At 59.4% G+C, this 56858-nt stretch carries 56 protein-coding genes and 4 tRNA genes (2 of these 60 only partly in view); 24 read left to right on the forward strand and 36 right to left on the reverse strand.

Features of this window, described 5'->3' with window-relative positions; genetic code table 11:
- The 7 genes from proW to leuA all read left to right on the forward strand — a co-directional run.
- On the forward strand, positions 1-628 hold the 3' portion of the coding sequence (proW, locus tag FY206_RS19050; protein WP_100249861.1) for a glycine betaine/L-proline ABC transporter permease ProW. It extends 437 nt beyond the left edge of the window; only the last 628 of its 1065 coding nucleotides appear in the window; the start codon falls outside the window, past its left edge; the stop codon is at positions 626-628.
- A 9-nt stretch (positions 629-637) separates the two neighbouring features.
- A complete protein-coding gene (gene proX, locus FY206_RS19055; protein WP_032642973.1) occupies positions 638-1633 on the forward strand; it encodes a glycine betaine/L-proline ABC transporter substrate-binding protein ProX in 996 nt (331 codons plus the stop codon).
- 190 nt (positions 1634-1823) lie between these two features.
- Complete coding sequence (locus tag FY206_RS19060; RefSeq protein ID WP_077064224.1) at positions 1824-3008, forward strand: MFS transporter; 1185 nt, start codon at positions 1824-1826, stop codon at positions 3006-3008.
- Positions 3009-3321: 313 nt separating this feature from the next.
- Positions 3322-3852 (forward strand): transcriptional repressor MprA, encoded by a 531-nt coding sequence (gene mprA, locus FY206_RS19065; protein WP_032642977.1) that lies wholly within the window; start codon positions 3322-3324, stop codon positions 3850-3852.
- A gap of 126 nt (positions 3853-3978) precedes the next feature.
- Positions 3979-5151: a multidrug efflux MFS transporter periplasmic adaptor subunit EmrA gene (emrA, locus tag FY206_RS19070; protein ID WP_032642979.1), complete on the forward strand. Its 1173-nt coding sequence runs from the start codon at positions 3979-3981 to the stop codon at positions 5149-5151.
- 16 nt (positions 5152-5167) lie between these two features.
- Complete coding sequence (gene emrB, locus FY206_RS19075) at positions 5168-6715, forward strand: multidrug efflux MFS transporter permease subunit EmrB (RefSeq protein WP_032642981.1); 1548 nt, start codon at positions 5168-5170, stop codon at positions 6713-6715.
- 166 nt (positions 6716-6881) lie between these two features.
- Positions 6882-8537, forward strand: a complete 1656-nt coding sequence (leuA, locus tag FY206_RS19080) for a 2-isopropylmalate synthase (protein WP_032642983.1) — start codon at positions 6882-6884, stop codon at positions 8535-8537.
- Here the strand turns inward: leuA and FY206_RS19085 are convergent.
- From FY206_RS19085 to mltB, 18 genes are all read right to left on the reverse strand, one after another.
- Entirely contained in the window at positions 8524-9288 is a 765-nt protein-coding gene (locus tag FY206_RS19085; RefSeq protein WP_032642990.1) for an AraC family transcriptional regulator, read from the reverse strand. The two genes, leuA and FY206_RS19085, sit on opposite strands and share 14 nt — an antisense overlap.
- Positions 9289-9341: 53 nt before the next feature.
- Positions 9342-9857: an S-ribosylhomocysteine lyase gene (gene luxS, locus FY206_RS19090; protein WP_008499539.1), complete on the reverse strand. Its 516-nt coding sequence runs from the start codon at positions 9855-9857 to the stop codon at positions 9342-9344.
- 153 nt (positions 9858-10010) lie between these two features.
- Positions 10011-11555: a glutamate--cysteine ligase gene (gene gshA, locus FY206_RS19095; RefSeq protein WP_032642992.1), complete on the reverse strand. Its 1545-nt coding sequence runs from the start codon at positions 11553-11555 to the stop codon at positions 10011-10013.
- Between the two features lie 83 nt (positions 11556-11638).
- A complete protein-coding gene (locus tag FY206_RS19100) occupies positions 11639-12067 on the reverse strand; it encodes a YqaA family protein (RefSeq protein ID WP_032642994.1) in 429 nt (142 codons plus the stop codon).
- Positions 12064-12630, reverse strand: coding sequence for a fructose-1-phosphate/6-phosphogluconate phosphatase (gene yqaB, locus FY206_RS19105; protein ID WP_032642996.1), 567 nt, complete (start codon positions 12628-12630; stop codon positions 12064-12066). The genes FY206_RS19100 and yqaB overlap by 4 nt, the downstream gene beginning before the upstream one ends.
- Positions 12631-12888: 258 nt before the next feature.
- Positions 12889-12965: transfer RNA gene (locus FY206_RS19110), tRNA-Arg, on the reverse strand.
- 63 nt (positions 12966-13028) lie between these two features.
- Positions 13029-13105, reverse strand: a tRNA-Arg gene (locus FY206_RS19115).
- A 64-nt stretch (positions 13106-13169) separates the two neighbouring features.
- A tRNA-Arg gene (locus tag FY206_RS19120) sits at positions 13170-13246 on the reverse strand.
- A 4-nt stretch (positions 13247-13250) separates the two neighbouring features.
- A tRNA-Ser gene (locus FY206_RS19125) sits at positions 13251-13343 on the reverse strand.
- Between the two features lie 342 nt (positions 13344-13685).
- On the reverse strand, positions 13686-13871 hold the full coding sequence (gene csrA / locus FY206_RS19130; protein WP_000906486.1) for a carbon storage regulator CsrA: 186 nt from the start codon (positions 13869-13871) through the stop codon (positions 13686-13688).
- A gap of 241 nt (positions 13872-14112) precedes the next feature.
- Positions 14113-16740, reverse strand: coding sequence for an alanine--tRNA ligase (gene alaS, locus FY206_RS19135; RefSeq protein ID WP_032642998.1), 2628 nt, complete (start codon positions 16738-16740; stop codon positions 14113-14115).
- A 130-nt stretch (positions 16741-16870) separates the two neighbouring features.
- A complete protein-coding gene (gene recX, locus FY206_RS19140) occupies positions 16871-17371 on the reverse strand; it encodes a recombination regulator RecX (protein ID WP_032643000.1) in 501 nt (166 codons plus the stop codon).
- Between the two features lie 68 nt (positions 17372-17439).
- A complete protein-coding gene (gene recA / locus FY206_RS19145) occupies positions 17440-18498 on the reverse strand; it encodes a recombinase RecA (protein ID WP_032643002.1) in 1059 nt (352 codons plus the stop codon).
- 89 nt (positions 18499-18587) lie between these two features.
- Positions 18588-19085 (reverse strand): nicotinamide-nucleotide amidase, encoded by a 498-nt coding sequence (pncC, locus tag FY206_RS19150; protein ID WP_032643004.1) that lies wholly within the window; start codon positions 19083-19085, stop codon positions 18588-18590.
- 128 nt (positions 19086-19213) lie between these two features.
- Positions 19214-20092 carry a metal ABC transporter substrate-binding protein gene (locus FY206_RS19155; RefSeq protein ID WP_032643006.1) on the reverse strand — a complete coding sequence of 293 codons (879 nt, stop codon included), beginning with the start codon at positions 20090-20092 and terminating at the stop codon, positions 19214-19216.
- Between the two features lie 14 nt (positions 20093-20106).
- A complete protein-coding gene (locus FY206_RS19160) occupies positions 20107-20967 on the reverse strand; it encodes a metal ABC transporter permease (RefSeq protein WP_032643008.1) in 861 nt (286 codons plus the stop codon).
- Positions 20964-21617, reverse strand: coding sequence for a metal ABC transporter ATP-binding protein (locus tag FY206_RS19165; RefSeq protein ID WP_032643010.1), 654 nt, complete (start codon positions 21615-21617; stop codon positions 20964-20966). The genes FY206_RS19160 and FY206_RS19165 overlap by 4 nt, the downstream gene beginning before the upstream one ends.
- Positions 21618-21889: 272 nt before the next feature.
- On the reverse strand, positions 21890-22990 hold the full coding sequence (mltB, locus tag FY206_RS19170; RefSeq protein ID WP_168207693.1) for a lytic murein transglycosylase B: 1101 nt from the start codon (positions 22988-22990) through the stop codon (positions 21890-21892).
- A gap of 252 nt (positions 22991-23242) precedes the next feature.
- On the opposite strand from mltB, the gene srlA reads away from it, so the two are divergent.
- The 7 genes from srlA (at position 23243) to gutQ (ending at position 28213) form a co-directional block, all read left to right on the forward strand.
- Positions 23243-23806 (forward strand): PTS glucitol/sorbitol transporter subunit IIC, encoded by a 564-nt coding sequence (gene srlA / locus FY206_RS19175; RefSeq protein WP_003862164.1) that lies wholly within the window; start codon positions 23243-23245, stop codon positions 23804-23806.
- Positions 23803-24762, forward strand: a complete 960-nt coding sequence (srlE, locus tag FY206_RS19180; protein ID WP_032643014.1) for a PTS glucitol/sorbitol transporter subunit IIB — start codon at positions 23803-23805, stop codon at positions 24760-24762. Before srlA ends, srlE begins: the two co-directional genes overlap by 4 nt.
- A 12-nt stretch (positions 24763-24774) precedes the next feature.
- Positions 24775-25137 (forward strand): PTS glucitol/sorbitol transporter subunit IIA, encoded by a 363-nt coding sequence (gene srlB / locus FY206_RS19185; protein ID WP_032643016.1) that lies wholly within the window; start codon positions 24775-24777, stop codon positions 25135-25137.
- Between the two features lie 14 nt (positions 25138-25151).
- Complete coding sequence (gene srlD, locus FY206_RS19190) at positions 25152-25931, forward strand: sorbitol-6-phosphate dehydrogenase (RefSeq protein ID WP_032643018.1); 780 nt, start codon at positions 25152-25154, stop codon at positions 25929-25931.
- A 127-nt stretch (positions 25932-26058) separates the two neighbouring features.
- Positions 26059-26418: a transcriptional regulator GutM gene (gene gutM, locus FY206_RS19195; protein WP_032643020.1), complete on the forward strand. Its 360-nt coding sequence runs from the start codon at positions 26059-26061 to the stop codon at positions 26416-26418.
- Positions 26419-26481: 63 nt separating this feature from the next.
- Positions 26482-27255, forward strand: coding sequence for a glucitol operon DNA-binding transcriptional repressor SrlR (gene srlR / locus FY206_RS19200; RefSeq protein WP_021241949.1), 774 nt, complete (start codon positions 26482-26484; stop codon positions 27253-27255).
- Positions 27248-28213 (forward strand): arabinose-5-phosphate isomerase GutQ, encoded by a 966-nt coding sequence (gene gutQ / locus FY206_RS19205; protein ID WP_032643021.1) that lies wholly within the window; start codon positions 27248-27250, stop codon positions 28211-28213. The genes srlR and gutQ overlap by 8 nt, the downstream gene beginning before the upstream one ends.
- On the opposite strand, the gene norR is transcribed toward gutQ, so the two are convergent.
- Positions 28210-29724 carry a nitric oxide reductase transcriptional regulator NorR gene (gene norR, locus FY206_RS19210; protein ID WP_032643023.1) on the reverse strand — a complete coding sequence of 505 codons (1515 nt, stop codon included), beginning with the start codon at positions 29722-29724 and terminating at the stop codon, positions 28210-28212. The two genes, gutQ and norR, sit on opposite strands and share 4 nt — an antisense overlap.
- 188 nt (positions 29725-29912) lie before the next feature.
- Here norR and norV point away from each other — a divergent pair, with 188 nt between their 5' ends.
- Together norV and norW are read left to right on the forward strand one after the other, a co-directional pair.
- Positions 29913-31364 (forward strand): anaerobic nitric oxide reductase flavorubredoxin, encoded by a 1452-nt coding sequence (norV, locus tag FY206_RS19215; protein ID WP_032643025.1) that lies wholly within the window; start codon positions 29913-29915, stop codon positions 31362-31364.
- On the forward strand, positions 31361-32494 hold the full coding sequence (gene norW / locus FY206_RS19220; RefSeq protein WP_032643027.1) for an NADH:flavorubredoxin reductase NorW: 1134 nt from the start codon (positions 31361-31363) through the stop codon (positions 32492-32494). Before norV ends, norW begins: the two co-directional genes overlap by 4 nt.
- Before the next feature lie 71 nt (positions 32495-32565).
- Here the strand turns inward: norW and FY206_RS19225 are convergent, their stop codons facing one another.
- From FY206_RS19225 to FY206_RS19240, 4 genes are all read right to left on the reverse strand, one after another.
- Positions 32566-33588, reverse strand: a complete 1023-nt coding sequence (locus FY206_RS19225) for a HoxN/HupN/NixA family nickel/cobalt transporter (RefSeq protein WP_032643029.1) — start codon at positions 33586-33588, stop codon at positions 32566-32568.
- 1 nt (position 33589) lies between these two features.
- Positions 33590-35806: a carbamoyltransferase HypF gene (hypF, locus tag FY206_RS19230; RefSeq protein ID WP_032643031.1), complete on the reverse strand. Its 2217-nt coding sequence runs from the start codon at positions 35804-35806 to the stop codon at positions 33590-33592.
- Positions 35807-35812: 6 nt separating this feature from the next.
- Positions 35813-36358 carry an electron transport protein HydN gene (gene hydN, locus FY206_RS19235; protein WP_032643033.1) on the reverse strand — a complete coding sequence of 182 codons (546 nt, stop codon included), beginning with the start codon at positions 36356-36358 and terminating at the stop codon, positions 35813-35815.
- Positions 36359-36492: 134 nt separating this feature from the next.
- Positions 36493-37506, reverse strand: a complete 1014-nt coding sequence (locus tag FY206_RS19240) for a LacI family DNA-binding transcriptional regulator (RefSeq protein WP_032643035.1) — start codon at positions 37504-37506, stop codon at positions 36493-36495.
- A 214-nt stretch (positions 37507-37720) separates the two neighbouring features.
- Here FY206_RS19240 and ascF point away from each other — a divergent pair, with 214 nt between their 5' ends.
- Complete coding sequence (ascF, locus tag FY206_RS19245) at positions 37721-39172, forward strand: PTS cellobiose/arbutin/salicin transporter subunit IIBC (protein WP_032643036.1); 1452 nt, start codon at positions 37721-37723, stop codon at positions 39170-39172.
- 18 nt (positions 39173-39190) lie between these two features.
- Positions 39191-40615 carry a 6-phospho-beta-glucosidase gene (locus FY206_RS19250; RefSeq protein ID WP_032643038.1) on the forward strand — a complete coding sequence of 475 codons (1425 nt, stop codon included), beginning with the start codon at positions 39191-39193 and terminating at the stop codon, positions 40613-40615.
- An 88-nt stretch (positions 40616-40703) separates the two neighbouring features.
- On the opposite strand, the gene hycI is transcribed toward FY206_RS19250, so the two are convergent.
- The 9 genes from hycI to hycA all read right to left on the reverse strand — a co-directional run bounded on the left by hycI (position 40704) and on the right by hycA (position 48482).
- A complete protein-coding gene (gene hycI, locus FY206_RS19255; RefSeq protein ID WP_032643040.1) occupies positions 40704-41159 on the reverse strand; it encodes a hydrogenase maturation peptidase HycI in 456 nt (151 codons plus the stop codon).
- Positions 41152-41562 carry a formate hydrogenlyase maturation HycH family protein gene (locus tag FY206_RS19260; RefSeq protein WP_023294422.1) on the reverse strand — a complete coding sequence of 137 codons (411 nt, stop codon included), beginning with the start codon at positions 41560-41562 and terminating at the stop codon, positions 41152-41154. The genes hycI and FY206_RS19260 overlap by 8 nt, the downstream gene beginning before the upstream one ends.
- On the reverse strand, positions 41559-42326 hold the full coding sequence (locus FY206_RS19265) for an NADH-quinone oxidoreductase subunit B family protein (RefSeq protein WP_032643043.1): 768 nt from the start codon (positions 42324-42326) through the stop codon (positions 41559-41561). The genes FY206_RS19260 and FY206_RS19265 overlap by 4 nt, the downstream gene beginning before the upstream one ends.
- Entirely contained in the window at positions 42326-42868 is a 543-nt protein-coding gene (locus FY206_RS19270; protein WP_032643045.1) for a formate hydrogenlyase complex iron-sulfur subunit, read from the reverse strand. The genes FY206_RS19265 and FY206_RS19270 overlap by 1 nt, the downstream gene beginning before the upstream one ends.
- A gap of 9 nt (positions 42869-42877) precedes the next feature.
- A complete protein-coding gene (gene hycE, locus FY206_RS19275; RefSeq protein ID WP_032643047.1) occupies positions 42878-44587 on the reverse strand; it encodes a formate hydrogenlyase subunit HycE in 1710 nt (569 codons plus the stop codon).
- Positions 44588-44602: 15 nt separating this feature from the next.
- On the reverse strand, positions 44603-45526 hold the full coding sequence (locus FY206_RS19280; RefSeq protein ID WP_032643049.1) for a respiratory chain complex I subunit 1 family protein: 924 nt from the start codon (positions 45524-45526) through the stop codon (positions 44603-44605).
- A gap of 1 nt (position 45527) precedes the next feature.
- Complete coding sequence (gene hycC / locus FY206_RS19285; RefSeq protein ID WP_077064221.1) at positions 45528-47342, reverse strand: formate hydrogenlyase subunit 3; 1815 nt, start codon at positions 47340-47342, stop codon at positions 45528-45530.
- A complete protein-coding gene (locus FY206_RS19290) occupies positions 47339-47947 on the reverse strand; it encodes a 4Fe-4S dicluster domain-containing protein (protein ID WP_032643053.1) in 609 nt (202 codons plus the stop codon). The genes hycC and FY206_RS19290 overlap by 4 nt, the downstream gene beginning before the upstream one ends.
- A gap of 70 nt (positions 47948-48017) precedes the next feature.
- Positions 48018-48482 carry a formate hydrogenlyase regulator HycA gene (gene hycA, locus FY206_RS19295; protein WP_032643056.1) on the reverse strand — a complete coding sequence of 155 codons (465 nt, stop codon included), beginning with the start codon at positions 48480-48482 and terminating at the stop codon, positions 48018-48020.
- A 212-nt stretch (positions 48483-48694) separates the two neighbouring features.
- Here hycA and hypA point away from each other — a divergent pair, with 212 nt between their 5' ends.
- From hypA to flhA, 6 genes are read left to right on the forward strand one after another with little or no spacing between them, the layout of a single operon-like run.
- Positions 48695-49045, forward strand: coding sequence for a hydrogenase maturation nickel metallochaperone HypA (gene hypA / locus FY206_RS19300; protein ID WP_032643058.1), 351 nt, complete (start codon positions 48695-48697; stop codon positions 49043-49045).
- A gap of 3 nt (positions 49046-49048) precedes the next feature.
- Positions 49049-49912: a hydrogenase nickel incorporation protein HypB gene (gene hypB, locus FY206_RS19305; protein WP_032643060.1), complete on the forward strand. Its 864-nt coding sequence runs from the start codon at positions 49049-49051 to the stop codon at positions 49910-49912.
- Entirely contained in the window at positions 49903-50175 is a 273-nt protein-coding gene (locus tag FY206_RS19310; protein ID WP_032643062.1) for a HypC/HybG/HupF family hydrogenase formation chaperone, read from the forward strand. Before hypB ends, FY206_RS19310 begins: the two co-directional genes overlap by 10 nt.
- 3 nt (positions 50176-50178) lie before the next feature.
- On the forward strand, positions 50179-51300 hold the full coding sequence (gene hypD, locus FY206_RS19315) for a hydrogenase formation protein HypD (RefSeq protein ID WP_032643064.1): 1122 nt from the start codon (positions 50179-50181) through the stop codon (positions 51298-51300).
- The gene (gene hypE, locus FY206_RS19320) at positions 51297-52307 is read left to right on the forward strand and encodes a hydrogenase expression/formation protein HypE (protein WP_032643066.1); all 1011 of its coding nucleotides are present in this window, start codon (positions 51297-51299) and stop codon (positions 52305-52307) included. The genes hypD and hypE overlap by 4 nt, the downstream gene beginning before the upstream one ends.
- A gap of 56 nt (positions 52308-52363) precedes the next feature.
- Positions 52364-54439 (forward strand): formate hydrogenlyase transcriptional activator FlhA, encoded by a 2076-nt coding sequence (gene flhA / locus FY206_RS19325; RefSeq protein ID WP_032643069.1) that lies wholly within the window; start codon positions 52364-52366, stop codon positions 54437-54439.
- Between the two features lie 6 nt (positions 54440-54445).
- On the opposite strand, the gene FY206_RS19330 is transcribed toward flhA, so the two are convergent.
- From FY206_RS19330 to FY206_RS19345, 4 genes are all read right to left on the reverse strand, one after another.
- Positions 54446-54790: a nitrous oxide-stimulated promoter family protein gene (locus tag FY206_RS19330; protein WP_077064220.1), complete on the reverse strand. Its 345-nt coding sequence runs from the start codon at positions 54788-54790 to the stop codon at positions 54446-54448.
- 87 nt (positions 54791-54877) lie between these two features.
- The gene (locus FY206_RS19335) at positions 54878-56254 is read right to left on the reverse strand and encodes an RCC1 domain-containing protein (protein ID WP_077064219.1); all 1377 of its coding nucleotides are present in this window, start codon (positions 56252-56254) and stop codon (positions 54878-54880) included.
- A 199-nt stretch (positions 56255-56453) separates the two neighbouring features.
- On the reverse strand, positions 56454-56843 hold the full coding sequence (locus FY206_RS19340) for a M15 family metallopeptidase (protein WP_077064218.1): 390 nt from the start codon (positions 56841-56843) through the stop codon (positions 56454-56456).
- 2 nt (positions 56844-56845) lie between these two features.
- Positions 56846-56858: the final stretch of a putative holin gene (locus FY206_RS19345; protein ID WP_125371957.1), read on the reverse strand. 377 nt of this gene lie beyond the right edge of the window; 13 of the gene's 390 nt are visible here — the last part of the coding sequence; its start codon lies beyond the right edge, outside the window — the gene reads right to left on this strand; it ends in the stop codon at positions 56846-56848.

A 56858-nucleotide genomic window follows, 5' to 3' on the forward strand; every position in this document is an offset into this window, starting at 1 on the left:
GATCACCCTGGCGCTGGTGCTGACCGCCCTGCTCTTCTGCATCGTCATCGGCCTGCCGATGGGGATCTGGCTGGCGCGCAGCCCGCGGGCGGCGAAGATCATTCGTCCGCTGCTGGATGCGATGCAGACCACCCCGGCCTTCGTCTATCTGGTGCCTATCGTGATGCTGTTCGGCATCGGCAACGTGCCGGGCGTGGTGGTGACGATTATCTTCGCCCTGCCGCCGATTATTCGTCTGACCATTCTGGGGATTAACCAGGTGCCTGCGGACCTGATCGAAGCGTCACGCTCGTTCGGTGCCAGCCCGCGCCAGATGCTGTTTAAGGTTCAGCTCCCGCTGGCGATGCCAACCATTATGGCGGGCGTTAACCAGACGCTGATGCTGGCCCTGTCGATGGTGGTGATTGCCTCAATGATCGCCGTAGGCGGTCTGGGTCAGATGGTGCTGCGCGGCATTGGCCGTCTCGACATGGGGCTGGCTACCGTCGGCGGCGTCGGGATTGTGATCCTCGCCATTATTCTTGACCGCCTGACCCAGGCCGTCGGTCGTGATTCACGCAGTCGCGGCAACCGTCGCTGGTATACCACCGGCCCTGTCGGGTTAATCACCCGCCCATTTACAAAATAAGGAACAACGATGCGACATAAGGTACTTTTTGCCACAGCGTTTGCCACCCTTGTCTCCACCAGCACGTTTGCGGCAGACCTGCCGGGCAAAGGCATTACCGTACAGCCGGTGCAGAGCACCATTTCCGAAGAGAGCTTCCAGACCCTGATCGTCAGCCGCGCGCTGGAGAAGCTGGGCTACACGGTCAACACGCCGAGCGAAGTGGATTACAACGTCGGCTATACCTCGATCGCCTCCGGCGATGCCACCTTTACCGCCGTCAACTGGCAGCCGCTGCACGATGATATGTATGCCGCCGCCGGTGGCGACAAGAAATTCTATCGCCAAGGCACCTTCGTGACCGGCGCGGCGCAGGGGTATCTGATCGACAAGAAAACCGCCGATAAGTACCACATCACCAATATTGAACAGCTGAAGGATCCGAAGATCGCCAAACTGTTCGACACCAACGGTGACGGCAAGGCCGACATGATGGGCTGCTCGCCGGGCTGGGGCTGTGAAGCGGTGATTAATCACCAGAACAAAGCCTATGACCTGGCGAAGACGGTCGACGTCAGCCACGGCAACTATTCGGCGATGATGGCCGACACCATTGCCCGCTTCAAAGAGGGTAAACCGGTGATCTACTACACCTGGACGCCGTACTGGGTGAGCGACGTGCTGAAGCCGGGTAAAGACGTGGTGTGGCTGCAGGTGCCGTTCTCCTCCCTGCCGGGCGAGCAGAAGGACATCGACACCAAACTGCCGAACGGCATGAACTACGGCTTCCCGGTGAACACGATGCATATCGTGGCCAACAAAGCCTGGGCGGAGAAAAACCCGGCGGCGGCGAAGCTGTTCTCGGTAATGAAGCTGCCGCTGGCGGATATCAATGCTCAGAACGCGATGATGCACGCGGGCAAATCGTCTGAAGCCGATGTTAAAGGCCACGTTGACGGCTGGATCAAGGCCCACCAGCAGCAGTTTGACGGCTGGGTGAAAGAGGCGCTTGAAGCGCAGAAGTAAATCATTTTCCCTCACCCTAACCCTCTCCCAGAGGGAGAGGGGACGATGACCTCCCTCTCCCCTTGGGAGAGGGCCGGGGTGAGGGGAGCAAACCGCACAATCCATCACCCAACAATCCCCCAACATTCACAATCATTCGCTATTATGGTTTCCGGAAAAATAATCACTCAACTAACGATTCCTGAAACTCATGACAAAAACAGCTCAAGCGCTTAGTCCCGCACTTATCCTTTTAATGTCCGTGGCAACGGGTCTGGCGGTCGCCAGCAACTATTACGCGCAGCCTCTTCTCGACACCATCGCCCGCGCGTTCAACCTTTCTGCCAGCTCCGCTGGCTTCATCGTGACGGCGGCGCAGCTCGGCTATGCCGCCGGGCTGCTGTTCCTGGTGCCGCTCGGCGATATGTTTGAACGCCGAATGCTCATCGTCTCCATGACCCTGCTGGCCGCCGGTGGGATGCTGATCACCGCCAGCAGCCAGTCGCTGACGATGATGATTATCGGTACCGCGCTTACGGGGCTGTTCTCCGTGGTGGCGCAAATCCTGGTGCCGCTCGCCGCGACACTCGCCTCCCCGGAAAAACGCGGCAAGGTGGTGGGCACCATCATGAGCGGCCTGCTGCTGGGGATTTTGCTGGCGCGAACCGTGGCAGGGCTGCTGGCAAGCCTCGGCGGCTGGCGCACCGTTTACTGGGTGGCGAGCGTGCTGATGGTGGTGATGGCGCTGGCGCTGTGGCGCGGGCTGCCAAAAGTGAAGCAGGAAAATCACCTGAACTACCCCCAGCTGCTGGCCTCCGTTTTCAGCCTGTTCACGCAGGATAAGCTTCTGCGTACCCGCGCCCTGCTGGGCTGTTTCACCTTCGCCAACTTCAGCATTCTCTGGACCTCGATGGCGTTTCTGCTGGCCGCGCCGCCGTTCAACTATTCCGAAGGGGTGATTGGCCTGTTCGGCCTGGCAGGTGCCGCAGGCGCGCTGGGCGCCCGTCCCGCTGGCGGGCTGGCCGACAAGGGCAAATCCCATCTGACCACCTCCGCAGGGCTGGTTTTACTTCTGCTCTCCTGGGCAGCGATCTGGTATGGGCACGTCTCGGTGCTGGCGCTGATCGTCGGTATCCTGGTGCTCGATCTCACCGTTCAGGGCATTCACATTACCAACCAGACCGTCATCTATCGCGTGAAGCCAGAGGCGCGTAATCGCCTCACCGCCGGATACATGACCAGCTACTTCATCGGGGGCGCTGCCGGTTCATTAATTTCCGCATCGGCGTGGCAGCATGCCGGCTGGTCGGGCGTGTGTGGGATTGGGGCCATCGTCGCCGCGCTCAACCTTCTTGTATGGTGGCGCGGCTACCATCGCCAGGAAGCAATACACTAAGTTTTACATTGCGTTGGCCTCTTAGGGTGTTAAGAGGCCCGGCAGTCTGTTAAGGTAAACGTAATCATTTATCCCAGAAATTTTAATGTGGGTGACATATCTACAGTTGGCATGAATAGTTCAGACCCCCGTCCTCACATCCTCTCTTTCACGGGTTCACACCCTACGCTTTCTGTGCTCACCGGGTCACGGACTTACCCGGCGCTTTCTGATGGTGACATAAGTTTGGCGGATATAACCGCACAAATAATTCATTTACATTATTTGTCACTATCGTTACTATATCGGCTGTAATTAATGAGGTTATGCCCAAATGGATAGTTCGTTTACGCCCATTGAACAAATGCTTAAATTCCGCGCCAGTCGCCATGAGGACTTCCCTTATCAGGAAATCCTGCTGACTCGCCTGTGCATGCACATGCAGGGTAAGCTTCTGGAAAACCGTAATAAAATGCTGAAAGCTCAAGGGATTAACGAGACGTTGTTTATGGCGTTGATTACGCTGGAGTCTCAGGAAAATCACAGCATTCAGCCTTCTGAGCTGAGCTGCGCGCTGGGCTCCTCCCGCACCAACGCCACCCGTATTGCCGATGAACTTGAAAAGCGCGGCTGGATTGAGCGCCGTGAAAGCGACAACGATCGCCGCTGCCTGCATCTGCAGCTGACCGAGAAAGGTCACGAATTCCTGCGCGAAGTGCTGCCACCTCAGCACAATTGCCTGCACAAACTCTGGTCCGCCCTCAGCACCGCCGAGCGCGACCAGCTTGAGCACATCACTCGCAAGCTGCTCACCCGTCTGGACCAGATGGATGAAGACGGCGCCATTCTTGAGGCGCTGCGCTAACGCGACGACACGCTCACCATTCCAGATTCATAAGAAAACCGACAGGCCAGCACGTCACACTGCTGGCCTTTCTGACAACAGGTCGGCTCAGCCGATGTGAAAATAAGAAGATCGTGGAGAACAACAATGAGCGCAAATGCGGAGAGCACTACCCCGCAGCAACCGGCCAACAAGAAAGGTAAACGTAAGAGCGCCCTTCTTCTGTTGACCTTGCTCTTTATCATTATTGCCGTGGCATATGGGATCTATTGGTTTTTAGTACTGCGTCATGCTGAAGAGACAGATGATGCCTACGTGGCAGGGAACCAGGTACAGATTATGGCGCAGGTGTCGGGCAGCGTGACGAAAGTCTGGGCTGACAATACCGACTTTGTGCAAAAAGGCGACGTGTTGGTCACCCTCGATCCGACCGACGCGCAGCAGGCATTTGAAAAAGCAAAGACAGCGCTGGCCTCCAGCGTCCGTCAGACCCGCCAGCTGATGATCAACAGCAAACAGCTGCAGGCCAACATCGACGTGCAGAAAACCGCGCTGGCTCAGGCGCAGAGCGACCTGAACCGCCGCGTGCCGCTCGGCACCGCCAACCTGATTGGCCGTGAAGAGCTGCAGCACGCCCGCGATGCCGTTGCCAGCGCCCAGGCGCAGCTGGATGTGGCGATTCAACAGTACAACGCCAACCAGGCGATGGTGCTGGGCACCAGCCTGGAAAACCAGCCCGCCGTCCAGCAGGCGGCGACCGAAGTGCGTAACGCATGGCTTGCCCTTGAGCGTACTAAAATCGTCAGCCCGATGACCGGGTACGTCTCCCGTCGTTCCGTCCAGCCGGGGGCGCAGATTAGCCCAACCACGCCGCTGATGGCGGTTGTGCCGGCAGACAATCTGTGGGTGGACGCCAACTTTAAAGAGACGCAGCTTGCCCATATGCGTATCGGCCAGACCGCGACGGTGGTCAGCGACATCTACGGTGATGACGTGAAGTACACCGGGAAAGTGGTTGGTCTGGATATGGGGACCGGCAGCGCCTTCTCCCTGCTGCCCGCGCAGAACGCCACCGGTAACTGGATCAAAGTGGTTCAGCGTCTGCCGGTGCGTATCGAACTGGATGCGAAACAGCTGGCGGATCACCCGCTGCGTATTGGCCTCTCTACGCTTGTGACGGTCGACACCGCCAACCGCGACGGCCAGATTCTGGCAAGCCAGGTGCGCAGCAGCCCGGCTTATGAAAGTAACGCCCGTGAAATTAGCCTCGATCCGGTCAACAAGCTGATCGATGACATCGTGAAGGCAAACGCCGGTTAATCCGAAGGTGAGCGTTATGCAACAGCAAAAGCCGCAAAAACCGCTGGAGGGCGCGCAGCTGGTCATTATGACCATTGCGCTGTCGCTGGCGACATTCATGCAGGTGCTGGACTCCACCATCGCAAACGTGGCGATCCCGACCATCGCCGGTAACCTTGGCTCGTCGCTGAGCCAGGGGACCTGGGTTATTACCTCGTTTGGGGTGGCAAACGCCATCTCCATTCCGATCACCGGCTGGCTGGCAAAGCGCGTCGGTGAGGTGAAGCTGTTCCTCTGGTCAACGATATTGTTCGTGCTCGCCTCCTGGGCGTGCGGCATGTCCAGCAGCCTGACGATGCTGATCTTCTTCCGCGTCATTCAGGGGATCGTTGCCGGGCCGCTGATCCCGCTGTCGCAAAGTTTGCTGCTGAACAACTATCCCCCCGCTAAGCGCTCTGTCGCGCTGGCGCTGTGGTCGATGACGGTGATTGTCGCGCCGATTTGCGGGCCTATCCTCGGCGGCTATATCAGCGACAACTACCACTGGGGCTGGATCTTCTTCATCAACGTGCCGATTGGTGCCCTGGTGGTGATGCTCACCCTGCAAACGCTGCGCGGTCGCGAGACCCGAACGGAGCAGCGGCGAATTGACGCCGTTGGCCTGGCGCTGCTGGTGGTCGGCATCGGTAGCCTGCAGGTGATGCTCGATCAGGGTAAAGAGCTGGACTGGTTTAACTCGACAGAGATTATCGTGCTGACCGTTGTCGCGGTGATATCGCTGAGCTTCCTGATCGTCTGGGAGCTGACGGACGATAACCCGATCGTCGACCTCTCGCTGTTTAAGTCGCGAAACTTCACCATCGGCTGTCTGTGTATTAGCCTCGCCTACATGCTCTACTTCGGCGCGATCGTTCTGCTGCCGCAGCTGCTGCAGGAGGTCTATGGCTATACCGCCACCTGGGCAGGCCTCGCCTCTGCGCCGGTGGGTGTCATTCCGGTCCTGCTGTCGCCGATTATCGGCCGTTTCGCCCACAAGCTCGATATGCGCAGGCTGGTGACGTTCAGCTTTATCATGTACGCGGTGTGCTTCTACTGGCGCGCGTACACGTTCGAGCCGGGCATGGACTTTGGCGCATCCGCATGGCCGCAGTTCATTCAGGGCTTCGCCGTGGCGTGCTTCTTTATGCCGCTGACGACCATTACGCTTTCCGGCTTACCGCCCGAGCGCATGGCGGCGGCATCGAGCCTGTCTAACTTCACCCGTACGCTGGCGGGCTCTATCGGGACGTCGATCACCACCACCCTGTGGACCAACCGCGAGTCGATGCACCACGCCCAGCTAACCGAAGCGGTGAACCCGTTTAACCCGAATGCGCAGCAGATGTATAGCCAGCTTCAGGGGATGGGCATGACCGAGCAGCAGGCCTCCGGGTGGATTGCCCAGCAGATCACCAACCAGGGTCTGATTATCTCGGCCAACGAGATTTTCTGGATATCGGCGGGGATCTTTATCGTCCTGCTGGGGCTGGTGTGGTTTGCCAGACCACCGTTTGGTGCCGGTGGTGGGGGCGGTGGCGCGCACTAGTCCTGTGCGCTGGATGCCGGGTGGCGGCTACGCCTTACCCGGCCTACGATAACCGGGCCGCCATCCGTAGGCCCGGTTGTCCAAAACGCGACAGCCATTGTCAGTTTCGATAAAGCAGCGCGCCTGAAATCGCTTCACGATAGTGAAAAGACAACAGGAGCGCATCATGCTGAACACACCCGCCGACAAATACACGCCTTATCCTACGCTTTCCCTGTCCGACCGCCGCTGGCCGGAGCAATGCATCACCCGCGCGCCGCGCTGGCTCTCCACCGACCTGCGCGACGGCAACCAGGCCCTTGCCGAGCCGATGGACAGCGCGCGCAAGCTGCAGTTCTGGGAACTGCTGCTGAGCTGCGGGTTTAAGGAGATTGAGGTCGCCTTTCCTTCCGCCTCGCAGACGGACTTCAACTTTGTCCGCCAGCTGATTGAAGAGAACCGCATCCCGGATGACGTCACGATTCAGGTGTTGACCCAGGCGCGGGACGATCTTATCCATCGCACTTTCGAATCCCTGCGCGGCGCGAAGCAGGCCACCGTCCATCTGTACAACGCCACCGCCCCGCTTTTCCGCCGCCTGGTGTTCGGCATGGAAAAGGCGCAAATCGTCGAGCTGGCAACGCGTTCTACCCGCCTTATTCGTCAACTGTGTGAAGAGAACCCGGATACCCGCTGGCAGTATGAGTATTCCCCGGAAACCTTCTGCTTTACCGAGCCGGAGTTTGCGCTGGAGATTTGTGAAGCCGTGGCGGAGATCTGGCAGCCGTGCGACGCGCGTCCAATGATCGTCAACTTGCCTGCCACCGTGGAGGTGAACACGCCGAACGTCTATGCCGATCGGATTGAGTATTTCTGTCGCCACTTCAGCCGCCGCCGCGACGTCTGCATCAGCGTGCATCCGCATAACGACCGCGGTACCGCCGTCGCCAGCGCCGAGCTGGCCGTGATGGCGGGCGCAGATCGCGTCGAGGGCTGCCTGTTTGGTAACGGGGAGCGCACGGGTAACGTCTGCCTGGTGACGCTGGCGATGAACCTCTACAGCCAGGGCATTAGCCCGAATCTGGACTTTAGCGATATGAACCGGGTGGTGGAAGCGGTGGAAACCTGCAACCAGCTGCCGGTGCACCCGCGCCATCCGTGGGCAGGACGGCTGGCCTATACCGCCTTCTCCGGCTCGCACCAGGACGCGATCAAAAAAGGTTTTGATGCCCGCAGGCCTGGCGAGCGCTGGGAGATGCCCTACCTGCCCGTCGATCCGCAGGATATCGGCTGTACCTATGAAGCGGTGATCCGCGTGAACAGCCAGTCAGGAAAAAGCGGCAGCGCATGGCTTATCGAGCAAAACCATGGGCTGAAATTACCCCGCGCCCTGCAGCAGGATTTCAGCCAGCACGTACAGCAGGAAACCGATCGCCACGGCAAAGAGATGACGCAAAACGCGCTGTGGCAGCTGTTCCGCGCCCGCTACGGGCTGGTGGCAACGCCGCCGCTTGCGCTGCAATCCTATCGCAGCGAGGGCCAGCAGGACGGCCAGCTGCGTTTGACGGCCAGTGTCGTCACGCAGGAGGGGACGCGTCAGCTTGAAGGCCAGGGTAACGGCCTGCTTTCCGCCGCCGCTCACGGCATTAGCCGCTGGGTCGACGCGCCGTTTGTGATTAAGGACTATCACGAGCATACGTTAGGCGAGCGCAGCGACAGCCGTTCCGTGGCGTATATTCGCTGCCTGTTCCAGGACGGCACCAGCCGCTGGGGCGTGGGCATTGACAGCGACGTCTCGCGCGCCTCGCTTCAGGCGCTTTTTAATGCGGTTAGCTGTCTTTGAAGTATTCGCTGGGTGAAATGCCCATCACCCGGCGGAACATGGCCGTAAAGGCGCTGTGGCTACCGTAACCGAGATCCAGCGCCACGCGAAGTACCGGCTGGCCCTGCGCCAGCCGCTGTAGCGCCTCCAGCAGACGCGCCCTTCTCAACCACTCACCGTAGCTCAATCCCGTCTGCTGCTGAAAATGGCGGTTCATCGTGCGCTCGCTCATGTTCATCATGCTCGCGGCCTGCACGCTGCTCCAGCTCTCCCCCGCGTTTTGCCGAATTTGCAGGCACAGGTGACGTAACGCCTCGCTTTCCGGCTCAGGCAGATGAAACGGCAGCACCGGCATAGTGCGGATTTCATCGAGAATGAGCTCATAGACGCGTTCATCCCGGCTTCCGGGCGAGTACGATTCAGGTAAAGCAAGGGCGGCGAGGATCAGCTCACGCAGCAGCGGGGAGATCTGCACGATCTGGCAGGTGGCCGGAAGATCGGCCCGCGCCAGCGGATCGATAAACAGCGTACGCGCCGCCACGTTGCCGGTGATGCGCAGGGAATGCTGCGTGCCCGCCGGCAGCCAGACGCCGCGGCCGGGCGGAACCACCCAGCAGCCCGATGCGGTATCTACCCGTACCACGCCGCTCAGGGCGTGCAGCAGCTGCGCGCAGTCGTGCTTGTGCCAGGGTTCGCGGTCACCGTGAACGTAGTCATGGGCAAACGGAACGAGGGGGCGATGGGTAAAGGAGAACGTAGACGTTGTGGTCATGGGCTAAACAACCCTCACCCTACCCTCTCCCGGAGGGAGAGGGAAAAGGTGCACTAGATGTGCAGTTCCTGCAGTTTTTCTTTCGGCAGGGCCAGCTCTTCGTTGCTGTTCACGCGAACATCACGCTCGATGATGTGGCGCGCGATCTCCTGCGCTTCTTCCAGCGAGTGCATCTGGTAAGTCCCGCACTGGTAAACGTTCAGCTCAGGGATCTGGTTCTGCTCTTTCACCTTCAGCACGTCTTCCATCGCCGCTTTCCACGCGTCAGCAACGCGTTTCTCTTCCGGTTGACCGATCAGGCTCATGTAGAAACCGGTACGGCAGCCCATCGGGGAGATATCGATGATCTCAACGCCGTTGCCGTTCAGGTGGTCACGCATGAAACCCGCGAACAGGTGTTCCAGCGTATGAATGCCTTTCTCCGGCATCACTTCTTTGTTCGGCACGCAGAAACGCAGATCGAAGACGGTGATCGTGTCGCCGTGCGGGGTATGCATGGTCTTCGCCACGCGGACTGCAGGTGCTTCCATACGGGTATGGTCGACAGTAAAGCTATCTAATAACGGCATACGTCACCTCCGATAGTGATTTTTTTTAAAATAAACTGAACTCTTCTACACAATGCGCGTCTGAGTATATGAAAGACGCGCATTTGTTATCATCATCCCTGAATTCAGAGATGTATATTTTGGCCACAGCGATGTGGCCTTTTTCTTTTCTGCTTAGGCCTGCTTCGCCAGAAACGCCTCAAACGACTCGGTATCCGCCGCTTCAACCTCTTTCTGACGCACCACGGACGCATCGCGTTCCGCTGCAAAATCCGCTTCGCTAAGCACTTCTAACGGCTCCTGCATCAGCATCTCACGGTACTCCGCTGAGAGTGAACGCCCCGTGCCGCCAATGCCCCGATCGATCATAGAACGCAGAATGCGTGCTGAGAACGTCAGTTCAGGGTTATCAAAACATTCCACCAGCTGGTCGCAGATCTGTTGATAGGCATCGCCGCCGTCAATGCTGTCCATTGTTCGGGCAACGCGCTTCAGGTCACGGAACAGATCTTTGCCCACTTTGGTCAGCGGGAACTGTGCCGTTTCGCAGCCAATGCCGAGCGTCAGGCCCGGTTTACGCCCTTCCAGAATCACGCGGTTCCAGTTTGTACGGGTACAGAGCAGCTCGTCCGAGCTCATTTCCGGCGCATCCGCCAGCACGCACCAGACCATAAACAGATCCAGGAAGCGAACCTGCTGCTCATCAACGCCAATCGGTGAGAACGGGTTGATATCCAGCGAGCGTACTTCAATGTATTCGATCCCGCCGCGCTGCAGCGCATCCGACGGCGTTTCACCGCTGCGCGTCACGCGCTTAGGACGAATGGGCGCATAAAGCTCGTTTTCAATCTGCAGCACGTTGCTGTTGATCTGCAGGCGCTTGCCGTCTTTTTCGAGGCCGATTTTCTCGTACTCTTCCGACGGCGTTTTGATCGCCCGCTTCAATCCTGCCACATATTCGTGCAATTCGTTAAACGTAATACCGAGATTGCTTTGCGATTTATTGGTATAGCCGAGATCGCTCAGGCGCAGAGAGGTGGCGTACGGGAGATAGTACATCCCACACTCGGTCTTCTCGAACGGCAGCGTGGTCGGTTTCCCCTGCAGGAACGAAGAGCAAATGGCAGGTGACGCGCCAAAGAGATATGGGATCACCCAGCCGAAACGGTAATAGTTGCGGATCAGGCGGAAGTAACCCGCTGAAATCGCATCTTTGTCCGTTTCACCGCATTTTGCCTGCCAGAAGGCCATAGGCAGCGAGAAGTTATAATGCACGCCCGAGATGGTTTGCATCAACGCGCCGTAGCGGTTTTTCAGCCCTTCGCGATAGAGCGTTTTCAGCCGACCGATATTTGACGTGCCGTACTGCGCCAGTTCAATATCCTGGCCCTGCTCGATATAGCACGGCATGCTGAGGGGCCACATACGTTCGTCGCCCAGGTTGCGCGCGGTGTAGCGATGGATATCGCGCATGATCGTCAGCATATGATCAATATTACCCTCTACTGGCGTAATGAACTCCAGCAGCGCTTCAGCGAAATCGGTTGTGATCCATTTATGTGTCAGCGCCGAGCCTAACGCCTTCGGGTGACCCGTCGTCGCTAAACTACCGTCCGCGTTAACGCGCAGCGTTTCACGCTCAAGACCACGCTGAATACCCTTCAGAGCCTGAGGGTGGTTTTCCAGCCAGGCCAGCGCCTGAGATACGTCCGGGATCAAATTGACCTCCCGCCTGTCAAAGTAATGTTACTCAGCATAATTGTAATGGTTGACGATTGAAGGTCGCGTATTCATTCCACCAATTAGTGCCACCACGTCATACCCTGTAGTGTTGCCCACGCCACGAGAACATAGCGCAACGCCTTGCCAAGGCACAAAAAAAAGAGCACCGGTCCCCAGGAGATGCGCATCCATCCCGCCAGCAGACACAGTAAATCGCCTATTACAGGCATCCAGCTTAATAACAGCGTGGCAGCGCCATAGCGTTTTAGCCAGCCGACTGCCTTTTCCTGCCAGCGCGATTTTTCGCGCAGCGGAAAGAAACGCCCAAGAATAACGTTAGTCAGCCCTCCAAGGCTATTACCCATTGTTGCTATTAATACAAGCAGCCAGGGCTGACTCACGCCGGACAACAGCATCGCCACCAGCATCACTTCCGAATTGCCCGGTAACAGCGTGGCGCTTAAAAAACTGCTGGCGAATAATGAGGCGAGTGACAGCGCGTCACTCACAGTAAGCGCACATCCACCGCATCCATTCCGGCATCACGCGCGGCCTGGATACCAAAATCGGCATCTTCAAACACGACGCATTTTGCCGCCGGGACGCCCATTAATTCTGCGCAGAGCAGGAAGGTGTCCGGTGCGGGCTTGTGACGTTTAACATGATCGGCGGCAACCACGGCAGAAAAATAGTGGCGCAGGCCAAGATGGTTGAGTAATGCTTCTGAAATCGCGCTCTCGCTGCCCGTGCCGACAGACATAGGACGACGTCCGTGCCACGCTTTAACCACGTCAATGAGGGGTAAAGGTTGTACGGTATCTAACAGTATGGCTTTTACCGCATCGGTTTTTTCACGCGCGAGCAGGTGCGGGTCGAGATCGGCCTGATTCAGTTCAATCACGGCCTGCGCAATACGCCAGGTGGGAGAGCCGTTGAGGGCGATCATCGCCTGCAAATCGAAACGCATACCGTAGCGGCCCAGGACCTCGGTCCAGGCTTGACGATGCGTGGGTTCGGTATCCAGCAGGGTGCCATCCATATCGAAGATCAAACCGTCATACTGTGCGTACATCGTGCTCTCGCTAAACGATTAACAAAGCATTACTTTATCGTAAATGGTGGTTTTTGTCGCTGACTGAGAAGTGATAACTACGAGAGTGATTAAGAACTAAACATCGAAGGGAATAACAGAAGAGATGGTGCATCCGGGAGGATTACTCGGCTTACGCCTCGCCCTGCGGGCCGTTGATAAAGCAACGTTATCCTCCCTGGTGCTTGCGATTAACTCGCAGACCTTGAAACAACAGCGTGGCTGTTATCTCGGAGAATATGGTGCATCCGGGAGGATTCGAACCTCCGACCGCTCGGTTCGTAGCCGAGTACTCTATCCAGCTGAGCTACGGATGCATCGGGATTTACTACTGTACTGCTCGATACTCACATCACTCTAAAGCAATATGAAGTAATAGATGGTGCATCCGGGAGGATTCGAACCTCCGACCGCTCGGTTCGTAGCCGAGTACTCTATCCAGCTGAGCTACGGATGCATCGGGATTTACTACTGTACTGCTCGATATTCATATCACTTCGAAAGCAATATGAAGTAATAGATGGTGCATCCGGGAGGATTCGAACCTCCGACCGCTCGGTTCGTAGCCGAGTACTCTATCCAGCTGAGCTACGGATGCAAAATGGCGGTGAGGCGGGGATTCGAACCCCGGATGCAGCTTTTGACCGCATACTCCCTTAGCAGGGGAGCGCCTTCAGCCTCTCGGCCACCTCACCACACAACGCCTCTTTCGAGTGCTTCGAGTAACTCCTTAAGAGCTTCTCGTCACTGCGTGGCGCATATATTACTTTCTGGGACTTATAAGTCAAACAATTTTCCAAAAGCTTTTATCGTTTGCACAAATCACACGCAATTCGCATGTAAAAGCCGCAAAGCGGGTGTTTTATAAGCGGATTTTGCAGCGTTCTTCTCAAAAAACGTATGCAGAAAAGAAGGGGTTGGGACGAGTTAAGGGTGTGGGACTGGTCAAAAAGAGAGCAATTGAAATGAAACGGTAACGTTGAGCAGGAAAAATGACGGGAGGGTTGCGTCTCGCCCGACAGCGAGACGCGACAATATCAGTAACTGGACTGCTGGGATTTTTCAGCCTGGATACGCTGGTAGATCTCTTCACGGTGGACAGATACTTCTTTAGGAGCGTTAACACCAATACGTACCTGGTTACCCTTTACCCCTAAAACTGTCACGGTGACCTCATCCCCAATCATGAGGGTCTCACCAACTCGACGAGTCAGAATCAGCATTCTTTGCTCCTTGAAAGATTAAAAGAGTCGGGTCTCTTGTATCCCGGCATTATCCATCATATAACGCCAAAAAGTAAGCGATGACAAACACGTAATGTGTAAGCAGTCACGGCATCACATTCTGTTAAACGTAAGTTTAGCCGATATACACAAACTCAACCTGACTTTATCGTTATCGATAGCGCAGTGAACAAGACGCCATAACGTTACCGCTATGGCGTCTGCTTGTGCTTTGTAGTTATTACAGTTTCGCGCTTACCCAGCTTTCAACGCTGGCCAATGCCGCAGGAAGTGCCGCCGCATCCGTACCACCGGCTTGCGCCATGTCCGGACGACCGCCACCTTTGCCGCCCACCTGCTGGGCGACCATACCAATCAGTTCCCCTGCTTTTACGCGGTCGGTCACATCCTTAGAGACGCCCGCAATCAGAGAAACCTTACCTTCTGCCACCGTCGCCAGCACGATAACGGTAGAACCAAGCTGGTTCTTGAGATCGTCGACCATAGTACGCAGCATCTTAGGCTCCACGCCCGCCAGATCGCTGACCAGCAGTTTGACGCCCTTAATGTCTACCGCCTTGCTGGAGAGGTTTGCACTCTCCTGCGCCGCAGCCTGCTCTTTCAGCTGCTGCAGCTCTTTTTCCAGCTGACGGGTACGTTCCAGCGCAACGCGCACTTTCTCGCCCAGGTTCTGGCTATCGCCCTTCAGCAGCTGCGCGATGTCGTGCAGCTGATCGCTCTGCGCATGCAGGCTGGCAATTGCGCCTTCGCCGGTTACCGCTTCAATACGGCGCACGCCAGCCGCCGTTCCCGACTCGGAAACGATGCGGAACAGGCCGATATCACCGGTGCGCGAGGCGTGCGTACCGCCGCACAGCTCGGTGGAGAAGTCGCCCATGCTCAGTACGCGAACACGTTCGTCATATTTCTCGCCGAACAGCGCCATCGCACCTTTTTTCTTCGCGTCCTCGAGATCCATGATATGGGTCTCGATTGGCAGGTTGCGACGGATCTGAGCGTTCACCAGATCCTCCACCGCACGGATTTCCGACGGCTTCATCGCTTCAAAGTGCGAGAAGTCGAAGCGCAGCACTTTGTCGTTAACCAGAGAACCTTTCTGTGCAACGTGGGTGCCCAGCACGTCGCGCAGGGCAGCGTGCATCAGGTGGGTTGCAGAGTGGTTCAGACGAATGCGCGCGCGGCGAGCTTCATCCACGTTCGCCTGCACGCCTTCGCCCACTTTCAGCGAACCGGAAACCAGTTTGCCCTGGTGGCCAATCGCCTGACCGAATTTTTGAGTGTCGCTGACGCTGAAGCTAAAGCCATTGCCTTTCAGCTCGCCTTTATCGCCAACCTGGCCGCCGGATTCCGCATAGAACGGCGTTTTGTCCAGAATGACTACCGCATCCTGACCCGCGCTGATGCTGTCTACGGCTTTACCGTCAACAAACAGGGCGGTCACTTTGCCGGTCAGCTCCAGCGCCTCATAGCCTTTGAATTCAGACGCGCTATCAACGCGGATCATCGCGTTGTAGTCCGCACCGAAACCGCTGGATTCACGCGCACGACGGCGCTGCTCTTCCATCGCGGCTTCGAAGCCCGCCTCGTCAACTTTAATGTTGCGCTCGCGGCAAACGTCCGCCGTCAGGTCAACCGGGAAGCCGTAGGTGTCGTAGAGACGGAAAGCGGTTTCGCCATCCAGCGTGTCGCCTTTCAGTTTTGCCAGCTCTTCGTCCAGCAGCGCCAGACCGCGCTCCAGCGTACGGGCAAACTGCTCTTCTTCGGTTTTCAGCACCTGCTCGACCTGCGCCTGCTGGCGTTTCAGCTCATCACCGGCAGCACCCATTACGCCAATCAGTGGCCCAACGAGCTTATAGAAGAAGGTGTCCTTCGCGCCCAGCATGTTGCCGTGACGGATGGCACGGCGAATGATACGACGCAGCACGTAGCCACGGTTTTCATTCGACGGGATAACGCCGTCGGCAATCAGGAACGCACAGGAACGAATGTGGTCCGCGATAACGCGCAGCGATTTGTTGTTCAGATCGGTCGCGCCGGTCACGTCGGCAACGGCTTTGATCAGGGTGCTGAACAGGTCAATCTCATAGTTAGAGTTAACGTGCTGCAGTACCGCGGCAATACGCTCCAGACCCATACCGGTATCAACGGAAGGCTTCGGCAGCGGCTCCATCGTACCGTCGGCCTGACGGTTGAACTGCATGAAGACGATGTTCCAGATCTCAATGTAGCGATCGCCGTCTTCTTCCGGGCTGCCTGGAGGACCGCCCCAGATGTGGTCGCCGTGATCGTAGAAGATCTCGGTGCACGGACCGCAAGGACCGGTGTCACCCATCTGCCAGAAGTTGTCAGACGCGTATGGCGCGCCTTTGTTATCACCGATGCGAATAATGCGCTCGCGCGGGATCCCGACTTCTTTTTCCCAGATTTCGTAGGCTTCGTCATCGGTTTCATAGACGGTAACCCACAGACGCTCTTTCGGCAGGTTGAACCAGTTTTCACCGGTCAGCAGTTCCCACGCATATTGAATGGCATCGTGTTTGAAGTAGTCGCCGAAGCTGAAGTTACCCAGCATTTCGAAGAAGGTGTGGTGACGCGCGGTGTAACCGACGTTTTCCAGGTCGTTGTGTTTACCGCCCGCACGCACGCAACGCTGTGAGGTTGTGGCGCGGGAATAATTACGCTTGTCGAGACCAAGGAACACATCCTTGAACTGGTTCATCCCGGCGTTGGTAAACAGCAGAGTCGGATCGTTGTTCGGTACCAGGGAGCTGCTGGCAACAACCTGGTGTCCCTTACTATGGAAAAAATCGAGAAACGCCTGACGGATCTCAGCGGTGCTCTTGCTCATAATTATCCTGAAATCAAGCTAACGAAATGTCGCAGCCAGCCTGTCTCGGTAAACCGTTGGACAGACCAGCTACTGAAAAAGTGGGAATAAGATAAGTTTTCTTTGGAGGGAAGTAAAATCCCGCATGCGTTCAATCGGCAAAATTACGCCAGATATCCTGAATATCTTCCATCAGGAAGCCGCGGTAGAGCAAAAAGCGCTGGATTTTGACTTTATCTGAAAAATCGCGCGGCAGCGGTTCGCCGTACTTTCGAATCGCCTGCTCTTTCGCCAGATCGCACCAGTCAATGTCGCATTCGCGCATCGCTTTTTCAATCGACTCTCTGGCCACGCCTTTCTGGTTCAGCTCCTGGCGGATGCGCGCGGGCCCGTAGCCTTTACGGCCGCGGCTGGCAAGAAAGCGGGCGGCAAAGCGTTCGTCATCAAGGTAACGATGTTCATAGCACCAGGCAATCACGCGGTCATAATCTTCCGCGGTGGCATCAATCTCTTCCGGCCCGTTTTTGCTCATTACCGGAGCCGACAGTTTTCGCCGCAGCTCCTGTTCGCTATGGTCACGAACGGCCAGGATGCGCACCGCGCGGTCCAGTAAGCGCGCAAACGCGGTTCGACGTGTTGTCGGTTCACTCATAAAAAACCTGCACATTCAGAAATGCAAAAAGGGCCGCATCAGCAGCCCTTCATTTTTAAACGAGAGATTTAAAAGTCTTCGTTGGTTTCTTCAGCATCCGCGGCATCGACCACGAAATCAGGTTTGGAGTCCTGGTTGTTCAGCAGAAGCTCACGCACCTTCTTCTCAATCTCTTTCGCCGCACCCGGATTCTCTTTCAGCCAGGAAATCGCATTCGCTTTACCCTGACCAATTTTGTCACCGTTGTAGCTGTACCAGGCACCCGCTTTTTCAATCAGCTTCTCTTTCACGCCCAGGTCAACCAGCTCGCCGTAGAAGTTAATCCCTTCGCCGTAGAGGATCTGGAATTCAGCCTGTTTGAACGGTGCGGCAATTTTGTTCTTCACAACCTTCACGCGGGTCTCGCTACCCACCACGTTCTCACCCTCTTTTACCGCACCGATACGGCGGATATCCAGACGGACAGAGGCGTAGAATTTCAGTGCGTTACCACCGGTCGTGGTTTCCGGGTTACCGAACATCACACCAATTTTCATACGGATCTGGTTGATGAAGATCAGCAGCGTGTTGGACTGCTTCAGGTTACCCGCCAGCTTACGCATCGCCTGGCTCATCATACGTGCCGCGAGGCCCATGTGAGAGTCGCCGATTTCGCCTTCGATTTCCGCTTTTGGCGTCAGTGCGGCAACGGAGTCGACCACGATAACGTCAACGGCACCCGAGCGCGCCAGCGCGTCACAAATTTCCAGCGCCTGCTCACCGGTGTCCGGCTGAGAACACAGCAGATTGTCGATGTCCACGCCCAGTTTACGCGCATAAACAGGGTCCAGCGCGTGCTCGGCATCGATAAACGCACAGGTTTTACCTTCGCGCTGAGCCGCAGCAATCACCTGCAGCGTCAGGGTGGTTTTACCGGAGGACTCTGGCCCGTAGATCTCTACGATACGGCCCATTGGCAGACCGCCCGCGCCCAGCGCGATATCCAGAGAAAGCGAACCGGTGGAGATCGTTTCCACATCCATGGTACGGTCTTCACCCAGGCGCATGATGGAGCCTTTACCGAATTGCTTTTCGATCTGGCCCAGTGCTGCCGCCAACGCTTTCTGTTTGTTTTCGTCGATAGCCATTATTACTCCTGTCATGCCGGGAGAAGCGACTGTGCTTCACCGTGGATTTCTGTTCTGTTGGTGCAATTATACTGTATAGTCATACAGTATCAAGTGTTTTGTAGAAATTGTTGCCAGAGCGTTTTTAACGCATATTCCGTTGCCTGACGGCGCACGCTTTCACGATCGCCGCTAAAGCACTCCCGCCGGGTAATGCCTTCACCTTTTGAGGTGGCAAAGCCAAACCAGACGGTGCCAACCGGCTTCACGTCGCTGCCGCCGTCCGGGCCCGCAATACCGCTAATGGAAATCGCGTAATCTGCGCGCGCCTCTTTGAGCGCGCCAATCGCCATCTCGATCACCACCGGCTCGCTGACCGCGCCGTGCTGTTCCAGCGTGGATTCGCGCACGCCAATCATCTGCGCTTTAGCTTCGTTACTGTAGGTCACAAAACCGCGTTCAAACCAGGCGGAGCTGCCGGCAATATCGGTAATCGCCTTCGCCACCCAGCCGCCGGTGCAGGACTCCGCGGTGGTGATTGTCGCGCCGCGCTGCTTCAGGGCAAGGCCAACGATCTCGCTAAGCTGCATCAATTCATGGTCAGTCATTCTCGCTCCAGGCATCAGAAAAACGTGCTGCACAAGATAGCACTTTCTCGTCAGATGTGGGGATGCGCTTCAGGTTTTACGAGGGGGCTTCAGAAAAAAGCCGGTACGGATGCACCGGCTGCGGAGGGTTATTTCATGCTGCTGGCAAGCGTATTCACATTGTGACGGAACGCCTTAACGTAGGTGTCGGCCACCCCACCCTTTGCCGACAGGGCTTCAGGGTAAAGTTCCCCCCCAGGCTGTGCGCCTGTCGCCGACGCAATCTGTTTCACCAGACGCGGATCGAGCTGGTTTTCCATAAACCAGGTTTTTACGCCGTCGGCTTTGATCTGATTGATAATCTCCGCCACCTGCGCCGCGCTCGCCTCGCTCTCCGACGAGAGCCCCTGTGGCGCCATAAACGTCACGCCGTAGGCGCGGCTGAAATAGCCGAACGCGTCATGGCTGGTCAGCACGTTACGCTTTTCCTGCGGGATCTGGCTAAAGCGCGTTCTGGCCCAGCCGTCCAGCTGCGTCAGCTGCGCGATATACGGCTTGCCTGACGCCTCCAGCGCCGCTTTGTCCTCCGGGTCCGCTTTCACCAGCCCGTTCAGAATATTTTGCGCATACAGCGCCCCGTTCGCCGCGCTGTTCCACGCGTGCGGGTCGGTCACGGTCTTGCCATCTTCCTCAAGCGTGTGGGTTTTCACCCCGGCTGAGGCCACAACCAGCTGCCCCTTAAATCCGGAAGCGTTCACCAGACGGTCGAGCCACCCTTCCAGCCCCAGGCCGTTGACCACCACCACGTCAGCCTTGCTCAGCGCCGCGCTGTCTTTCGGCGACGGTTCGAAGGTATGCGGATCGCCGTCCGGCCCGACCAGCGTCGTCACCTTCACATGGTCACCGCCTACCTCCTGCGTGATGTCCCCCAGTATCGAAAAGCTGATGACCACATTCAGCGTTTTCGCCATCACGCCGTACGACATCATCCCCAGCGCGAGCGCCACTGCTAATCCTGTACGTTTCATCGTTTCCCCTTGCGTTAAAAATACGCCCGCAGACTGCCAGCGAGCCTGCTTCGCGTACCCAATAAAATGGAAATAAAAAACAGCGCGCTGGCGGTCAGCACGATGGATGGCCCGGCCGGGAGACTCATCGCCCAGGAGAGGCTCAGCCCCAGCCATGCGCAGAGAATGCCGCTGATGCCCGCCATCAGGAGTAACGCCGGTAACGTGCGCACCCAGCAGCGTGCCGCCACGGCCGGAAGCATCATCAGCCCGACGGCCATCAGCGTGCCGAGCACCTGAAAACCGGCCACCAGGTTAAGCACCAGCAGCGCCAGAAACAGTCCGTGCAGCACGCCAGGCAGCCAGCGGGCGTTCACCTGTAGCCAGGCGGTATCAAACGCTTCAGTGACCAGACCGCGATAGAACAGCGCCAGCATGATAAGGGTGAACATACACACGCCCGTGACAAACAGGGCGGCGTCGTTATCCACGGCGAGGATGGAGCCAAACAGCAGATGCAGCAGATCGACATTCGATCCGCGCAGCGACACCAGCGTGACCCCCAGCGCCAGCGAACCCAGATAGAACCCGGCAAAGCTGGCATCTTCTTTCAGCGGCGTGCGTCGACTGACCAAACCGGCCAGCAGCGCCACGGTAATGCCCGCGATAAAACCGCCAATACTCATCGCCAGCAGCGACATACCGCTGAGTAAATACCCCACGGCGACGCCCGGCAAAATGGCGTGAGAAAGCGCGTCGCCCATCAGGCTCATCCGACGCAGCTGAAGAAACACGCCGAGCGCGGTGGTGCTGACGGAGAGCGCCAGGCAGACCACCAGCGCCCGGCGCATAAAGCCGTACTCAATAAACGGCTGGAAGAATATGTGCCAGATCATGCCACCCTCACCCGTTCGGTTTTCCACTGGGGAACGTCAGCATCCAGGCGTAAGGTCTGCGGGAAGTGGCGCGATACGCGCTCGCTGTCGTGCAGTACCGCGAGCAGCGTTTGTCCCTGCATATACATCTCCAGCATCACATCCATCAGCACGTTGCAGGTGGTTTCATCAACCCCGGTAAAGGGCTCATCGAGCATCACCAGTGGCGCCTGCTGCACCAGGACGCGGGCAAACAGCATGCGCTGAAACTGGCCGCCGGAGAGTTCATCGATGGTGGATAGCGCCATGGACTCAAGCCCAACGCGCTCCAGCGCGCTGGCAATGCGCGACCGCGTTTCGCGACGAAACCCGGAAAAAAGCGAAATGCCCGGCCAGCAGCCCATGCCTACCACATCCTGTACGGTCAGCGGAAACTGCGCCTCCAGCGCGTGACGCTGTGCCAGCCAGCCGATGACCGGGCGCTTCCCCTGCCAGCGGAAGCCGCCGCTCACGGGAGGAATAAACCCGGCGAGCGTTTTCAGCAGCGTGGATTTCCCGCAGCCGTTAGCGCCGATGATGGCGGTCATGCTTCCGCGTTCAATGGTGCCCGAGAGAGGCCGCGTCACGGGCTGGCGTTCATAGCCTGCGACCAGTTCGTTCATCAGGATCATGGCAGCGCCACCGCCCAACGCACGGCCAGCGCGATAAAAATAATCAGCGCCAGCGCCAGCAAAACCCGGATCGGCGCAGACAGAGAGAAAAGGGTAGTAGACATGTTGATACCACATTAAATGTTATAACATAACAATAATGAAAGATGATTAAGATGTAAATGGCGGGTTTGGAAAGGGAGTGTGGCGAAATGTTTCTGCAAGAACCTTGATGGGCGCGGGGTGCCCTCACCCCAGCCCTCTCCCAAAGGGAGAGGGAGGAATAAGACGACTTACTGACTAAACGGTGACGCCGCCGGGACGCGGGCCTGCGAGACCGCCAGCCCCAGCTGCCACACGGCCATCGCATAGTGGGTGCTGTGGTTATAGCGGGTGATGGTGTAGAAGTTCGGCAGACCGTACCAGTACTGATAGCCGGTTCCCACGTCCAGACGCAGCAGGCTTACCTGGTCAACGTTGCCCAGCGGCTGGGTTGGCGTTAAGCCCGCCGCCGTCAGCTGCGCGACGCTGTATTTGGTTTTAAAGCCGTTTTCCAGGCCAAACGCCTCGCCGTTTGCCTGCACCGCCACCTGGCCACCCGGCGTCCAGCCGTGGGCTTTGAAGTAGTTCGCCACGCTGCCGATGGCATCCACCGGATCCCACAGGTTGATATGGCCATCTCCGTTAAAGTCGACCGCATACTGTTTATAGGAGGACGGCATAAACTGGCCGTAGCCCATCGCACCGGCAAACGACCCTTTCAGATCGAGCGGATCGTCCTGCTCGCTGCGCGCCATCAGCAGGAAGGTTTCCAGCTCGGAAGAGAAATACTCAGCACGGCGCGGGTAGTTAAAGGAGAGCGTCGCCAGCGCGTCGAGGATGCGGGTTTTCCCCATCACGCGGCCCCAGCGGGTTTCCACGCCGATAATCCCGACGATGATTTCCGGCGGCACGCCGTAGACCTGCCACGCGCGGTTGAGCGCATCTTCATACTGATTCCAGAACGCCACGCCGTTTTGCACGTTGTCCGGGGTAATAAACTGTTTGCGATAGCGCAGCCACGCCCCGTTCGGCCCGCTCGGTACCTGAGCCGTTGGCGCCTGCCTGTCCATCAGGCGCAGCACGTAGTCCAGACGCTTGGCCTGAGACAAAATCTCGTGCAGCTGCTGTCTGTCAAAGCCGTGTTTGCTGACCATTTTATCGATGAACTGCTCGGCCGCCGGATTATTCGCGAAGTCGCCGCCCATCTGCATCATGTTGTGCTGCGGCTCCAGCAGGAATCCTCCGGAAGGCGCGCCCGCCGTTTGCTGAACGGCTTCGGTCTTAGGTTTGCTACTACAGGCAGACAGCAGAATAAGCGCAGGCAAGAGCGCTGCATAACGACGCTTGAACATGAGACATCCATTTAACGGGTTCGATAAGAACCCAGTATGGTAAAGCATCCGCAACACCTCAAGGAAGCGGTACGCACCACCCCCACGCAAATCCGCGCTTTTTTCCACCGAAAACCATTGACCCCATCAATAAACTTTCAAAATAATCCATTTTTCTTTCATTGTGAGATCTAACACACACTTTAAAACCTTTCAAAGTGATTATTATTAGCCCAGTCAGACAAAAACAAAAAAGCCCCACAGGAGAGAAGAATGATAGAAACCATTACCCACGGCGCCGAGTGGTTCATCGGGCTGTTTCAGAAAGGCGGAGAAGTGTTCACCGGCATGGTGACCGGGATCCTGCCCCTGCTGATCAGCCTGCTGGTGATCATGAACGCGCTGATTAACTTTATCGGCCAGCAGCGCATTGAACGCTTCGCCCAGCGCTGTGCCGGAAACCCGCTGTCCCGCTACCTGATTTTGCCGTTCATCGGCACCTTCGTGTTCTGTAACCCGATGACCTTAAGCCTCGGTCGGTTCATGCCGGAAAAGTACAAGCCGAGCTACTACGCCGCCGCCTCCTACAGCTGCCACTCCATGAACGGCCTGTTCCCGCACATCAACCCCGGCGAGCTGTTTGTTTACCTCGGGATCGCCAGCGGCCTGACCACCCTTGGCCTGCCGCTCGGTCCGCTGGCGGTCAGCTATCTGCTGGTCGGCCTGGTCACCAACTTCTTCCGCGGCTGGGTCACAGACCTCACCACCGCCATTTTTGAGAAAAAAATGGGCATCCAGCTTGAACAGAAAGTCCATCTTTCAGGAGCCACAGCATGAACCGGATCCGCATAGAGAAAGGCACGGGCGGCTGGGGCGGCCCGCTGGAGTTCGACGCCACCGAAGGCAAAAAGATCGTCTACATCACCGCGGGCACGCGCCCGGCGATCGTCGACAGGCTACGCGAGCTGACCGGCTGGGAAGCGGTCGACGGCTTCAAGGAAGGCGAGCCGCCGGAAGCGGAAATCGGCGTGGCGGTGATCGACTGCGGCGGCACGCTGCGCTGCGGCATCTATCCGAAGCGCCGCATTCCGACGGTAAATATTCACTCCACCGGAAAATCCGGCCCGCTGGCGCAGTACATCCTTGAAGACATCTATGTGTCGGGCGTGAAGGAGGACAACATCACGCTGGTGAATGGCACTGCCGCGCCGCAAAAAGCGGCCCCGCGCGAGTACGACACCAGCAAGAAAATCACCGAGCAGAGTGACGGCCTGCTGGCGAAGGTCGGGATGGGGATGGGTTCCGCCGTGGCGGTGCTGTTCCAGTCCGGGCGCGACACCATCGACACGGTATTGAAAACCATCCTGCCGTTTATGGCGTTCGTCTCGGCGCTGATCGGCATCATCATGGCGTCCGGCCTGGGCGACTGGATTGCCCACGGCCTCGCCCCGCTCGCCAGCCACCCGCTCGGGCTGGTGACGCTGGCGCTGATCTGCTCCTTCCCGCTGCTGTCGCCGTTCCTCGGCCCGGGGGCGGTGATTGCTCAGGTTATCGGCGTGCTGATTGGCGTGCAGATTGGGCTGGGGAACATTCCTCCGCACCTCGCCCTGCCCGCCCTGTTTGCCATTAACGCCCAGGCGGCGTGCGACTTCATCCCCGTTGGGCTGTCGCTGGCCGAAGCGCATCAGGACACCGTGCGCGTGGGCGTGCCGTCCGTGCTGGTGAGCCGCTTCCTGACGGGCGCGCCGACGGTGCTGATTGCCTGGTTTGTCTCCGGCTTTATCTATCAATAAGAGGTTCCTGCGATGACCGTGATTTATCAGACCACCATTACCCGCATCGGCCAGAGCGCAGCGGATGCGCTGAGCGATCGAATGCTGATCACCTTCCGCGAAGGGGCCCCGGCGGATATCGAAGAGTTTTGCTTTATCCACTGCCACGGCGAGCTTAAGGGCGAGCTGAAGGCCGGGAGCCAGCTGGAGCTGGGCGAGACGCGCTATGCCGTGACCGCCGTCGGCGACGTGGCCGAGCAAAACCTGCGCGAGCTGGGCCATATCACCCTGCGTTTCGACGGTCGGCCGCAGGCGGAATATCCCGGCACGGTTCACGTGGACGGCCCCGTTCCGCAGGCCGTCACCCCAGGCTGCACGTTAAAATTTGTTGCGTAATTAAGGAGATAGACATGAGTCAGGTTGCCGTTGTCATTGGTGGGGGACAAACCTTAGGCGAGTTCCTCTGCCGTGGGCTTGCCGCAGAAGGTTACCGCGTCGCGGTAGTGGATATTCAGAGTGAAAAAGCCGCCCGCGTGGCGGACGCCATCAACACCGAGTTTGGTGAAGGGATGGCGTACGGGTTTGGTGCCGACGCCACCAGCGAGCAGAGCGTAATGGCGCTGGCCCGGGGGGTGGACGAGATTTTTGGCCGTACCGACCTGCTGGTCTACAGCGCGGGAATTGCGAAAGCGGCCTTTATCAGCGATTTCGAACTGGGGGATTTTGACCGCTCGCTGCAGGTGAATCTGGTGGGCTATTTCCTCTGCGCCCGCGAGTTTTCCCGCCTGATGATCCGCGACGGCATTCAGGGGCGCATCATTCAGATCAACTCAAAATCCGGGAAGGTGGGCAGCAAGCACAACTCCGGCTACAGCGCGGCGAAGTTTGGCGGCGTGGGGCTGACGCAGTCTCTGGCGCTGGATCTCGCCGAATACGGCATTACCGTGCATTCGCTGATGCTGGGCAACCTGCTGAAATCGCCGATGTTCCAGTCCCTGCTGCCGCAGTACGCCACCAAGCTCGGCATCAAGGCGGAGGAAGTGGAGCAGTACTACATCGACAAAGTGCCACTGAAGCGCGGGTGCGACTATCAGGACGTGCTGAACATGCTGCTGTTTTACGCCAGCCCGAAAGCCTCGTACTGCACCGGACAGTCGATTAACGTCACCGGCGGGCAGGTGATGTTCTGATCGAGCGGTTTGTTCCCCCTCACCCTAACCCTCTCCCCGGAGGGGAGACGGGACGGCCAGATGCAGCCTTTTCCCCCTCGCCCCTTTGGGGAGAGGGACGGGGTGAGGGGAAAAATAAGGAGCCAACATGGTAACAACACTCATCACCCTCGCCGCCCTCGCCTGGCTCTGCCAGATGGCGTTTGGTGGCTGGCAGATCCACCAGTTCAACCGCGCGTTTGATGCCCTGTGCCAGAAAGGCCGCGTGGGCGTCGGACGTTCCGGCGGACGCTTTAAACCGCGCGTGGTGGTCGCCGTTGCGCTGGATGAACACGATCGCGTGTGCGATTCCCTGATAATGCGCGGCCTGACCGTCTTCGCGCGTCCGGTGAAAATCCAGGCAATCAACGGCATTTCGCTGCAGGAATTGCGGCCTGATGTGATCTTTCCCCATGATCCGCTCTGTCAGAATGCACTATCATTAGCGCTTAATCTGAAACATGGATAATTTCGTTGTGAAAGCTATAGGCTTGCGAAATTATCATTTCGCAACCTAAGGAACGAAGCGCCTATGAAACCTCGTCAGCGGCAGGCGGCCATTCTGGAACATCTGCAAAAGCAGGGAAAATGCTCGGTAGAGGATCTGGCCCACTACTTTGACACCACCGGCACGACAATACGCAAGGACCTGGTATTGCTTGAGAACTCGGGTGCCGTTATTCGAACCTACGGCGGCGTGGTGCTCAATAAGGACGAAGCGGACCCGCCAATCGATCACAAAACGCTGATCAACACCCACCAGAAGGCGCTTATCGCCGAAGCGGCGGTGAAATTTATCCACGATGGCGACTCGATTATCCTTGACGCTGGCAGCACCGTCCTGCAGATGATCCCCCTGCTCAGCCGCTTTAACAACATCACGGTGATGACCAACAGCCTGCACATCGTTAACGCCCTGTCGGAATTCGACAGCGAGCAGACCATCCTGATGCCCGGCGGCACCTTCCGCAAAAAATCGGCGTCGTTTCACGGTCAGCTGGCGGAGAACGCCTTCGACCACTTCAGCTTTGATAAGCTATTCATGGGCACGGACGGCATCGACCTGAACGCGGGCGTTACGACGTTCAACGAGGTGTTTAGCGTCAGTAAAGCCATGTGCAACGCCGCGCGGGAAGTGATTTTGATGGCGGACTCGTCGAAGTTTGGCCGCAAAAGCCCCAACATTGTCTGTAGCCTGGAAAGCGTCGACAAGCTGATTACCGACGCGGGTATCGATCCGGCGTTCAGGAAAGCGCTGGAAGAGAAAGGCATCGACGTGATCGTAACCGGAGAGAGAGATGAGTGATTTTCTGTTAGAAACGGGCCGCCAGACGCTGATGCTGGAGCTGCAGGAAGCCAGCCGCCTGCCGGAACGTCTGGGCGAGGATTTTGTCCGCGCCGCCAATACCATTATCCACTGCGAAGGCAAAGTGATCGTGGCGGGCATCGGTAAATCCGGCCACATCGGCAAAAAGATTGCCGCGACGCTGGCCAGCACCGGCACCCCGGCCTTCTTCGTGCATCCCGCCGAGGCGCTGCACGGCGATCTGGGGATGATAGAGAGCCGCGACGTAATGCTGTTTATCTCCTACTCCGGTTCGGCGAAAGAGCTGGATCTCATCATTCCGCGCCTGCAGGAGAAATCGGTCTCCCTGCTGGCAATGACCGGAAAATCCCGCTCGCCGCTGGCGCTGGCCGCCAAGGCGACGCTGGATATTTCCGTTGAGCGTGAAGCCTGCCCTATGCACCTTGCTCCGACCTCCAGCACCGTTAATACCCTGATGATGGGCGACGCGCTGGCGATGGCGGTGATGCAGGCGCGCGGCTTTAACGAAGAAGATTTCGCCCGCTCGCATCCGGCGGGCGCGCTCGGCGCGCGCCTGCTCAACAAGGTTCACCACCTGATGCGCACCGACGATGCCATTCCGCAGGTCAAACTCGATACCAGCGTGATGGACGCGATGCTGGAACTGAGCCGCACCGGGCTGGGGCTGGTGGCGGTCTGCGACAACGACGGTTACGTCAAAGGCGTATTTACCGACGGCGACCTGCGCCGCTGGCTGGTGGGCGGCGGCAGGCTGGAAACCAACGTATCGGACGCCATGACTCAGGGCGGGCTGACGCTCAATGCCGAGAGCCGCGCCATTGAGGCCAAAGAGGTGCTGATGAAGCGCAAAATCACCGCCGCACCGGTGGTGGATGATTTCGGCAGGCTGTGCGGCGCCATCAACCTGCAGGACTTCTACCAGGCGGGGATTATCTAACCCTTCAGCCCAAGACGCTTCGCCAGCCTGTGCAGGTTGGCGACGTCCATCTCCAGCGCCCGGGCGCACGCCGCCCAGCTGCGGCTGTTCTGCTCCAGCGCGCGGGTAATCATCTGACGCTGGAATGCCTCTGTCGCGTCACGCAGGTTTTCATTCACTCTCTCTGGCGCAGCCTGGACGACAGGCGGTGCGGTTTCATCCTGCAGCGCAAAATGGCGCGCGTGGATCACCACTTCATCCCCCGAACGCGTCGCCCGCGCCAGCACCACCGCGCGATGAATCGCATGCTCCAGCTCGCGCACGTTGCCCGGCCAGCCGTAGCCCAGCAGATGCGCCCTCGCCCCCGGGCTGAGTACCACGCGGGAAAGCCCCATTCTGAGTCGGCACTGCTCGCAGAAATAGCCCGCCAGCAGCAGCACGTCTTCACCCCGTTCGCGCAGCGGCGGCACGGTAAGCGGGAACACGCTCAGGCGGTGGAACAGGTCGGCGCGGAACTGCCCGGCCAGCACCGCTTCACGCAGGTCGCGGTTCGTTGCCGCCAGCACGCGAACGTCCACTCTGTGACTGCGGTCGTCCCCCACGCGCTGAATGTCGCCGTACTGCAGCACGCGCAGGAGTTTAGCCTGTAGCGACAGGGAGAGTTCGCCAATCTCATCGAGAAACAGCGTGCCGTTATCGGCCATTTCGAACTTGCCGCTGCGGTTGCTGATGGCCCCGGTAAACGCCCCTTTCACGTGGCCAAAGAGCTCGCTTTCCGCCACGCTTTCCGGCAGCGCGGCGCAGTTGAGGTATACCAGCGGATTAACCGCGCGCGGTGAGGCTTCGTGGATGGCCTTCGCCACCAGCTCCTTGCCGGTGCCGGTTTCCCCGAAGATCAGCACGTTCAAATCAGAGGCGGCAACGATCTCGATCTCTTTTTTGAGCTGCGCCATGCCCGGCGAAAGACCGATCATCTCCGTGTGCGTGACCTGCTCAAACGCCGCCGGGCTGCCGGGAGGGATATTCTGGCTCTCCAGCTGTTCAATCAGCAGCGCGTTGTTAAGCGCCCCGGCAGCCAGCGCCGCAATGAGGCGCAACTCTTCATCGCTGAAGGTGTCGAACTGGTCCGGCGACATGCCGTCGAGGGTCAGCGCCCCAATCAGGTTTTGTCCGGCAAACAGCGGCAGGCCGATGCAGGCGTGCACCTTCAGGCTCTCCTGGCCTGGAATCAGCCCGTCGTACGGGTCGGGCAAGTCGCTGTCCGCCGGGAAGCGCACCACGTCCCCCGCGCGGGCAATAGTCTCCAGCCGCGGGTGGCCCTCCAGGGTAAAACGCCGTCCGAGCACGTCCTTCGCCAGCCCGTCGATAGCCAGCGGAATAAACTGCCGTCCTTCGTAGCGCAGCAGCGCCGAGGCGTCGCACGCCAGCACGTGGCGCAGCGTGGAGATCAGCCGCTGAAAGCGGTCCTGATGGCCGATACCGGTCTGCAGCTCAATGGCGATCTTCGCCAGCACGTCTACGGAAAAACTCATGATGACCTCGCTGTCATTTTGACAACCCATGTTGTCATATTGACACTGTTATTGGTAGTCATTATGACTACCTCTTACGGATCATGAAAAAATTAATCAATTAAAATCAATAGATTAAAAGTTGGCACGCAGCTTGATATAAGCAAACCATCCTATTTGAAAAACGCGATATTACGCTGAGGTTTGCTATGTCTATTCTGGTTAAAAATAACATTCATTGGGTCGGTCAACGTGACTGGGAAGTGCGCGATTTCCACGGGACGGAATATAAAACGCTGCGCGGCAGCAGCTACAACAGCTATCTCATCCGTGAAGGTAAAAACGTGCTGATCGATACCGTCGATCACAAGTTCAGCCGCGAGTTCGTGCAGAACCTGCGCGGTGAAATCGATCTGGACGCCATCGACTACATCATCATTAACCACGCGGAAGAGGATCACGCGGGCGCGCTGACCGAGCTGATGTCGTACATTCCGAACACGCCGATCTACTGCACCACCAACGCCATCGACTCGATCAACGGCCACCACCACCATCCGGAGTGGAACTTCCATACCGTCAAAACCGGCGACTCGCTGGATATCGGCAACGGCAAACGGCTGATCTTCGTGGAAACCCCGATGCTGCACTGGCCGGACAGCATGATGACCTACATGACCGGCGACGCGGTGCTGTTCAGCAACGACGCCTTCGGCCAGCACTACTGCGACGAACGCCTGTTCAACGACGAGGTGGATCAGACCGAGCTGTTTGAGCAGTGCCAGCGCTATTACGCCAACATCCTGACGCCGTTCAGCCGTCTGGTGACGCCAAAAATTACCGAAATCCTCGGCTTTAACCTGCCGGTGGACATGATTGCCACCTCCCACGGCGTGGTGTGGCGCGAGAACCCAACCCAGATCGTTGAGCTGTACCTGAAGTGGGCGGCAGATTATCAGGAAGATCGCATCACGATTTTCTACGACACCATGTCCAACAACACCCGCATGATGGCGGACGCCATTGCCCAGGGCATCAACGAAGTGGATCCGAACGTGGCGGTGAAGATCTTCAACGTGGCGCGCAGCGATAAGAACGAGGTATTGACCAACGTCTTCCGCTCTAAGGGCGTGCTGGTGGGCACCTCTACCATGAACAACGTGATGATGCCGAAAATTGCCGGTCTGGTGGAGGAGATGACCGGCCTGCGTTTTCGCAACAAGCGCGCCAGCGCTTTTGGCTCCCACGGCTGGAGCGGCGGCGCGGTAGATCGCCTCTCTACCCGTCTGCAGGATGCCGGTTTTGAGATGTCCCTGAGCCTGAAGGCGAAATGGCGCCCGGATATCGACGCGCTGGAAATTTGCCGCCAGCACGGCCGCGACATTGCCCGTCAGTGGGCGCTCGCTCCGTTGCCGGAAGTAGCGGCAGCCAAACCCACCGAACAGCAGGAAGCCTGCGTCTGCGCCGCCGCGGCAGCCGCCGATCTCGGCCCGCGCATGCAGTGCAGCGTCTGCCAGTGGATTTACGACCCGGAACGGGGCGAACCGCTGCAGGACGTTGCCCCGGGCACGCCGTGGCGGGACGTGCCGGACAACTTCCTCTGCCCGGAATGTTCACTCGGTAAAGACGTCTTTGACGAACTGGGTACGGAGGCAAAATGAGCAACGGAATCGTCATCATCGGCTCGGGCTTTGCCGCCCGCCAGCTGGTGAAAAATATCCGCAAGCAGGACGCCAGCGTGCCGGTGACGGCGATCGCCGCCGACAGCATGGATGAGTATAACAAGCCCGATTTAAGCCACGTCATCAGCCAGAATCAGCGCGCCGAAGACCTCACCCGCCAGACGGCGGGGGAGTTCGCGGAGCAGTTTAACCTGCGCCTTTTTCCCTACACCTGGGTCACCGATATCGACGCCGCCGCGCACGTAGTGAAGTCGAAAGAGAAAACCTGGCGGTACGACAGGCTGGTGCTGGCCACGGGAGCCTCTGCGTTTGTGCCGCCTGTTGAAGGCCGCGAGCTGATGATGACGCTCAACAGCCAGCAGGAGTATCAGGCCAGCGAAACGGGGCTTCGCGATGCGCAGCGGGTGATGATCGTCGGCGGCGGGCTGATAGGTACCGAGCTGGCGATGGATTTCTGCCGCGCGGGCAAAACCGTTACCCTGGTTGACCACGCGGCGAGCATTCTGTCGGCGCTGATGCCCGCAGAAGTAAGCAGCCGCTTACAGCATCGCCTGACCGACATGGGGGTGCATCTGCTATTAAAATCGCAGCTGCAAAATCTGAGCAAAACTGAAGGCGGTATTCGTGCCACGCTCGACCGCAGCCGCAGCGTTGAGGTGGATGCCGTGGTGGCCGCGACGGGCCTGCGTCCGGAAACCGCGCTGGCGCATCGCGCAGGCGCCGAAACAGGTCGTGGCGTGAAGGTAAATAGCTACCTGCAAACTACGCAGCCCGATATTTACGCGTTAGGCGACTGCGCTGAAATTAACGGTCAGGTACTGCCCTTTTTACAGCCAATTCAATTAAGCGCGATGTATCTGGCGAAAAACCTGCTCGGCGGCAGCGCGCCGCTGAAATTACCTCCCATGCTGGTGAAGGTGAAAACGCCGGACCTGCCGCTGCACCTTGCGGGAGAAACGCAGCGACAGGATCTGAGCTGGCAAATCGCCATTGAATCACAGGGGATGGTGGCGCGCGGCATCGACGCAGATGACCAACTGCGCGCCTTTGTGGTGAGCGAAGAGAGAATGAAGGAGGCGTTCGCGCTGCTGAAATCGCTACCTGCTTAACCGTCGTATCGCCGGGTGGCGCTGCGCTTACCCGGCCTACAAAACAACAAAAAGAGAGTTAAGGCAAAAATTCAGGAACGCACCACCAGCGCGTCGTAGCCGCGCCAGCGGTAGTTGACCATGGAGATCAGCCAGCAGGCGACAAACAGCCCGACCACCACAAACCCGGCGTTGCCCATATTGTCGTTCACCGCGCCAACCCGATCCCACACGCCGCCGCTGAGGGCAAATTTATCCATCAGCAGGCCCAGCGCTTCCAGACCGCCGATAAACAGCGCCACCACCACGGAGGTGCCGGTGATGGTCATGTTGTAGTAGAGCTTGCGCTGCGGCTTGTTAAACGCCCAGCCGTAGGCGCCGACCATCAGCAGGTTGTCGAGGGTATCCACCAGCGCCATGCCGCTGGCAAAGAGCGCCGGGAAGATCATGATTGACCACACCGACATTCCGCTGGAGGCGCTGGCGGCAGAGATCCCCAGCACGCCGATTTCGGTGGCGGTATCAAACCCGAGGCCGAACAGGAAGCCCACCAGGTACATCTGCCAGCTTTTATTGACGAGGCGGAAGGTTTTGCCAAACAGCCAGTTCATGACGCCGCCCTGCGCGGGCAGGGTGATATCGCCCTGCACCGGCCTGCCGCTTTTCAGCGCCTGAAAACTACGCCAGACGCCGCGCAAAATCACCATATTCACCAGCGCCATCGCCAGCAGGAAGGTGGCCGAAACGGCGGTGCCAATCAGGCTGCCGGTTTCGTGGAACCATGCCATGTTTTTCTGAAACGCCGTGGCGGTGGCGGCGATGGCAATGGAGGCCAGCACCACGATGGTGGAGTGTCCCAGCGAGAACCACGCCCCCACGCCGGACGGGCGTTGGCCCTGCTGCATCATCTTACGCGTCACGGTATCAATGGCGGCAATGTGGTCGGCGTCCACCGCGTGACGCAGCCCGTAGCCCCACGCCAGCAGGCTGGCGGCCATCAGCGCCGTGCTGCCGCTAAAGGTGTGCCATGCCCATCCCCAGGCCAGCAGGTTTGCCATTATCAGAGCCAGCAGCAGAAGCGCGGCGCGAGGTTCATTGCGTAAGAGTCGTAACATTTTAAGTCCTTTGTAAACATGACCGGGCGGCGGCGATCGCCGCCTGCCCGAAGGAGATCGCTCCGTCGCCTGCGGGCAGGCGCGAAGGAAAAAGAAGCGTAAAGTCAGAAAGATAATGACGCAGGCGCGCGCGCAGCAGACGGTTGTGAAGCACCCCGCCGCTGAGGCAGATTGTCGACAGCGACAGGCGCCGGGCATGGCGCGCGGCGAGCTCCGCCAGCCCTTTTGCCAGCGCGTCGTGAAACGCCCACGCGCGCGCGCTGGGCTCCTCCTGCCAGCTCAGCCACTGCTGCCAGAAAAGCGCGAGGTTTTCCGCTTCCAGCGTCACCGGGTGATCGACACCCGCGCACTGCGATGCCAGCGCTTCCAGCCGACAGGCCGCCTCACCCTCCCAGGATTGGGTTTCGATACCCAGCGCACAGGCGACGGCATCAAACAGGCGGCCACAGGACGACGCCCGCGGCGCATTGATACCGCGCCGGATCGCCGTCGCCAGCAGCGGCCAGTTCTGGCGCTGAACCGCGCGCGTTTCCGGATAGCGCTGCCAGTCAGGGATAAACGCCAGACAGTGGGCGAGCAAATTGCGCCACGGTTGCCGGGCCGCCAGATCGCCTCCCGGCAGCGCAACGGCAGGCAGCCCGCCCAGACGCTCGCACTCCAGGTAGTTCACCCGCAGGCACTCTCCGCCCCACAGCGCGCCGTTTTCGCCCATGCCGATGCCGTCCAGCGTCAGGGCGATAGCGTCTCCCCCCTCAAGCGGCCAGCCGTTTTCCGCCAGGCACGCCGCGGCGTGGGCGTGATGATGCAGCACGGTTTCAACGGGCAGCCCCTGCGCCTGCGCCCAGCGGTGTACGCGATACGACGGATGGGCGTCGCACACCACGCGCTCCGGCTGGAAGGCGTAGATGTCCTGCATCAGCGAGAGCGCGCCGCGCCACTGCGCGTCGACACCCTCGTCGCCGAGATCGCCAAAATGCTGGCTCAGCACCGCCTGGCTGCCACGCACCATGCAGAAGGTATTTTTCATCTCCGCGCCGGTGCATAACATGGCGGGGATATTCTCAAAGCCCGCGGGCAACGTGACGGCATCCGGCACAAAGCCGCGCGCGCGGCGAAGCATCGCGCCGTCGCGATCCATCACCGAATCGTCCATCCGCTGCAGGATGTCGCGGTTATGCAGCAGGAAGCCGTCCGCGATGCCGCGGAGATCGTCCAGCGCCTGCGGGTTGGTCAAGGCAGGCGGCCTGCCGCTGAGGTTGCCGGAGGTCATCACCAGCGGGCGCTGGCAGTCCATCATCAGAAGGTGCTGCAGCGGGTTAGCGGGCAGCATGACGCCCACGGTGTCCAGACCGGGCGCGATACCTTCCGGGAACGCGGGCAGCCAGGCTTTTGGCGTGAGCACAATCGGTGCGGCGGGCGAGCGCAGCAGCGTCTGAATCGTCTCCGGCAGATCGTCCGCATGCGGGATCATCACCGCCAGCGGCTTCGCGGGACGCTGCTTGCGTGCCCGAAGCGTCGCAACCGCCTGCGGGTTACGCGCGTCACAGACGAGGTGAAAACCGCCCAGCCCTTTGACCGCGACGATACCGCCGCTTTTCAGCATCGCCGCCGCCGCGCCCAGCGCAGCCTCGCGGGCAGCCGTGACCCCGCCCGCCTGCCACTCCAGCGCGGGCCCGCAGTCCGCACACGCGACCGGCTGAGCGTGAAAGCGGCGGTCGGCAGGATTGCGGTACTCCGCTTCACACGGCGCGCAGAGCGGGAAAAGCGCCATTGAGGTGGCCGGGCGGTCGTAGGGCATGGCGCGGATAATGGTAAACCGCGGCCCGCAGTGGGTGCAGTTGATAAACGGATAGCGGTATCGGCGCTCGCCAGGGTCGCGCATCTCAGCCAGACACGCCGGACAGGTCGCGGCATCCGGCACAATCTGGGTGTTCATCGCGCTGCCCACGCTGTGGCGGATGGTAAAGTCCTCCGGCACGTGCGCCCAGGTAAACGGCTGCGCCTCCACGCGATCGATGCGTGCCAGCGGCGGGCAGTCCTGATGCAGCCTCGCGGTAAAGGCCCCCCCATTACCCGCGAGACGCACCAGCACGCCCTCTCCGTCATTGCAGACGTCACCGGTCAACTGAAGCGCCTGCGCAAGCTGCCAGACGAAGGGACGAAACCCCACGCCCTGCACCTTGCCGCGCACGCGCAGCTGAACGCCGTTGCTGCTCATGACGGTTCAGAACAGCAGTGATGACGACGTGTCGAACGCCGCGCGACGGCGCTTTTCGGCACTCATCTGCTCCAGCTTGTCGCGATCCACGCAGACCAGCGCGTGCGTCGGGCAGGCTTCCATACAGGCCGGGCCGGCCTCACGGTGGTAGCAAAGGTCGCATTTGTTGGCTTCGGCCTTGTCTGCGCGCACGCTCAGGCCCATGCCGCTGTTGCGCACCACCGGACGGACAACCACCTCCATCGCGCCATACGGGCAGGCGACCACGCAGGTTTTACAGCCGATGCAGCGCTCCTGCATCACGTGAACAAAGCCTTTCTCGCGTTTAATCGCCCCGTTCGGGCAGACGTTCGCGCACGGCGCGTCTTCGCACTGGCGACAGATGGCGGCGGTGGAAATATTCACGCCTTTGATAACGTGGATGCGCGGCAAAAACGTGTCGGGGGTCAGCGACGCGCAGTCCTGTTCCGCCTGATGGGAAACCACGCACGCCACTTCACAGGTACGGCAACCAATACACTTACTGGCATCGGCCATAATAAAACGGTTCATCTGCTTCTCCAGCATTACAGTTATGCGCGGAGATATTCATAAACCGTGCCAATAATTAAGCCATTGATTTTAAATGGTTTTAAAAATGACAGCGGCGCTGTCATCGTCACTTATGACGATGACAGCTGTCGACATCAGCGGTGCGGGCCGTCAATAACCGAGTCGCGCAGGACCAGCTCGCCGGAGAAGGTTTGCTGATATTTGAACTCACCGCCGTCGAGCATGAAGATCAGGCGGCTGATGATCTCTTTGATCATCTCCGTCACCGGAATACGCACGCTGGAGAGCGACGGCACGATGTAGGGCGCGATGGCCACGTCGTCGAAACCGATCACCGATACCGCGTCCGGGGTGGCGACGCCGCTGTCGTGCAGCTGCTTCATAGCCCCGATTGCCATATCGTCATTGCTCGCCACCAGCGCCGTAAAGCGTTCGCCGCGAGCCAGCAGCTCGGACACCGCCGCCGCGCCGCTGGCGGGGTTCCACTTACCCTGCGCAATCAGCCCCTCGCGCAGCGGAATACCGTGCTGCGCCAGTGCGTCCTTATAGCCCGAGAGACGCTCAACCCCGGTGGGAGAATCCAGCGATCCGGTAATAAACGCGATCTCCCGGTGCCCTTTGGCAATCAGCTGCGACACCGCCTCCAGGCTGGAGGCTTTATGATCGGACCAGACGCTGTGGCTGCTGTTTTTCCGCAGGCGGCGGTTGAGCACCATAATGGGCTGATCGCACTTCTCGACGATCTCGTCCATCTGTTCCACGCTCAGGAAACGCGGGTAGATGATCACCGCGTCGCAGCGCATATCGAGCAGGTACTGGATCGCCTCGCGCTCCTCATCCGCGCTGTGCTTGCCGTCCGCAAGGATCAGCTGCCGCCCTTTCTCTTCCGTCATGCGCGCGGCGTGAAACAGCAGTTCGCTAAAGTAGACCCCGTGATAAAGGGTGTTGGTCACCACCAGCCCCAGCGTCTGGGTACGCCGGGTTGCCAGGTTGCGCGCCAGCAAATTCGGGCGATAGCCGCTCTCTTCAATGGCCTGAAACACCCGGTCTTTGGTCTCCTGGCTAACGTAGCCATTTCCCGACAGCACCCGGGATACCGTGGCCTTCGAAACGCCTGCCCGCTTCGCCACTTCAAGCATCGTGGTCATGTTGTTATTCCGTCTGAATCTGATGAAGCGCAGTGTACTGCACTGCAAAAAAATTGTCCTGGCGTCGAAATCACGCTTTCGACACCCTACCGCGATCTGCATCACGAAACGAAAAAATGGTCAAAAAGCGATCTTGTTTTATTCATGAAAACTCATGATGATTATGTGAAACCGGTTTCCTACACTTCTCACAACGATAACAGGATCACATCCGATGGCCAAAAATTACGCTGCGCTGGCGAACGACGTTATCAGCGCGCTCGGCGGCAAAGAGAACATCGTCGCCGTCACCCACTGCATGACGCGTTTACGCTTTGTTCTGAAAGACGAGAGCCTTACCGACGCCGCGCGCCTGAAAAACATCAGCGGCGTGCTCGGCGTGGTGCGCAACGACAACCAGTGCCAGGTGATTATTGGCAACACCGTTTCACAGGCGTACCGCGAAGTGGTGAGCCTGCTGCCCACTGACCTGCAGCCCGCCGTGCCGGAAGGGCCGCAGAAGATGACCTTACGCCGCATCGGCGCCGGGATCCTCGACGCGCTGATCGGCACCATGTCCCCGCTGATCCCGGCGATCATCGGCGGCTCGATGGTAAAGCTGCTGGCGATGATCCTCGAGATGACCGGCGTGCTGCCAAAGGGCGCGCCGACGCTCACCATTCTGACGGTGATTGGCGACGGGGCGTTCTTCTTCCTGCCACTCATGGTGGCGGCCTCGGCGGCGGTGAAGTTCAAAACCAACATGTCGCTGGCGATCGCCATTGCGGGCGTGCTGGTGCACCCGAGCTTTATCGAGCTGATGGCGAAGGCCGCGCAGGGCGAGCACGTTGAGTTCGCCTTTATTCCGGTGACGGCGGTGAAATACACCTACACCGTCATCCCCGCGCTGGTGATGACCTGGTGCCTGTCGTACATCGAACGCTGGGTGGATCGCATTACCCCGGCGGTGACGAAGAACTTCCTCAAGCCGATGCTGATCGTGCTGATTGCCGCCCCGCTCGCCATCGTGCTGATTGGCCCGCTGGGCATCTGGATCGGTAGCGCCATCTCCGCGCTGGTCTACACCATTCACGGCTACCTGGGCTGGCTCTCCGTCGCCATCATGGGCGCGCTCTGGCCGCTGCTGGTCATGACCGGGATGCACCGCGTCTTTACGCCAACCATCATTCAGACCATTGCCGAGACGGGTAAAGAAGGGATGGTGATGCCGTCGGAAATCGGCGCCAACCTGTCGCTCGGCGGCTCGTCGCTGGCGGTGGCGTGGAAAACCAAAAACCCGGAGCTACGCCAGACGGCGCTGGCGGCCGCGGCCTCCGCCATTATGGCGGGGATCTCCGAACCGGCACTCTACGGCGTGGCGGTGCGCCTGAAGCGCCCTCTGATTGCAAGCCTGATCAGCGGCTTTATCTGCGGCGCGGTAGCCGGTATGGCGGGTCTTGCCAGCCACTCGATGGCGGCGCCGGGGCTGTTCACCAGCGTGCAGTTCTTCGATCCGGCCAACCCGATGACCATCGTCTGGGTGTTCGGCGTGATGGGGCTGGCAGTGGTGCTGTCGTTTGTTCTGACCCTGCTGTTAGGGTTTGAGGATATCCCGGTTGAAGACGAGGCCGAAAAAGCGCGCGCCCTGCAGACCGCGCCGGTACAAAACAACGCAGCAAAAGCATAAATTGAAAGCGAGGTAAGCATGTCTGTTTTTCCACAAGGATTTTTATGGGGTGGCGCGCTTGCCGCCAACCAGAGTGAAGGTGCCTACCGCGAAGGCGGCAAAGGACTGACGACGGTCGATATGATCCCCCACGGCGCGAACCGTCTGGCGGTGAAGCTCGGCAAGGAAAAGCGTTTTTCGCTGCGTGACGACGAGTTCTACCCGAGTCACGAGGCAATTGATTTTTACCATCGCTATAAAGAAGACATCGCCCTGATGGCGGAGATGGGCTTTACGGTGTTCCGCACCTCGATTGCCTGGAGCCGCCTCTACCCGAACGGCGACGAACCGCTGCCGAATCAGGAGGGTATCGCCTTCTACCGCGCGGTATTTGAGGAGTGTAAAAAGTACGGCATCGAGCCGCTGGTGACCCTGTGCCACTTCGACGTGCCGATGCATCTGGTAACGGAGTATGGCTCCTGGCGCAGCCGCAGGATGGTCGACTTCTTCGCCCGCTACGCCCGCACCTGCTTTGAGGAATTTAACGGCCTGGTGAAGTACTGGCTGACCTTCAACGAAATCAACATCATGCTGCACAGCCCGTTCTCCGGCGCGGGGCTGGTGTTTGAGGAAGGCGAAAACGAAGATCAGGTGAAATACCAGGCCGCGCACCACGAGCTGGTGGCGAGCGCCCTGGCGACCAAAATCGCCCACGAGGTGAACCCGGAAAACCAGGTCGGCTGCATGCTGGCGGGCGGTAACTTCTACCCTTACTCCTGCAAGCCGGAAGACGTGTGGATGGCGCTGGAGAAAGACCGCGAGAACCTGTTCTTTATCGACGTGCAGGCGCGAGGCAGCTACCCGGCCTACTCTGCCCGCGTGTTCCGCGAGAAGGGCGTGGTGATTGTGAAAGACCCGGGCGACGACGAACTGCTGAAAAACACCGTCGACTTTGTCTCGTTCAGCTATTACGCCTCGCGCTGCGCGTCGGCGGATATGAACGCGAACAATACCAATGCCGCGAACATCGTCAAATCCCTGCGCAACCCGCACATTCAGGTGAGCGAGTGGGGCTGGGGCATTGACCCGCTCGGCCTGCGCATCACCATGAACATGATGTACGACCGCTACCAGAAGCCGCTGTTCCTGGTGGAAAACGGCCTCGGGGCGAAAGACGTCATTGATGAAAACGGCGAGATCAACGACGACTACCGCATCAGCTACCTGCGCGAGCATATCCGCGCGATGGGCGACGCGATTGAGGACGGCGTGCCGCTGATGGGCTACACCACCTGGGGCTGCATCGACCTGGTGGCCGCCTCAACGGGCGAGATGAGCAAGCGCTACGGGTTTGTCTACGTGGACCGCGACGATGCCGGGAACGGCACGCTGGAGCGGAAGCGCAAAAAATCATTCGGATGGTATAAGAAGGTGATTGCGAGTAACGGAGGGGATCTGGCGTAGCCTGTTGCCCTCACCCCGGCCCTCTCCCACAGGGAGAGGGAGAAGGGTTTGGTAGGCCGGGTAAGGCGTAGCCGCCACCCGGCACTGCTCAGAGCTGAGAAAAACCGCCATCTCCAACCCACCCGGCAAGCCGTAAATAAACCACGTCCACCGCCTCCTTCACCGGCGGCGTCATCGGGTAATAAAACCCAACGATATCCGGCTGAATGCCCAAAAACAGCACCTCGCCCACGTCGTCTTTAATCTGATCGACCAGGTAGTTCAGCGGCATATTGTGGGTGGTCATCATAAACATTTCGGCAATGTCGTCCGGGTCAATCAGGCGGATCTCGCCGGGGTTGAGCCCCATATCGGTGGCATCGACGATTAACAGTCTCTCCGGGCGCAGCTCGCGGATGGCGACCACGTCATTTTCCGGCGCGCTGCCGCCGTCAATCACCACCCACTTACCCTGCGGTTTCGCGGCGCACATCTCGGCCAGCAGCGGGCCCGCGCCGTCGTCGCCCATCATGCTGTTGCCGACACACAGTAAAACGTCAGTCACGTAATCTCCTCACCATCAGGTAGATGGCGCTCTCCTGATGAATATCATGCAGCATGCCGAGCAGCGTTTTGCTCCACGCCTGCTGCTCCGGGGTTTGCCTGCCGAGCGCCGCGTCAAAGGCGTTGGCGAGCATCGCAATGTGGTTGGCGTCGATAACGATCTCGCCGTACTTCGGTACGCCCTCCATCTTGCGCCGCGCCGTGCTGCCCTCCTCCAGCGTGGCAATCCACGCCAGGTATTCCGGCCACGGGCAGCTCAGCGCCGCCTCCAGGCAGTCAATCACCCCGAGGTGGTGCCCAATCGCCAGGCTGTAATAGACCACCTGCTGCGCCGCATCCGGCGTGGCATCGTTCTCATCAATAAACTTACGGCTCAGCTGGCTGAACACCACCGTTTCACTCATCGGATACGCGCCTCGTCCACAATGCTGTTCAGGTTCGCCACGATCTCATTGAGGCGCGGGTCGTTTTCCGCCTCCAGCCAGCGCGCCACCTGATGTTCGCCCTGGCTCAGCAGGCGCAGATAGTCATCGGCAATCTGGCGACCGTAGCGGTAGCCCGCCAGCCTGCGCGCCGTGCGGTCAACCTTCACCCGCAGCGGCTGCACCATATCCGGGTGCAGGATAGTGGCTGGCTGGTTGTCGAGCTCGCCCGGCGCGCGGGCGTGGATTTTCTGTTCCAGCAGGCCGAGCGCCATGGCAAAACCGTACAGCGTCGCGGCAGGCGTTGGCGGACAGCCCGGAATGTAGACGTCGACCGGCACGATTTTGTCGGTACCGCCCCAGACGCAGTAGAGATCGTGGAAGATGCCGCCGCTGTTGCCGCAGGCGCCGTACGAGATGCAGATTTTCGGATCCGGCGCGGACTGCCAGGCGCGCAGCGCGGGCGAGCGCATGGCGCGGGTGACGGCCCCGGTGAACAGCAGGATGTCCGCATGACGCGGGGACGGCACCACCTTGATGCCGAAGCGCTCGGCGTCAAACAGCGGCGACAGCGTAGCGAAGATCTCAATCTCGCAGCCGTTGCAGCCGCCGCAGTCCACGCGGTAGACGTAGGCCGAGCGTTTGATTTTTTTCAGCAGCGACGCCTTCATGCTGGCGATGGACTCCTCCACCGTCATCGGCACCGGTATGCCGTTAGCGTCGCGCGGGCCGAGTAAATTTTCCATTAGCTGGCCTCTCTCATATGGCGGGTGATATCAATGCGGTCGGACGGCAGCAGGCATTTCTGGCGCTTGCATTCCGGGCAGGTCTCAAAGCTTTCACGGTGTTGCTCCGCGCGGGCATCGCCGTTGTGCTGCAGTAGCGCGATGGCGTAGTCGATCTCTTTTTGCACGGCGAACGGACGCCGGCAGACGCGGCAGTGGCACAGGTCAAAGCGCGACTGCTGCAGGAAGTCTTCTTTCTTCCACACCGCCAGCTCGTACTCCTGCGACAGGCGAATGGCGACCGTCGGGCAGACCTCCTCGCAGCGGCCGCAGAAGATGCAGCGCCCGAGGTTAAATTGCCAGGCCAGCTCGCCGGTTTTGAGATCCGTTTCCACCGTTAAGGCGTTCGACGGGCAGGCGTTGACGCAGGCCGCGCAGCCAATGCACTGCTGCGGGTTGTGCTCCGGCTTGCCGCGAAAGTTTTTATCCACCGGCATCGGCTCCAGCGGATAGCGGCTGGTGGGCGTGCCGGTTTTTATCGCTTTTTTGATAAAGGTAAACATGGCGAGTCCTTATTTCAGCGGCGAGTTCTTACGCTCGATGCTGTAGCGCTCAAGCTCTTTGTACGGCACCACCTGGCTTTTCTTCTTGCGCACGTCCACCACGGTCATGCGGTCGGTGCAGGAGTAGCACGGGTCAAGGCTGCCGATGATCAGCGGCGCGTCAGACACGGTGTTGCCGCGCAGCATGTAGCGCAGGGTTGGCCAGTTGGCGTAGGTGGCCGCGCGGCAGCGCCAGCGGTAGAGCTTCTGGTTGTCGCCGGTCATGCTCCAGTGAATATCGTCCCCGCGCGGCGCTTCGGCAAAGCCGAGGGCAAAGCGGTTCGGAATGTAGGTGAAGCCCTCCACCATCAGCGGGCCGCCCGGCAGGTTGTCGAGACCGAAGTCGATCATGTTCAGGGCGGTGAACACCTCGTTGATGCGCACCTTCAGGCGCGAGATGACGTCGCAGCCCTGCTCGCTGTGCACGGTCATCGGCAGCAGGCCGTAGCCGACGAACGGGTGATCGGCGCGGGTGTCGCGGGCGTGGCCGCTGGCGCGCACCATCGGGCCGACGTTGCTGAAGTCGCGGGCAATTTCCGGATCGAGACGGCCAATCCCCACGGTGCGCTGCTCGATGTTTGGCGTGCTGAGCAGCATGTCCACCAGCTCCTGCACGTCCCGGCGCATCTGCTGCGCCAGCTGGCGGGTCTGGATCATGTCGTCCTTCAGCAGGTCGCGGCGGATCCCGCCGATCAGGTTCAGCCCGTAGGTTTTGCGCGCCCCGGTGAGGATCTCCGCCATCTTCATCGACGCTTCGCGCACGCGGAAGAACTGCATAAACCCGGAGTCAAAGCCGACGAAGTGGCAGGCCAGGCCGAGGTTCAGCAGGTGCGAGTGCAGGCGCTCCACCTCCAGCAGAATGGCGCGAATCATCTGCGCGCGCTCCGGCACCACGATCCCCATGCCGTTCTCCACCGAGGTGGTGTAGGCGGTGCTGTGGGCAAAGCCGCAGATGCCGCACACGCGGTCAGAGAGGAAGGTCACTTCGTTGTAGCCCATGCGGGTTTCCGCCAGCTTTTCCATGCCGCGGTGGACGTAGAACAGGCGGTAGTCGGCGTCGATAATGTTCTCGCCGTCGACGAACAGGCGGAAGTGGCCCGGCTCGTCGGAGGTGACGTGCAGCGGGCCGATTGGCACCACGTTGTTCTTCTTGCTGCCGAGTTCGTTGATGAACTCATAGGTTTCGCTGTCGGTGGTCGGCGCCGGGCGCTGGCGATAGTCCATGCTGTCTTTACGTAGCGGGTAGAGTTCGTCCGGCCAGTCGTCCGGCAGCACCAGACGGCGCTCGTCCGGCAGGCCAACCGGCACCAGGCCGTACATGTCCCGCACTTCGCGCTCGCCCCAGACGGCAGCGGGCACGCGCGGGGTGACGGACGGGTATTCCGGCTTGTTCGGGTCGACTTCGACGCGCACGGTGAGCCAGCACTTTTCGCCCTGCTCCATCGACATCACGTAGTACACCGCGTAATTGCCGCACAGCTGGCGCTCGTCGTTGCCGAACAGCACCGACAGCCAGCCGCCCTGCTGGTAATAGAGAAACTCCACCACTTCCGGCAGGTAGTTCACCTTCACGGTAATCGTGATCTGGTCTTTGGTTTGCCAGCCTTCATCCAGCACCACGCCGGGGAAGGCCTGATGCAACGCGGCGAGGTACTGCTGGCCTTTCTTTTCTTCAGACATAAACACTCTCTTTAATCACGCCACCAGCAAGGAGACGAACGCTAAAAATGCAAAACCAAAACCGGCCCAGGTGATGCGCGACGTTTCGACAAAACGCAGGCGCGCCATGCTGTTTTCAAACAGGGCAATCACCAGCACGCCGACCAGCAGCTTGAGGGCGGCAACCACGACGGCCAGCACCAGACCGCCCGCGGAGAAGTGCGTCATCTGGCCCCACGGGAAGAAGACGCCGACAAACATCTGCAGCACCACCAGCTGTTTGAGGCTGATGCCCCACTTCAGCACCGCAAAGCCGTAGCCGCTGTATTCGGTAAGCGGCCCTTCCTGCAGCTCCTGCTCGGCTTCCGCGAGGTCAAACGGCAGCTTACCCATCTCGATAAAGGTGGCGAACGCGCACGCGCAGAGCGCCAGCACCAGCGGAATGGAGCGGGAAACCGGCCAGTGATAAACGGTATCGGTGATAAAGCTGATATGGGTGGAGCCTGCGACCTGCGCGGCGACCCACAGCCCCAGCAGCAGGATCGGCTCAACCAGCACGCCGAGCATCGCCTCGCGGCTGGCGCCGATGCCCGTAAACGGACTCCCGGTGTCGAGACCCGCAATCGCAAAGAAGAAGCGGGCGATGGCGAACAGATAGATAAGCGTAATCAGATCGCCGAGCACCGGCAGCGGCGACCCCACCGTGACCACCGGCAGCGCGGTGGCGATGGTGAGCATCACGCCCACCATCACAAACGGCGTCAGGCGGAAGACCCAGCCTGCGGCATCCGGGGCCACGCTCTGGCGAGAGAGCAGCTTGAAGAGATCGCGGTACTCCTGGAGTACGCCAGGCCCGCGGCGGTTGTGCATCCGGGCGCGCGCCACGCGCGTAATGCCCGACAGCAGCGGCGCCGCGGCGAACAGCACCAGCGCCTGAAGAATTGCCAGTAACAGACTCATGTCAGGCTCCTCGTGAAATCACAATGACCACCAGCACCGCCAGCTCGATGACGGCCAGACGGCGGAACAGCGCGGGCGCGGCGGCGCTCTGCCAGCCGGGTACCCAGCCCACCGGATTGAGCCAGTGGCGCAGCTTCAGCACGGCGGCGAAGTTCTCCTTCACCGGCATGGCGAAGCCGTGGGCGGTAATGACCATCGACTGCTCGTGTTCGTAGCCGCAGGCCCACGCCGCGCCGCGCGAGCGGGAGGCGAGCCGGTCACGTTTAAAGCACAGCATCAGCACGAGCGGCAGCAGCGGCGCGCCAATCAGCAGCAGCGCAATCATCGGCTGGGAAACGGTGGTGTTCGCCACGGTCAGCGGCAGCGGAATGGCGTGGCCCAGCAGCGGCAGCAGCCACGGCGCGGCCACGCCGCCCGCGATGCAGCACAGCGCCAGCGCGACCACGCTCACTCCCATTAAGACCGGCGCACAGCAGGCGTTTTCCGCTTCGCGGGTGCGCGGCGCGCCGAGGAAGGTCACGCCGTAGACTTTCGCCATGCACATCACCGCCAGCGCCCCGGTAATCGCCAGCCCGACCGCCAGCAGCGGGCCGAGCAGGCGCGCGATAAAGGCGTCGCTCTGACCGAGGGCGAAGAAGGACTGGTAGATCACCCACTCCCCGGCAAAGCCGTTCAGCGGCGGCAGCGCGGCCATCGCCATCAGCCCGACCAGCATCGCCAGTGAGATCACCGGCATCTTTTTGCCGATCCCACCGAGCTTTTCGATATCCCGATGGCCGGTGCGGAACCAGACGCTTCCCGCGCCCAGGAACAGGGTGCTTTTAAACAGGCTGTGGTTGACGAGGTGATAGAGACCGCCGATAAACCCGGCGGCAATCAGCGCCGGTTGGTTCAGCGCCAGCCCGGTCACGCCCGCGCCGATACCGAGCAGGATGATGCCGATGTTTTCCAGCGTGTGGTACGCCAGCAGGCGCTGGATATTGTGCTCCATCAGCGCGTACAGGCCGCCGACGAACGCGGTGATCGTGCCCGCAATCAGCAGCACGACGCCCCACCACAGCGGCGGCTGTCCGCCGGTCAGCGTAATCGCCAGAATGCCGAACAGGCCGACCTTCATCACCACCGCAGAAAACAGAGCGGCGGCGGGCGCGGAGGCGTTCGCATGCGCCTGCGGCACCCAGCCGTGCAGCGGGATGATCCCGGCGAGCAGGCCAAAGCCGAGCACGCCCAGCAGCCAGACGTCGTTCCCCAGCGGATGGCCGTTGAGCGCGGAGAAGTCCAGCGTGCCGAAGCGTTGCCATACCCGCCAGCAGGCCAGCGCCAGCAGCAGCGTTCCGAGGCGTCCCAGCGCAAACCACAGCTTGCCGGAGACGCTACAGCCCGTCAGGAACACGCCGCAGAGCGCCATGATCTCCGCCATCACCACCAGCGCCCCGAGGTTGCTGGCGATAACGGTGCAGACCGCCGTCGCCATCAGCAGGTTCACCAGCAGGCCGTTAGCGTTGGCGTGCGGATGGCGGTGCCAGTCGATATTGAACAGGCTGATAAACAGCCCGCACAGGCCAAAGGTCACCAGCCAGATGGCGTTCAGCGGCGTCATCGCGACGCCGTGGCGAATCAGCGGCATCACGGCCTCGACGGAGTGGCCGCCGAGCAGGACAACGCCGCCTGCAGCCAGCGTCATCAGGCTACCTGCCGCCCCGCCGATCCCGGCGATCGCGCCGCTCAGGGTTTTATGGAATGAGAAGAGAAGTGCCAGAACGGCGGCGGCCGCAAAACAGGCTACCGCGCTGGTCATCATCATTGCCGCGTTCATTTCGCCCCCTCGTTGAGCGCCTGTAGCAGGGAAAGGTCGCCAAAATCACTGTTGATGGTCAGCTCGCGTTTACGCTTGCTGGTACGGGCGATGTCGCGGATGTTAACCAGAATGAGCGCTTTCGTCGGACACGTGCGCACGCAGGCCGGGCCCTGCTCGTCGAAGCTGCACAGGTCGCACTTCACCGCCACGGCGCGGATGCCGGGTACCCAGTCCAGCAGCGTGCTGACGCGTGCCGGCGCCGGTGGCGCGGGCGGGGCTTTTGGCGAGTTGGCGTTCGCCGGAACGTGCAGCGGACGGCTGCCGGAAAATTCAATCGCGCCGAACGGGCAGGCGATGCCGCACAGCTTGCAGCTTACGCACAGGCTTTCGTTCAGCTGGACCGCGCCATCCACGCGGGTGATGGCATTCACCGGGCAAACACCCGCGCAGGGGGCATCTTCACAGTGGTGGCAGAGCTGCGGGGCAGACTCTTTTTCATTACGCATGACGTGCAGGCGCGGCATGGACTGCAGCCCATGCAGGCGATGCGTTTCCGAACACGCCGCCTCGCAGGTTCGACAGCCAATGCAGACCGTCGAGTCAGCAATTACAAAACGGTTCACCGGGTTATCCTCTGGTGATGGTCATTTTTGACGAAAAACTGTCTTGTCGACACTTCTCGACACGCAGGAGTCAGGCCACGTTCGCTGAGGCGTTTCCACCCATCAGCTGCGTCAGGTTGACCGGGAGATCGTGTTCAACGGCGGCGTAGAGGCCGTTATAGACCGGCGCGATTTTTTCCAGGTAGTGCTCCAGCACCTGCTGGCGATCCCGGTTGCTGACGTGGCCGTCGACCATGCCGTCGGCCATCAGCTGCGCCTTCGCAATACACTGTTTTTCGCCGTCTTTTGTCTCGAGGTGATACTCAATGGTGTGGCTGTTGAAGTTATCCGCCAGGGTCACGTTGATGGTGAAATGGCCGAAGAGGATAAAACGCATGTCGCCCTGCGCCGCGCAGCTCATCGCGTGATGAAGACGCGCCTTTGAGAGGGTAATGCCCTGAACCAGAGAGTTGCAGTAGAGGTGCCACTGGTCCTGCAGCTGCTGATGACGCTGCGCGATGTAATCCGCTTTTTCGCTGATTTCCCAAATAGTCATAAAAGGTATCCGGTTAATGGAGATAGCGGCTGTTAAGCAGATTCCATGCCAGTTTTTATCTATATGATTTTAAATAAATTTAATCCCATGGCCGCTGTCAACGCCGCGATGTCGACGTGTCATTTCGACAGCGTTGACATCGTCACGCCCTAACAGAAATCAAGCTGGCACCGTTATTGCATTCCAATGGCGCAATTCATTGAGGAGGCGTCATGCACGAAATCACCCTCTGCCAGCGGGCTCTGGAACTGATTGAGCAACAGGCAGTGCAAAACCACGCGAAGCGCGTCACCGGCGTCTGGCTGAAGGTCGGGGCATTTTCCTGCGTCGAGACCAGCGCCCTGACCTTCTGCTTTGAACTGGTATGCCGCGGCACGCTGGCGGAAGGCTGCGAGCTCCATATTGAAGAACAGCAGGCGGAGTGCTGGTGCGGGCAGTGCCAGCAGTACGTCACCCTGCTGTCATCAAAGGTTCAGCGCTGCCCGCAGTGTCGGAGCACCGGCCTACGCATCGTGGCGGATGACGGCATGCAGATCCAACGCCTCGAAATCGAGAAGGAGTAAAGTATGTGTAGCACCTGCGGTTGCGCCGAAGGCAACCGGTATATAGAAGGGGATGAGCATCGCCCCCACTCCGCGTTTCGCTCGGCGCCCTTTTCTCCAGCCCCGCGTCCTGCGGCAGCCCTGACCGGCATTACCTTTGCGCCGCAACGCTCCGAAGCGGGCGATCTGCATTACGGCCACGGCGAGGCGGGCACCCACGCGCCGGGCATGAGCCAGCGCCAGATGCTGGACGTGGAAATTAACGTGCTGGACAAAAATAACCAGATTGCCGCCCGCAACCGCGCGCGCTTTGCCGCCCGCAAACAGCTGGTGCTGAACCTGGTCTCCAGCCCCGGCTCCGGTAAAACCACGCTGTTAACGGAAACGCTCAAGCGCCTCAACGGGCGCGTCTCCTGCGCGGTAGTCGAGGGCGATCAGCAGACCGTAAACGACGCCGCGCGCATTCGTGAAACCGGCACCCCGGCGATTCAGGTTAACACCGGCAAGGGCTGTCACCTGGATGCCCAGATGATTGCCGACGCCGCGCCGCGCCTGCCGCTTGAAGATAGCGGCATCCTGTTTATTGAAAACGTCGGCAACCTGGTCTGCCCGGCGAGCTTCGACCTGGGCGAACGACACAAGGTGGCGGTGCTGTCGGTAACCGAAGGCGAAGACAAACCGCTGAAGTACCCGCACATGTTTGCCGCCGCGTCGATCATGCTGCTGAACAAAGTGGACCTGCTGCCGTACCTGAATTTTGACGTGGACAAGTGCCTGGCGTACGCCCGCGAGGTGAATCCGGAGATTGAGATCCTGCTGGTCTCCGCCACGCGCGGCGACGGCATGGACGCATGGCTAAACTGGCTGGAGAGCGAACGATGTGCATAGGCGTGCCCGGACAAATTCACTCTATCGACGGTAATCAGGCCAAAGTCGAGGTCTGCGGCATTCTGCGCGACGTGGATCTGACGCTGGTGGGCAGCACCGATGAGGCGGGCGCGTCGCGCCTCGGCCAGTGGGTGCTGGTCCACGTAGGGTTTGCCATGAGCGTGATTAACGAAGCGGAAGCCCGCGACACGCTCGACGCCCTGCAAAACATGTTCGACGTGGAGCCTGACGTGGGCGCCCTGCTGTACGGCGAGGAGCGGTAGCACATGCGTTACGTTGATGAATACCGCGCCCCGGAGCAGGTGCTGCAGCTTATCGGACACCTGAAAACGCGCGCGGCGCTGCTGGACTACACGAAAGAGAGCCCCCTGCGGATCATGGAGGTGTGCGGCGGACACACGCACGCCATCTTCAAATTTGGCCTCGACCAGCTGCTGCCGGAGAACATCGAGTTTATCCACGGCCCCGGCTGCCCGGTGTGCGTGCTGCCGATGGGGCGCATCGACAGCTGTATTGAAATTGCCAGCCGGCCCGACGTCATTTTCTGCACCTTTGGCGACGCGATGCGCGTGCCGGGGAAAAACGGCTCGCTGCTGAAGGCGAAAGCGCGCGGCGCGGACGTGCGGATCGTCTATTCGCCGATGGATGCCCTGACGCTGGCAGAGAACCACCCCGCGCGTAAGGTGGTGTTTTTTGGCCTGGGGTTTGAAACCACCATGCCCGCCACCGCCATCACGCTGCAGCAGGCGAAAGCGCGCGGCGTCGGTAACTTTTTCTTCTTTTGCCAGCACATAACGCTCATCCCCACCCTGCGCAGCCTGCTGGAAGAGCCGGGAAACGGCATTGACGCCTTTCTGGCGCCGGGCCACGTCAGCATGGTGATTGGCACAGACGCCTACGGTTTCATCTCTGAACAGTACAATCGTCCGTTAGTGGTCGCTGGTTTCGAACCACTTGATCTACTACAAGGTGTGGCCATGCTGGTTGAGCAGAAAATAGCGGCCCTGAGTACCGTGGAAAACCAGTACCGCCGCGTGGTGCCGGATGCGGGAAATGAACGGGCACAGCGGGCGATAGCCGACGTGTTTAGCGTTGAGGGCGACAGCGAGTGGCGCGGCCTGGGGCTGATTGCCGAATCCGGCGTGCGCCTGACGCCAGCCTATCGCGCGTTTGACGCCGAAGCGCATTTCCGCCCGCAGCCGCAGGAGGTTTGCGACGACCCCCGCTCTCGCTGTGGCGACGTGCTCACCGGTAAGTGTAAACCTCATCAATGCCCGTTATTTGGCAACACCTGTAACCCGCAAACGGCGTTTGGCGCGCTGATGGTCTCCTCCGAAGGGGCGTGTGCCGCGTGGTATCAGTATCGCAACCAGGAGAGTGAAGCATGAATACGGTTGAAATGGCGCACGGCAGCGGCGGACAGGCGATGCAGCAGCTGATTAACCGGCTGTTTATGGAAGCCTTCAACAACCCCTGGCTCGCCGAGCAGGAAGACCAGGCGCGCATTGACCTCGCCACCCTCACCGCGCACGGAGACAGGCTGGCCTTCTCCACCGACAGCTACGTGATTGACCCGCTGTTTTTCCCCGGCGGCGATATCGGCAAGCTCGCCGTCTGCGGCACGGCCAACGACCTTGCCGTCAGCGGCGCCGTTCCGCGCTACCTTTCCTGCGGGTTTATACTTGAAGAGGGGCTGCCGATGGCGACGCTCGCGGCGGTGGTCAACAGCATGGCGCAGACCGCGCGCGAGGCGGGGATCGCGATCGTCACCGGCGATACCAAGGTGGTGCAGCGCGGCGCGGCCGACAAGCTGTTCATCAACACCGCGGGCATGGGGGCGATCCCCGCCGATATTCACTGGGGCGCGCAGCGCCTTAGCGTGGGCGACGTGCTGATCGTGACCGGCACGCTGGGCTGCCACGGTGCCACCATCCTGAACCTGCGAGAAGGCCTGGGGCTGGACGGGGAACTGCGCAGCGACTGCGCGGTGCTCACCCCGCTGATCCAGACGCTGCGCGCCGTGCCCGGCGTGAAGGCCCTGCGGGACGCCACCCGGGGCGGCGTCAACGCCGTGGTTCATGAGTTTGCGGCACGCTGCGGGTACGGGATTGAACTCACCGAGCGCGGCCTGCCCGTTAAGCCTGCCGTTCGCGGGCTGTGCGAGCTGCTGGGCCTTGACCCGCTTAACTTCGCCAACGAAGGCAAGCTGGTGATTGGCGTTGAACGTGCCGCAGCCGAGGCCGTTCTGGAACAGCTGCGGGCGCATCCGTCAGGAAAAGAGGCGGCGATGATTGGCGAAGTGGTTGAGCGCAAAGGGGTGCGCCTGACCGGGCTTTACGGCGTGAAGCGCACGCTGGATCTGCCGCACGCTGAACCGTTACCCCGTATTTGCTAGGCCGCGCCACAAGCGGCCAGCATGGAATTTTTTGCTCGTTTCTACTGGAAAGCACTATGCCGTATACACCGATGAGCGATCTTGGACAGCAGGGCCTGTTTGACATCACGCGCACACTTTTACAACAGCCCGACCTCGGTGCGCTGAGCGATGCCCTGACGCGGCTGGTCAGGCAATCGGCGCTGGCGGACAGCGCCGCGATTGTTCTCTGGCATAGCGGAACCCATCGCGCGAGCTACTACTCCGCGCGGGATAATGGCCAACCGTTTGAATACGAAGACGAAACCTATCTGGCACATGGACCGGTGCGCCGCATACTTTCCCGGCCAGAAGTGCTGCACTGCAGCTTTGCGGAATTTCGCCAGGCGTGGCCGAGGCTGGCGGAGAGCAAACTCTATCAGCCTTTCGGGCATTACTGCATGCTGCCGCTGGCGGCAGAGGGGCAGATTTTTGGCGGATGCGAGTTTATCCGCACCACCGACCAGCCTTGGCGCGAGGCGGAATACGAGCGCCTGCACACCTTTACCCAGATTGTGGCCGTGGTGGCGGAGCAGATCCAAAGCCGCGTCACCAATAATGTCGATTACGATCTGCTGAGCCGCGAGCGCGATAACTTCCGCATTCTGGTCGCCATCACCAACGCCGTGCTGTCACGGCTCGACATGGATGAGCTGGTCAGCGAAGTCTCGAAAGAGATCCACCACTATTTCAAAATCGACGCCATCAGCATCGCGCTGCGCGGCCATCGCAAGGGCAAGCTGAACATCTACTCCACCCACTATCTCGATGAAGCCAACCCGGCACACGAGCAGAGCGAAGTGGACGAAGCGGGCACCCTTTCTGAGCGAGTCTTCAAAAGCAAAGAGATCCTCCTGCTCAACCTGAGCGAGCAGGATCCGGTTGCGCCGTACGAGCGGATGCTGTTCAACACCTGGGGCAACAAGATCCAGACCCTGTGCCTGCTGCCGCTGATGTCCGGCAACACCATGCTGGGCGTGCTGAAGCTGGCCCAGTGCGAGGAAGGGGTGTTTACCACCGCCAACCTGAAGCTGCTGCGCCAGATCGCCGAGCGTATCTCCATTGCCCTGGATAACGCCCTTGCCTATCAGGAGATCCACCGCCTGAAAGAGCGGCTGGTGGATGAGAACCTGGCCCTGACCGAACAGCTCAACAACGTCGACAGCGAGTTTGGTGAAATCATCGGCCGCAGCGACGCCATGTACAGCGTCCTCAAGCAGGTTGAGATGGTGGCGCAAAGCGACAGCACGGTGCTGATTCTGGGCGAAACCGGTACGGGGAAAGAGCTGATTGCCCGCGCCATCCACAACCTGAGCAACCGCAACAGCCGACGGATGGTGAAGATGAACTGCGCCGCAATGCCCGCGGGGCTGCTGGAAAGCGATCTCTTCGGCCACGAGCGTGGCGCATTCACCGGCGCCAGCAGCCAGCGGCTGGGGCGTTTTGAGCTGGCGGACAAAAGCTCGCTGTTCCTCGACGAAGTGGGCGATATGCCGCTGGAGCTGCAGCCGAAGCTGCTGCGCGTCCTGCAGGAGCAGGAGTTTGAGCGCCTTGGCAGCAACAAGCTTATCCAGACCGACGTGCGGCTGATTGCCGCCACCAACCGCGACCTGAAAAAAATGGTCGCCGACCGCGAGTTTCGCAGCGACCTTTACTATCGCCTGAACGTCTTCCCGATCTTCCTGCCGCCGCTGCGCGAACGTCCGGAAGATATCCCCCTGCTGGTCAAAGCGTTTACCGCGAAGATTGCCCGCCGGATGGGGCGCAATATCGACAGTATTCCTGCCGAGACGCTGCGCACCCTCTCATCGATGGAGTGGCCCGGCAACGTGCGCGAGCTGGAAAACGTCATCGAACGCGCGGTGCTGCTGACGCGCGGGAACGTGCTGCAGCTTTCTTTACCGGAAACGATCGCGCCAGATACCCCGGCAGCGCAGGCCGAGATAGCGAAAGAGGGAGAAGATGAGTATCAGCTGATCGTGCGCGTGCTAAAAGAGACTAACGGCGTGGTCGCCGGGCCGAAGGGTGCCGCACAGCGCCTGGGTCTAAAACGCACCACGCTGCTGTCGCGCATGAAGCGGCTGGGCATTGATAAAGAGAGCCTGGAGGCTTAGCTGTCGCTATTTTTTGGGACGGTATTTTTCCGGTAATTCAGGCACCGGGCGGCGGTCGTCAATCAGGTGGCGAACGGTCAAAATGGAGTGACGCCATAGCATGCGCGGCCCCGCCCAGCGCATGATCTGCTTCATCTCTTCACGCTTTGCGGGCTGGTAGCAGTGCACCGGACACTGTTTACAGGCAGGCTTTTCCTCACCAAAAACACATTTATCCAGGCGCTTATCGGCATAGGCGTTGAGCGCCTGATAATGCCCCTCTTCGCTGACCGCCAGCGGACATTTCGCCTCATACAGCGCAATCATCTTGCGAAGGGTCTCCTTCTCGCGCGCAATCCGTTTTCCTGACATGACATTTTCTCAAAGCATAAGATGCATAAATAATACAACTATAGGTAAAAAGGATCCACGGCCAGGGCCGCAGATCCCCATCACGCATTATGCTGAAGCAACGGTATACGAGATATTGCCCTGAACACCGTCAGGGACCTCTAGCATACTGCCACCGTGAAGAGCGTTCCCCCAAACGACGATCGTATTATCACCTTTCAGCGCAACAGCAACGTCCGCTTCGGCATAAATCGCTTTAACATCCGTTAACTTTCCGACAATGGGATCATTGAATACATCGTTGCTACCCCAGCCCATCACCGTACCGTCCTTTTTCAGTGCCAGACAATACTCAGGAGCCACGCAGATGACGGCGACGTTATCAACGCCTTCAGGAACAGGCACAACGCCGGTATTCGCACTGCCCCAGGAAACAACCGTGCCATCATCACGCAGCGCCACGAAAGCAGATTGTCCAAATGGCGTCGATACATATTTAACATCCACAATATTTGTCATCGCCGCGATATCTGCCGGGATAGCGATGGATTCTGCATCTGAACCCCATGCCACAAGGTTACCGTTTGCACGTTGTGCTACGTAGTTGGTTGCACCCGGGAAGACCCTGACAATATCGGTCAATTCCGCAATATCATCCGGAAGCGCGCCGCCATTTTCAGCCAGACCCCATGCAACCAGCTGGCCGTTACTCCGCAGAGCCGTGAAGGAATAGTCGTTACCAAACAGCATCGTAATATCAGAGAGCGCGGCAATGTCCGCAGGAACCAGTCCACCTTCCTCTGCATCACCCCAGGCAAAAACCTGGCCATTGGCGTTCAATACCGCCCGGGACATTGATCCCAGAACCTGAACGATGTTATCCATGGCCTGAATGTTTTCAGGAATCGCATATTGACCCTGACTGTTCATTCCCCATGAAGCGAGATAAGGCGCGGATTGACCTTGCGCAAGACCAGCATAAGGGAATCCTGAACTCCGAAGAATATCCGTGCGGGAATACACATCAGCTGGCAAGACGCCACCGTATTGTTCCTCCCCCCAGGCGCGCAGGGTGCTATCCGTACGCAGCGCGAAGGCACAATTAATACTCGTTGTAACCTGGCAAACATCATGATTATCAGCGGGATCCAGGAAATATTTATTAGTGAACTGGACGTCTCCCCACTGTGCAACCGTTTTATCATCTTTAATAGCCACCACACCGATCTGGCCAATAAAATTGATGTTATTTGAATTAATGATAACGGGGTCATAGCCTTCAGCAGAGACATTCAACAGAAGTGCAGGATAGAGATCGAGAAACTCCTTACCCTGAACGCTCGTGCTGCTGTCAGCATATTGCCAGGTCGCGTCAACCGGATCCATCGTCTCTGCATCGAATGCCACGATACGTGCAGGATAACTCAAAACAGGATCGGAGGCTTTAAATGTACGCGCGCCCATAATCGTTAATTGTTTAGCCATGATATTTTCCTTAATGGTTTAATATAATATTCATCATCTCCACTGAGATAATTATCAGAGGTAAAATGATGCGGGTAATAGTAACGTTCAAATAAATAGAGCTTGTTCCATTTTGGCACTACAGTTATCTATTTTTTCCTCACTTATTTTTGTGGTTAAATATTGAAGGCATAATTAACGTACTAAAACGGCCTTTATTTCACGCAGGATTCACATCGTAAGGAAGCTGAAAATGAACACCGTCTTTGAACTGCTTCCAGTCACCTCCCCACTCAACAGCAATATTGAGTTCCCTGGCCGCCTGCTTGAATGCACTCGCAATAAGCTCATAGTCGGCAAAGTCCCATGAACCTGCTGGCGTAGGATAGGCAATAATATCAATTGCATGTCCCGTTAAGTGACGGCTGTTGATAGTCTGAGATTTTCCACTTTTGAAAAGCTGAGCCTGCCGCGTACAGCTTCTCAGCCCCTCAGTAATACCAAAATCCATTGGACTTAATTCAAGCGCACGGCGTGCAACCTGAATTAAGTCCGGATGGACGCCTTCAAGGTTTGATTCACTACGTGAGCTAAACGTAAAATTATCCATAGTTACTCCTTCTCT

It is taken from the genome of Enterobacter chengduensis, assembly GCF_001984825.2.
In the GTDB taxonomy this organism is placed as follows: domain Bacteria; phylum Pseudomonadota; class Gammaproteobacteria; order Enterobacterales; family Enterobacteriaceae; genus Enterobacter; species Enterobacter chengduensis.

What these genes read in the sequence shown, in the direction of transcription:
- norV (WP_032643025.1), top strand. Translation starts at nt 29,913, where the DNA reads ATGTCTATTCTGGTTAAAAATAACATTCATTGGGTCGGTCAACGTGAC.
- srlR (WP_021241949.1), top strand. Translation starts at nt 26,482, where the DNA reads ATGAAACCTCGTCAGCGGCAGGCGGCCATTCTGGAACATCTGCAAAAG.
- srlE (WP_032643014.1), top strand. Translation starts at nt 23,803, where the DNA reads ATGAACCGGATCCGCATAGAGAAAGGCACGGGCGGCTGGGGCGGCCCG.
- FY206_RS19155 (WP_032643006.1), bottom strand. Translation starts at nt 20,092, where the DNA reads ATGAAACGTACAGGATTAGCAGTGGCGCTCGCGCTGGGGATGATGTCG.
- mltB (WP_168207693.1), bottom strand. Translation starts at nt 22,990, where the DNA reads ATGTTCAAGCGTCGTTATGCAGCGCTCTTGCCTGCGCTTATTCTGCTG.
- FY206_RS19280 (WP_032643049.1), bottom strand. Translation starts at nt 45,526, where the DNA reads ATGAGTCTGTTACTGGCAATTCTTCAGGCGCTGGTGCTGTTCGCCGCG.
- ascF (WP_032643036.1), top strand. Translation starts at nt 37,721, where the DNA reads ATGGCCAAAAATTACGCTGCGCTGGCGAACGACGTTATCAGCGCGCTC.
- recX (WP_032643000.1), bottom strand. Translation starts at nt 17,371, where the DNA reads ATGAGTGAACCGACAACACGTCGAACCGCGTTTGCGCGCTTACTGGAC.
- hypE (WP_032643066.1), top strand. Translation starts at nt 51,297, where the DNA reads ATGAATACGGTTGAAATGGCGCACGGCAGCGGCGGACAGGCGATGCAG.
- hycC (WP_077064221.1), bottom strand. Translation starts at nt 47,342, where the DNA reads ATGAACGCGGCAATGATGATGACCAGCGCGGTAGCCTGTTTTGCGGCC.
- FY206_RS19330 (WP_077064220.1), bottom strand. Translation starts at nt 54,790, where the DNA reads ATGTCAGGAAAACGGATTGCGCGCGAGAAGGAGACCCTTCGCAAGATG.
- norW (WP_032643027.1), top strand. Translation starts at nt 31,361, where the DNA reads ATGAGCAACGGAATCGTCATCATCGGCTCGGGCTTTGCCGCCCGCCAG.
- recA (WP_032643002.1), bottom strand. Translation starts at nt 18,498, where the DNA reads ATGGCTATCGACGAAAACAAACAGAAAGCGTTGGCGGCAGCACTGGGC.
- norR (WP_032643023.1), bottom strand. Translation starts at nt 29,724, where the DNA reads ATGAGTTTTTCCGTAGACGTGCTGGCGAAGATCGCCATTGAGCTGCAG.
- alaS (WP_032642998.1), bottom strand. Translation starts at nt 16,740, where the DNA reads ATGAGCAAGAGCACCGCTGAGATCCGTCAGGCGTTTCTCGATTTTTTC.
- srlB (WP_032643016.1), top strand. Translation starts at nt 24,775, where the DNA reads ATGACCGTGATTTATCAGACCACCATTACCCGCATCGGCCAGAGCGCA.
- srlA (WP_003862164.1), top strand. Translation starts at nt 23,243, where the DNA reads ATGATAGAAACCATTACCCACGGCGCCGAGTGGTTCATCGGGCTGTTT.
- FY206_RS19240 (WP_032643035.1), bottom strand. Translation starts at nt 37,506, where the DNA reads ATGACCACGATGCTTGAAGTGGCGAAGCGGGCAGGCGTTTCGAAGGCC.
- gutQ (WP_032643021.1), top strand. Translation starts at nt 27,248, where the DNA reads ATGAGTGATTTTCTGTTAGAAACGGGCCGCCAGACGCTGATGCTGGAG.
- hypF (WP_032643031.1), bottom strand. Translation starts at nt 35,806, where the DNA reads ATGAGCAGCAACGGCGTTCAGCTGCGCGTGCGCGGCAAGGTGCAGGGC.
- yqaB (WP_032642996.1), bottom strand. Translation starts at nt 12,630, where the DNA reads ATGTACGCACAGTATGACGGTTTGATCTTCGATATGGATGGCACCCTG.
- emrB (WP_032642981.1), top strand. Translation starts at nt 5,168, where the DNA reads ATGCAACAGCAAAAGCCGCAAAAACCGCTGGAGGGCGCGCAGCTGGTC.
- FY206_RS19265 (WP_032643043.1), bottom strand. Translation starts at nt 42,326, where the DNA reads ATGGAAAATTTACTCGGCCCGCGCGACGCTAACGGCATACCGGTGCCG.
- proX (WP_032642973.1), top strand. Translation starts at nt 638, where the DNA reads ATGCGACATAAGGTACTTTTTGCCACAGCGTTTGCCACCCTTGTCTCC.
- FY206_RS19085 (WP_032642990.1), bottom strand. Translation starts at nt 9,288, where the DNA reads ATGACCACAACGTCTACGTTCTCCTTTACCCATCGCCCCCTCGTTCCG.
- FY206_RS19260 (WP_023294422.1), bottom strand. Translation starts at nt 41,562, where the DNA reads ATGAGTGAAACGGTGGTGTTCAGCCAGCTGAGCCGTAAGTTTATTGAT.
- FY206_RS19160 (WP_032643008.1), bottom strand. Translation starts at nt 20,967, where the DNA reads ATGATCTGGCACATATTCTTCCAGCCGTTTATTGAGTACGGCTTTATG.
- hydN (WP_032643033.1), bottom strand. Translation starts at nt 36,358, where the DNA reads ATGAACCGTTTTATTATGGCCGATGCCAGTAAGTGTATTGGTTGCCGT.
- FY206_RS19225 (WP_032643029.1), bottom strand. Translation starts at nt 33,588, where the DNA reads ATGTTACGACTCTTACGCAATGAACCTCGCGCCGCGCTTCTGCTGCTG.
- FY206_RS19250 (WP_032643038.1), top strand. Translation starts at nt 39,191, where the DNA reads ATGTCTGTTTTTCCACAAGGATTTTTATGGGGTGGCGCGCTTGCCGCC.
- srlD (WP_032643018.1), top strand. Translation starts at nt 25,152, where the DNA reads ATGAGTCAGGTTGCCGTTGTCATTGGTGGGGGACAAACCTTAGGCGAG.
- luxS (WP_008499539.1), bottom strand. Translation starts at nt 9,857, where the DNA reads ATGCCGTTATTAGATAGCTTTACTGTCGACCATACCCGTATGGAAGCA.
- hypD (WP_032643064.1), top strand. Translation starts at nt 50,179, where the DNA reads ATGCGTTACGTTGATGAATACCGCGCCCCGGAGCAGGTGCTGCAGCTT.
- hycE (WP_032643047.1), bottom strand. Translation starts at nt 44,587, where the DNA reads ATGTCTGAAGAAAAGAAAGGCCAGCAGTACCTCGCCGCGTTGCATCAG.
- pncC (WP_032643004.1), bottom strand. Translation starts at nt 19,085, where the DNA reads ATGACTGACCATGAATTGATGCAGCTTAGCGAGATCGTTGGCCTTGCC.
- leuA (WP_032642983.1), top strand. Translation starts at nt 6,882, where the DNA reads ATGCTGAACACACCCGCCGACAAATACACGCCTTATCCTACGCTTTCC.
- FY206_RS19310 (WP_032643062.1), top strand. Translation starts at nt 49,903, where the DNA reads ATGTGCATAGGCGTGCCCGGACAAATTCACTCTATCGACGGTAATCAG.
- FY206_RS19270 (WP_032643045.1), bottom strand. Translation starts at nt 42,868, where the DNA reads ATGTTTACCTTTATCAAAAAAGCGATAAAAACCGGCACGCCCACCAGC.
- FY206_RS19340 (WP_077064218.1), bottom strand. Translation starts at nt 56,843, where the DNA reads ATGGATAATTTTACGTTTAGCTCACGTAGTGAATCAAACCTTGAAGGC.
- hycA (WP_032643056.1), bottom strand. Translation starts at nt 48,482, where the DNA reads ATGACTATTTGGGAAATCAGCGAAAAAGCGGATTACATCGCGCAGCGT.
- FY206_RS19165 (WP_032643010.1), bottom strand. Translation starts at nt 21,617, where the DNA reads ATGATCCTGATGAACGAACTGGTCGCAGGCTATGAACGCCAGCCCGTG.
- flhA (WP_032643069.1), top strand. Translation starts at nt 52,364, where the DNA reads ATGCCGTATACACCGATGAGCGATCTTGGACAGCAGGGCCTGTTTGAC.
- FY206_RS19060 (WP_077064224.1), top strand. Translation starts at nt 1,824, where the DNA reads ATGACAAAAACAGCTCAAGCGCTTAGTCCCGCACTTATCCTTTTAATG.
- hypA (WP_032643058.1), top strand. Translation starts at nt 48,695, where the DNA reads ATGCACGAAATCACCCTCTGCCAGCGGGCTCTGGAACTGATTGAGCAA.
- hypB (WP_032643060.1), top strand. Translation starts at nt 49,049, where the DNA reads ATGTGTAGCACCTGCGGTTGCGCCGAAGGCAACCGGTATATAGAAGGG.
- csrA (WP_000906486.1), bottom strand. Translation starts at nt 13,871, where the DNA reads ATGCTGATTCTGACTCGTCGAGTTGGTGAGACCCTCATGATTGGGGAT.
- mprA (WP_032642977.1), top strand. Translation starts at nt 3,322, where the DNA reads ATGGATAGTTCGTTTACGCCCATTGAACAAATGCTTAAATTCCGCGCC.
- gutM (WP_032643020.1), top strand. Translation starts at nt 26,059, where the DNA reads ATGGTAACAACACTCATCACCCTCGCCGCCCTCGCCTGGCTCTGCCAG.
- FY206_RS19335 (WP_077064219.1), bottom strand. Translation starts at nt 56,254, where the DNA reads ATGGCTAAACAATTAACGATTATGGGCGCGCGTACATTTAAAGCCTCC.
- emrA (WP_032642979.1), top strand. Translation starts at nt 3,979, where the DNA reads ATGAGCGCAAATGCGGAGAGCACTACCCCGCAGCAACCGGCCAACAAG.